Origin of the sequence: Thiohalocapsa sp. ML1 (assembly GCF_001469165.1) — a bacterium.
Classification (GTDB): domain Bacteria; phylum Pseudomonadota; class Gammaproteobacteria; order Chromatiales; family Chromatiaceae; genus Thiohalocapsa.
In genome coordinates, this window is record NZ_JABX01000028.1 from 1 (window position 1) to 55,745 (window position 55,745).

The window sequence follows — 55,745 nt, forward strand, 5'->3', positions numbered from 1 at the left end:
CACTCCAGTCAACACTCCAGTCAACACTCCAGTCAACACTCCAGTCAACACTCGAGTCAACACTCGAGTCAACACTCCAGTCACTCCCGTCAACACCTCGGACATTAAATGAAGACTACGAGAGCGACAGTGACGGAAGCCCGGTCTCATGTGCTTCGCAGCCAAGCGCTTGCCGGGCCGTCGCCGGGCCGTCGCCGGGCCGTCGCCGGGCCGGCCGTCGCCGGGCCGGAGCGCCGACCTCCAGGTCGGCTCTTCGACAGCGCATCCCGCTCTGTCGCCGTGTTGACCTGGAGGTCAACACTCGTACGCCCGTGAGGGCGCATTGTCAGCACGGTGTAAGTCCGTGTCCGGGTATGCCAAGGCCCGGTAGCCGAAGGTAACTGCGTCGCGCCGAGCGAAGGTGGGCAGGAAGGTTGATCCGTGAATGCCATGAAGATGGAGGCGAGATGCCGAGTGCGTCAGTGCCGGAGACGGCTAAACAAGCATACGATCCTCATGATCCACAGACGTGGACGTGGGTGGAGCCATCGGTGTGGAGCGAGCGGATGTTGGCGGCCTTGGGTCTTCGGGGTCACAGGAGGCAAGTATCGGCGCTGGCCGAATGCCTTCTTCGCTCACCACGGGCTGTTCACCATGACCGCAGCCCATGCCCGGGCGCGCCAATCCCGATGAGGCAACAACCGACCGGAGAGCCGTGTGCGGGAGAACCGCACGCACGGTTCGGAGGGAGGGGAGGCGCAAGCCTCCCCTAACCCTATCCAGTCAGTCGCGCGTCGGCGAGACGGCTGGGATTCCGGTCCCGATTATCCTGCTGCCCAATACCCACCCATGCAACACCGCCATCTGAACCACCAGCGCCTGACCCTGGCCGCCATCGACGATCTGATCGCCCGCGGGCGCTGGGATGACTGGGCTGCGCCGCGCCAGGCGGTGCTTGCGGACCCCGCGCTGCTTGAGAAGGTGGAACAGGTCTGCCGGGCGCAGGTCGCGGCCCCCTAGGTGCAGCGCCACCATTTCTGGTTGCACTATGCCCAAGCCCATCGCGCCGCTGCCTGATTGGGAGCGGGTTCTCTCCGCCGCCGCGCACTTGCAGGCTATCTTGCCGGGGCGGTGCTGGGCGGTGGTACCGCCTCCGCACTGCATGCGGGGCATCGTTTCTCCATACCATTACCCATAACTTTCCCCGATGCTGCGCTGAGCCTCAAGTGCGAGGACGAAATCGGGGATGCGTTGCAGGCCGATCCAAGCGCGCCGGCATTAACAACGCCTATCGAGTCGCGCAGCGGCCTCGCCGCGGGCTATGCAGATCCGTCGGCGCCGGAGCGGCACCTGACGACGCAGTTGCGCAAGCTCGCGCGGCGGGCGCGGGTCGAGTCGGACTCCGCGCCCCGGGATGCTGCCGTCGGCCGCGTTGCAATGGCACCGCTCGGACAGCACAATCGCGGGGTTTCCCAAGCCGGAGTCGCAACCATGAACATCGCTCGCACAGGCCGCAGTCCATCCCCTCGGCGCGGCTGGCCCGGGCTGCTGCTGCTCGCGCTGTTGATGGCAGTTGGGGCCGCGCAGGCCGCGGCCACGCGCGACCCGGGCCAGTACTTTTTCGACCAGACCTTCGGCGACTTCGGCGAAGAGCTCGCAACGGCCCGCGACGAGGACAAGCAGGGCATCCTGCTTATGTTCGAGATGGACGAATGCCCCTTCTGTCACCGCATGAAGAACACGGTGCTGAACCAACCGTCCGTGCAGGACTATTTCAAAGAGCACTTCCTGGTCTTTTCGGTGGACGTGGAAGGCGATGTGGAGGTGACCGATTTCACCGGCGAGGCCATGGCGCAGAAGGACTTTGCGCTGAAGTCGCACCGGGTCAGGGCAACGCCGGTGTTTGCGTTCTTCGACCTCGACGGCAACTTGGTTGCCCGCTACACGGGCGCGACGCGAGACACGGACGAGTTCCTGCTGCTCGGTCGCTATGTCGTCGAGGGTGCCTACAAGAACACGACCTTCACCAAGTACAAGCGCGAGCACGCCGACAAGTCCGCGGCGGCGGACGGCCAGGCCGCCCGCTGAGCGGGGCGGGTCGGTGCCGAGGGGCGGCGCAGCGCGATGAGCGGCTTTCTTGTGGTCCGAATTCCGTTCTCGTCCTCCACCGGCGCACCATGACGAAGACGACAACGACAACGAAAACGACAACGAACCGATCCTGCCGCCGAGTTTGCTTGGTTCAGACTCCAACGGGCTAGCGAGGCAGAGCCTCAGACCGCCCAGGGCGCGGAGCGCTTTCTTATCCGGTCGTCGCCGCAGGAGAACCGAGGGCCGAGGAAGGCTCCCTCGGCCCTCGGCCCTTTTCCCTACAAGCGCCGTGTCGTCGTGAAACTTGACTCATCTGTAAGCAGTTGGCGCAGTAAAGCAATCTAGGGGACTATGACATGACGGCAACCGACACGAGCAACCGCATCTGCGTGCGCTGCACCGTCGCGGGCCATGTCCAAGGCGTGTTCTTCCGCGCGTCGGCGCGGGAGGAGGCGCTTCGGCTCGGGGTCACGGGGCATGCGCGGAACCTCCCTGACGGCAGCGTCGAGGTCCTCGCCTGTGGCGAGCCCGACGCGGTCAATCACTTGCGCGAATGGCTGCGCCGCGGCCCGCCGCAGGCCGAGGTGACGGGCGTGGCCTGCGAAGCCGTCGATTACCGCCTGATCAGCGGCTTCGCGACCAACTAACGCGAAGCTCCACGCCTGCGCCTGCCGATCCTGCACGACGGCCGCATCCTTGCGCGGCCCAATCGCTTCGTCGCCGAGGTGGAGCTCCTTGGCGGTGACGTGGTGAGCGCCCACGTGCCGAACACGGGCACGCTCCTGACCTGCTGGACCCCCGGCGCGCCCGTCCAACTGGCCGCGGCCGACAATCCCCGGCGCAAGCTCCGCTGGACGCTGGAGCGCGTCGACATGGGCGGTGGCTGGATCGGCGTCAACACGCTGCGGCCGAATCAGGTCATGGCCGAGGGCATCGCCGCGGGCCGCATCGCGACGCTGGCGGGTTATCGGCAGCTCCGCCGCGAGGTGCCCTTCAGTGGTGACGACGGCCATGCGGGGCGCCTCGACATGCGCCTCGACGACGGCCCCGGACCGTCCGCGCTGGTGGAGGTCAAGAACGTGACCCTGCTGGACGGGGCGCATCTGCGCTTTCCCGACGCGCGCAGCGAACGCGGGCGCAAGCACTTGAGCCTGCTTACGCACGCGGTCCGCCAGGGGCTCCGCGGTGTCATGCTGTTTGCGCTGAACCGCCCGGAGGGGCAGCGCTTCGCACCCGCGTGGGACATCGATCCGCGCTATGCCGAGGCACTGCTCGCGGCAGCCGCGGCGGGTGTCGAGCTGCTGGCCGTGCGCATGGTGCACGGCGCCGATGCCGTGGTGTCCGGCGAGGCCGTCGCGCTGGACCTTGCGCGGCGCTGAGGCTACCGCCTGCCGACGCCGACGCCGACGCTCAGTAGCCTTGGGTCGCGATGGTCAGCGGCTCCGGGTACGCGTCGGTGCGCTCGACGCCGGTCTCAAGATGCCCGTCCGCGTGCAGGGTCAGCCAGCGGTAGCCCGGCGTGCGCGGATCGAGCGAGAAGTCCGCGCTCCCCGGCAGGAACTGCACGCAGGTGGATGGTGTGGCGAGCAGGCGCACCCCGGCCACCTGCTGGTCTGCCTCTTGGTGCACGTGGCCGCAGATGACGGCGCGCAGGGCCGGATGTAGCGCCAGTGCGGCCAGTGCGGCGGTGGCGTTGGCCACCTGCATGGTGTCGATCCAGCGACTCCCCATCGGCGCGAGGTGATGATGCAGGAATACCAGCGTCGGCCGGGCCGGAGCGCCGCGGGCCGCCTCGGCGAGGCCCTTCAGCACCGTGGCATGCAGTCGGCCTCCGGCCTCTCCAGGGATGACGGAATCGAGCAGCAGCAGGTCCCAGGCCCCCGCTGCAACGCGTCGGAGCCCGGACGCGGCGGTCGGGTCCAACTGGCCCACCAGGAGGTCCAGCCGGTCGTGATTGCCCGGTATGCAGTGATAGGGGATGCCGAGGCCGTCTAGGCGCTCGCGAAGGAAACGGTAGGCGCCTGGCAGCTCATCGTGTACGAGGTCGCCGGTCAGGACGATGGCGTCCGGTGGCCAATACCGCGCCTGCGCTAGCGCCAGCACGGACTCAAGCGTACGCCTCGTGTTCTGTCCGAGCAGCCGCCGTTCCGGGTCGGCGTACAGGTGCAGGTCCGAGAGCTGCAGTAGTCGGAAGGGGGTTGCCGTGGGTGCGCGCCGGTCTTGGCCGATGCTGTCTTCCCGTGCGGTCTGTGCGTCCTGAGCGGCCATATCCGTTTGTCACCACCGGTTCTGTTTGCCTTAGCCTTCAATTAAGTAGCAGTTGCCTGCGGCGCTCGCAACTGCGGATGACGGAACCGTGACCAGCCTCGCAGCAATGGCCTAGCCCTGCAGCCTACGGTGCCCGCCGCGGGCAGGCGCAAGCGGCTCATTGCCGCGGCCCGACGAGCGCCTTGGGGGCGTCCGCAGTCGCGCGTGTCCGGCAGATGCGAGGCATAACGTACACGAAGCGAGACGCTCTGACAACCGGGTAGATCCTGACGAAATGCGTACCCTCGGCCGCATGATATTGCCGCCAAGCAGGGGGCGCGCGGAGCCCTCGGCGCGCAGCGCAGCCTTGGCCGGCGCCGATCCAACCGCGCTATCGGCCCCATTGGCACAAACAATTGCTGCGGTAATTCCCGCAGGGGTAAGGTGCGAAAAGGCGCCCACGGCCCGAGCACCCCGGCAGCAGGCGGCCGTCCGGGCCGGCCCGGCGCCCGCGTGACGGCGCAGCAATGACGACGAACGATATGCGCCGTCCTTATGCAACCCAGAGGATCCAATCATGGAGCTCAAAGGCAGCAAGACCGAACAGCATCTCAAAGACGCCTTCGCGGGCGAATCCCAGGCCAACCGCCGCTACCTGTACTTCGCCTCCAAGGCCGACGTCGAGGGCTACAACGACGTGGCTGCCGTATTCCGTTCCACCGCGGAGGGCGAGACCGGCCATGCCCACGGTCACCTGGAGTATCTGGAGGCGGTCGGTGATCCGGCCACGGGCCTGCCCATCGGTGCCACCGGAGACAATCTGAAGTCCGCCATTGCCGGCGAGACCCATGAATACACGGATATGTACCCGGGCATGGCCAAGGCGGCGCGCGAGGAGGGCTTCGAGGAGATCGCTGACTGGTTCGAGACCCTGGCCAAGGCCGAGCGTTCCCACGCCAATCGCTTCCAGAAGGCGCTGGACAGCCTGGACGCGTAAGGCGGGCAGCACGGCTTGCCGCAGCGTCGGTTGGAGCCGGGCGCCGCGGATATGCTATACCCGTCGGCATTCGCCCGCGGCGACACGATCAAGGGGCGCATTGCGCCCCTTTTCCGTTGTGCTCGAAGCCGGTGTCCGGGGCCTGACCGCCAGCAGGTGGCAAGCCCGGGGCTGTATCCTAAACTCCAATCGCACAAGGCTGTAACCATGGCGCTCATCGATTCGACCCCCGCATGGCAGGCCCTCGCGGCCCATTGGCAGACGATGGCACAGGTGCACATGCGTGAGCTGTTTACGTCGGACCCGGGTCGTGTCGCGCGCATGACCGCCGATGCCGCCGGCCTGCACGTGGATTACGCCAAGCACATTGCCACCGATGAGACCTTAAGGCTCCTGTTCGACCTCGCCCGCGCCGCCGACCTCGAGGGCTGGCGCGCGCGCATGTTCTCCGGCGAGCACATCAATAGCACGGAGGACCGTGCCGTGCTGCACGTGGCGCTGCGCAACCGCTCGGATCGGCCCGTCCGCGTCGATGGCGAGGACGTGATGCCGGACGTGAAGGCCGTGTTGGAGCAGATGCGCGCGTTTACCAACCGCGTGCGCGCAGGCGACTGGCAGGGCTTTACCGGGCGACCCATCCACGATGTCGTCAACATCGGCATCGGCGGCTCGAACCTCGGGCCGAAGATGGTCACGACGGCGCTGACGCCCTACCAGTCCGAGGCGCCGCGCCCGCACTTCGTATCGAACGTGGACGGCACGCATCTCGCCGAGACGCTGCAGGACCTGGACCCGGCAACGACGCTCTTCATCGTCGCGTCCAAGACCTTCACCACCCAGGAGACCATGACCAACGCGCAGAGCGCCCGGCGCTGGCTGGTCGAGGGGCTGGGCTCCGATGCCGCCGTGCGCAACCACTTCGTCGCCGTGTCCACCAACGCGGAGAAGGTGGCCGAGTTCGGCATCGACACCGAGAACATGTTCGGCTTCTGGGACTGGGTCGGCGGGCGCTATTCGCTGTGGTCCGCCATCGGGCTGCCCATTGCGCTGGCGGTGGGCTTCGAGCGCTTCGAGGCGCTGCTGGCCGGCGCGCACGACATGGACGAGCACTTTCGCGCCGCCCCGCTGGAGCAGAACCTGCCCGTCATCCTGGGCCTGCTCGGCGTCTGGTACATCGACTTCGCCGGCGCGAGGACCCACGCAATCCTGCCCTACGACCAGGACCTTGAGCACTTTCCTGCCTACTTCCAGCAGGGCGATATGGAAAGCAACGGCAAGCACGTGACCCGCGACGGCACCCGGGTCGGTTACGCCACCGGACCCGTGGTCTGGGGCCAGCCGGGCACCGACGGTCAGCATGCCTTCTACCAGTTGATCCACCAGGGCACGGAGCTGATTCCGTCGGACTTCATCGCGCCCATCAAGAGCCACAACCCCATCGGCGATCACCACGCCAAACTGCTTGCGAACTGCTTCGCGCAGACCGAGGCGCTGATGCGCGGGCGCACGCTGGAGGAGGCAAGGGCCGGGATGATCGCCGCGGGGCTCGACCCGGCGGAGGCCGAGCGGCTCGCGCCGCATCGCGAGTTCGACGGCAATCGCCCGACGACCACGATCCTCGTGGACGAGGTGACGCCGTACACGCTTGGCGCGCTAATTGCGCTCTACGAGCACAAGATCTTCACCCAGGGCATCATTTGGGGCATCAACTCGTTCGATCAGTGGGGCGTCGAGCTCGGCAAGCAACTCGCCGGCGTGATCTTAGGGGAGCTTGAGGCGGGCCGCGTGACGGCGGACCACGATGCCTCCACGGCGGGGCTGCTTAAGTATTTTCTGGCGAAGCGCTGAGGTCGGTCCGAGGGCGCCGACGCCGGTCAGGTGCCGGTGATGCGCTCGCGGTAACGCGCCCGGTACAGGAGCCGTGGCGTGTCGCCGTCTACAAAGCGCGTGCGCGTGTGCAGTACGTTGTTGCAGATGACGCCCCAGCCGGGCTCCAGCCGCAGGCGCAGCACCGGCGTGTCCGCGGCGTCCAGGATCTCGCGCAGGGCCGCGACCGCGGCCGCGGTGTCCGGATCATCCCGCCACTCGATATTGCGCCGGCGGTCCGTGTAGCGCATGGCGAGCTTGCCGTGTGCGCCGACCGTAAAGACGGGTCCGGTGCTGGCGGGGCGCAGCTCCTCGCCGTTGACGATGTTCGGCGGAATGGTCATTACCTCCGCGTGCATCAGTGCCCGGATGTGCGCGGGGTCGCGATCCCGGAGGCGGATGTAGACGATGTCCGGATCGAGCAGGGCGTTCTCGCCGCCTGCCGCCGCCGGCGTCACGCAGTGCAGGATGAAGGCGTGGATCTGTCGCTGCCGGCTGTTGTAGTAGCCGTCCGTGTGCCAGGCGATGGGCTTGTCCGTGTAGGGAATATAGCCCCGGTGCAGCGCATCGGACTGAATGGTCACGGCGGTGATGGCGTCCTCATCGGCGCCCGGGTTGCGGTCCAACTGCTGCAGGCCGAAGTGCTCGCCGAGGCGCAGCGCGATGTCCTTGTCCGGATCGGCACCGACGGCTGACACGTAGATGGCCATGTTCCAGCGCCGGCAGCGCTCGCGAATGGCCTCGGCCTCGCTTGGGCTGAGCCCGCGCGGATCGGCGATCTCCACCACCAACTCCGCGAGGGAGCAGGGGATGTCGGCGAGCTTGGCTTCCCGCCAGGCCTGATAAGGGGCGTCGTTCGACAGGGATAGCGGCGTAACGTGTCGGGGCATCGGGCAAGGCTGCGAGTGGGAGCGGCGCCCCCGATTCTACCGACTCGGGCCGCTGGAAGCAGTCGGGCCGTGGTCTGTCGATACGCGGAATCCCGCGTGATGCCCCTATACTTGAGAAGGAACGCGACAAGGAAGCCGTACCATCCGATCCAACGCGCCGATCCAACGCGCCGATCCAACGCGAGGAGGCTGTCATGCCCGCCAACCCCTATCGACATTTGCTGCTGGCCGTGGACTTTGCGCCGGAGTCCGAGATCGTTGTCGAGCGCGCCGTGGCGATGCGCGAGCGGTTCGACGCGCGGCTCAGTATCGTCAACGTCGTCGAATACGTGCCGCCCGAGACGGAGCTGGCCGGCGGCGCCTTCATGGCGGAACCGGTGCTGCCGTCGGACCTTGACTTGGAGCGGGAGCTCGTGGACGTGGCCCGCAAGGAGTTGGATGCCCTAGGCGAGCGCATCGGGGTGCCGACCGAGGACCGCATCGTCGAGTTCGGCCCCACCGGTCGCAGCATCGAGCATGTCGCGAAGGACCTCGGTGTGGACCTCATCATCGTCGGGGCGCGCGATCAAAGTTGGCTCGGCAGCCTGTTCGGCTCCATCTCCCGCACCTTGCTGCGGCACGAGGTCTGCGACCTGCTCGCCGTGCGCATTCCGGCGCATGGCGAGGAAGCCGTTACGGGCGGGGACTGAGCCGCTGCGGTGCCTCAGCGGGAGCCGCGGCGGATGGCATCGCCCGCGCTCGCCGCGGCAGCGGACTCGGCGACGGCGAGCTCCGGGCGCTCGCCGCGCCGCTGCTGCGCGAAGGACACCGGCAACGCGAGCTCATTGCTGACAAGCGGCTCGCGGGTGCCGCGGCGGGTCAGGTCCTCGGCGCTCGCGGTGGTGACTGCCGTGGCATTTGTCCGGGGAGTGGGCTCGTTCAGCAGGGAGGCGGTGGCGGCGACGCTGAAGGCCAGGAATAGGGTTGCGAAGGCGACGGGCTTGGTCATGATGGCGGTCTCCGGTGGCGTTTTGCTTGGTTACTGCGGTGCCGGTTGGCTGCCGCGGGGCGTTTGGCCTTGGAAACAAGCTTAGGAGACCGAGCGTCGCCGTCGGAGTAAGGAAACGTCAGTGCTTTTGTAAACTATTGGCGAAGGGAAACGCGCCATGCGCCGGTCGCGGCCGGCAGGCACGAGCAAGCCGTGCCGCCGTGCCTCGGATTTACTCGACGGTGACCGTGATCTTCTCGGAGTAGACGGGAGGGTCGTGCGGCACGTGCTTCATGTCGCCGAGCAGAAGCTGCAGCGTATGCGTACCGGGCTCGAGCGTGACCTCGGTCTGGGTCTGGCCGCCGCCGAAGTGCTTGAAGTCGCCGCCGATGGGCTGATCGAGCGGCGGCAGCTCCTGGTCGATGAGCAGGTGATGATGGCCGGTGGCCGCAACGTCGACGCCGGCCGGGGCGACGCCCATGTTCTCCAGGCCGAACTTCACCATGAAGGTCCGCGGCAGCGTGGCGCCGTCGGCGGGCTCGATGAAGTAGACGCGCGCGCCCGCCGGCGCCGGGGTGCGCTCGATCTCGGCGAACGCGGGCAGTGCGCTCAGCATTATCGGGGCCGCGACGAGCGCGGCGGCAGCGTATCGGAACATGCTCGCTCTCTCCTCGAAGGGTGCCAATTCAGCGCCGGTGCTCCTGCACGCGCCGGCGCGTTGGTCTAGTTCGGGGAGGCTCGCATGCTTTCAAGCCGGATATCCCGGCCGTCGGGTCGGCAAAGACGCTGGGCTTGGCGTGTTTGCTGGAGTGTTGACCTCCAGGTCAACACAGCGACAGAGCGGGGTACTGACGTCGCGCGCGCCGAGCCGAGCCGACCTGGAGGTCGGCTCTTCGGCCCGGCCCGAAGCTCCGGGCTGGCTTCCCGGCCGAGCTCCTGAGATTGGGCTTCGACGATTTCGATAGCGATTTCGATAGCGATACCGATCAGCACGACTTGTCGGTCTGAGGCGGCGCCTCCCTAGCCCCTAGCCCCTCAATACCGTCCACCCGTCTTCATCATGTAGTTGCGCAGCTCCGCGCTCTCCAGGTTCACACGCATCAGGTTCGAGTGCGTGATGCGGAAGATCGCGCGCATGACCTTGTAGACGAGGCGCGGCTCGGTCTCGATGAGGCTCTCGAAGGCCTCGGGCTCCAGCGTCAGTATCAGGCTGTCGGCGTCGGTGCAGAGCGCGGCCTTGCGCGGCGAGCCGTCGATGAAGGCGCGGGTGCCGGCGCACTCGCCGATGCGCATCTGGTAGACCCTGTCCTCCTGGTCGTTCACCTTCGTGCAGACGCTGAGTTGGCCCTCGCCGAGCACGAAAAGCGTGCGCCGATCCTCGCCCTCTTGCACCAGCGTCCGGCCCGCCGGCACGTTCTCCATGCCCATCACCGCCGCGAGCGCCATGCACTCAGCCGGGGTCAACTCGGCACCGAGGGCGGATTTGGCCAGCATATCGGCCATGTTCAGGTCGTTCATATCGCGTCACCTCATCTCATGAAGGGTACGCGCCGGCGCCGGTCGCCGGCGGCAATGGCCGCAGTTTAGCGCGGGAATATGACAGCGGGTGCCGGGGCTGGGGCGCGGCTCAGCCCTCGATGCAGAAGCGCCGGATCAGCGCCCGCAGCAGGCCCAGCATCGGCTCGATGCGGTCCAGGGCCAGGTACTCGTTCGGCTGGTGCGCCTGGTCGATGTCGCCGGGGCCGAGCACGATGGTGTCCATGCCGAGCCGGTTCAAAAACGGCGCTTCGGTGCCGAAGCTCACGGTCTCCGCGGGATGGCCGGTCAGCGCCTCGGCGGCGCGCACGATGTCCGCCGTGGCGGGCGTCGCCACCGGCGGCACGGGCTCGAACAGCGGCGTCACGTCCCAGGTGAGCGCGCGCCGCTCGGCGACGGCCGCCACGCGCCGGGCCAGCTCGGCGCGCACCTCGGCCGGCTCCTGCCCCGGCAGCGCGCGGATGTCGATGTGCAGCTCGCAGTGGCCGCAGATGCGGTTCGACGCATCGCCGCCGTGGATGTGGCCCAGGCTTAGGGTCGGCCAGGCGATGCGAAAGGCCGGGTCGCGGTGGGTGCGTTTCAGCTCTTCGCGCCAGGCGAGCAGCGCGCCCAGCACCTCGTGCATGCCCTCCAGCGCGTTGTTGCCGAGGCTCGGGTCACTCGCGTGCCCGCTCTGGCCCAAGAGCCGGATGCGCTCGCCCATGACGCCCTTGTGCGCGCGCACGGGCCTGAGTCCTGTCGGCTCGCCGATCAGCGCATGCCGCCCCAGCGGGCGGCCCGCGGCGACCAGCGAGCGGGCACCGGACATGGACGACTCCTCGTCCGCGGTGGCGAGGATCATCAGCGGGTGCTGCAATCGCGCCGCATCGAGCCCCCGCGCCGCCTCCAGTGCGAGCCCCAGAAACGACTTCATGTCCGCCGTGCCGAGCCCGTACAGGCGCCCGTCGGCCTCCGTGAGGCGAAACGGGTCGAACCGCCACAGCGGCGCATCGAAGGGGACGGTGTCCGTGTGGCCCGCCAGCACCAGCCCGCCGGGGCCGCTGCCGAGGGTGCCGAGCAGGTTGGCCTTGTGCGGCGAGCCCGGGATCTCCAGCCATTCCACGTGGAAGCCCGCGTCGGCGAGCCACACCGCGAGCTGCTCCAGCAGCGGCCGGTTGGTCTGATCGCGCACCGGGTCGACGCTGCTGACGGTGGGCACGGCGATCAGGTGGCGCAGCATGTCGAGCAGCGCCGGCGGCTCGCGGGACGGGATGACGGGCATGCGGGGCTCCGGTTGGTGAACACAAGGGCGCGCGGGCCGCTGCTCCGGCAGGCCGGGCTCGCGGGCTGCGCGCCTTTCGGCTAGATTCTCCCGATTCGCCCGCTTCCAACAAGGACCGTCCTTGACCCTAACGCCGATTCCGAGCCCCGTGCACCTGCCGGGCGAGCGGCCTGCCGTTGCCGACGCGGCGCTGCTGATTCGTGCCGCGGAGTCCCGCGACCTCAACGGGCTCGTGGCGCTCGAGCGCGCGAGCTTCCCGGGCGACCGGCTGACCCGCCGGCAGTTCCGCTACATGCTCGCCCGCGCGCAGGCGACGCTGCTGGTGGCGACGGAGTCGGACGCGCCCGTCGATACCGCGGTGCCGCTGCTCGGCTATGTGCTGGTGCTGTTCAACCGAGCCACGTCCGTTGCGCGGCTCTACTCCATCGCGGTGGCCGAGGCGGCGCGCGGGCGCGGCGTCGGGCGCGCGCTGGTGCTCGCGGCCGAGCGCGCCACCTGGGACGCCGAGCGCGCCTACCTCCGGCTCGAGATCCGCCGCGACAACATCGCCTCGCAGCGGCTGTTCGAGCGGCTCGGCTACCGCCGCTTCGGCGTGCTGTCGGACTACTACGACGACCACATGGAGGCGCTGCGCTACGAGAAGCAGCTCTCGCCCCACACGGGTCGCGAGCAAGCCCGCGTGCCCTTCTACGAGCAGACGCTGGACTTCACCTGCGGCGCCTCGTCGCTGATGATGGCGATGCATGCGCTGGACCCGGAGGTCGCGCTCGACCGCACGCTGGAGCTGCGCATCTGGCGCGAGGCGACCACGGTGTTCATGACCTCGGGGCACGGCGGCTGCGGGCCCTTCGGGCTCGCGCTGGCGGCGCACGCGCGCGGGTTCAGCGTCGAGGTCTTCGTCAACGACCGCGGCGTGCCGCTGATCGACTCGGTGCGCAGCCCCGAGAAGAAGGAGGTCATGCGCCTGGTACACGAGGACATGCTGGCCGAGGCCGCGCGCGCCGGCGTCCCGGTCACCTACGGCACCCTGGGCCTGGACGAGCTGGAAGGGCGCTGCACCGCCGGTGCCGTGCCGCTGGTGCTGATCAGCAGCTATCGCATCTATGCCGAGAAGTTTCCGCATTGGGTCGTCGTGACGGGCTTCGACCGCGGCTTCGTCTACGTGCACGACCCCTATGTGGACTACGAACAGGGCGAGACCCCCATCGACTCGATGAACATGCCGATCCAGAAAGCCGAGTTCCGGCGCATGGCCCGCTACGGCCGCGCCGGGCTGCAGGCCGTCGTGCTGGTGTCGCGGCCCGCCGATGTGGCGCCGCGCGCGCCCTCGCGTGCAGCCGGAGCCGACGCCGATGGCTGAGCACGTGCTGCTGGTGGAGCAGCCGGGGGACTGGCGCGCGAGCTTCCCGGCGCTGCGGGTGGTGAGCGCGCGGGACTATCTCGGCGGCGGCGCGGACTGGTCCGCGAAGCGTCGGCTGCATCTGGTGAACCTGTGCCGCAGCTATCGGTATCTCAGCGTCGGCTACTACTGCTCGCTGCTCGCCGAGGCGCGCGGCCATCGCGTGCTGCCCGGGGTCGAGAGCATCCAGGAGCTCTCCAGCCGCGGCCTGTACGGGCTTGCGCTCGACGCCTTCGAGCTGCCGCTGCGCCGCCTGCCGCAGACCGGCGCGACGGCGCAGACGATCACGCTCACGGTGCTGTTCGGCCAGTGCGCGGAGCCGCACTGGCAGCCGGCGTTCCAGTTGCTCGCGCGGCGGGTGTTCGAGACCTTCCGCTGCCCGCTGCTGCGCATCGAGCTCAAGCACACCGGCGGCTGGCGCGTCACGTCCATCCGCGCGCTGACGCTGGACCGCCTGCCCGTGGAGCAGGAGCCGGCCTTCGTCGGCGCGCTGGAGGGCTATCTGTCGCAGCGCTGGCGGCGCCCGCGCTCGCGCCAAGCGCACCGATACGACCTCGCGCTGCTGCACGACCCGGACGAGGCGCTGGCGCCGTCGAACCCGCGGGCGCTGAAGCGCTTTCAGCAGGCGGGGCGGGCGCTCGGGCTGAACGTCGAGCTGGTGACGCGCAAGGACTACAGCCGCCTGGCCGAGTACGACGCGCTCTTGATCCGCGAGACCACGCGTATCCATCACCACACCTTCCGCTTCGCGAAGAAGGCCGCGAGCGAGGGCATGGTGGTCATCGATGATCCGGTGTCGATCCTGCGCTGCACGAACAAGGTCTTTCTGGCGGAGCTGCTGGAGGCGCGCGGCGTGCCGCGCCCGCGCACGCTGGTGCTGCGCCGCGAGACGCTGCTGGACGTGGAGGCGGCGATCCCGTATCCGGTGGTGCTGAAGATCCCGGAAGGATCGTTCTCCCGCGGGGTCTTCAAGGCCGCCGACCGCGGCCAGCTCAAGGACATCGCACAGCGGCTGTTCCGCGAATCGGACCTGATCCTGGCGCAGGAGTATCTGTACACGCCTTATGACTGGCGCATCGGGATTCTGGGCCGCCGGCCGCTCTACGCCTGCAAGTACCACATGAGCCGCGACCACTGGCAGATCGTCCGCCACGACGCCGACGGCGGCCACGACGAGGGCGGCTTCGAGACCATCGCCATCGAGGACGCGCCGGCGCGCGTCGTCGCCGTCGCGCTGAAGGCCGCGAACCTGATCGGCGATGGCCTCTACGGCGTGGACGTGAAGGACACCGCCCGCGGTGCGCTGGTCATCGAGGTCAACGACAACCCGAACCTGGACGCCGGCATCGAGGACAAGGTGCTGGGCGAAGGGCTCTACCGCGCCATCCTCGCGGACATGATCGAGCGGCTCGACCGCCAGCGGCAGCCGCAGCCGCCGGCACCGACGCGGGCACCGGCACGCCCCCGCGCCGCCCCGGACGCGGCGCTGGACCCATGACAGGGCAGCGCGAGCCGGGCAGCAGCCGCGAGGCGCCGCCGACGCCGGCTGCCGTGGAGATCGCCTTCGGCCGCTACCGAGCGCTGCTGGAGGCCACCGTGGGCGATGCGGGCGCCGGCTGGCGGGACTTCGTGGACGCGCTGCGCAGGCCGCTCCCGGCCTGCGTGTGGAGTCGGCCCGGGCGCGTGGACGGCGCAGAGCTCGCCGATCTGCTCGCCGAGCAGGGCGTGGCGGCGGACCCCGTGCCCTGGCTCGACGGCGCGCCGGGCAGCGCGCTGCTGCTGCCGGCCGGCTTCAAGGCGGGGCAGCACTGGTGGTACTGCGCCGGCCTCGCGCACGCGCAGGAGGCCGTCTCGCAGTTGCCGGTGCGCTTGCTGGACTTGGCGCCGGGTCAGCGGGTGCTGGATCTCTGCGCCGCACCCGGCGGCAAGACGGCGCAGATCGCGCTCGCGCTGGGCAACGCCGGCACCGTGCTGGCGAATGACTTCGCGCCGGAGCGCATCGCGGCCCTGCAGGGGAATCTAGACCGCCTCGGCGTCGTCAACGTCAGCACCACCCGGGGCGACGGCGGCAACTATCCGGCCGCGGCGGGGCCGTTCGACCGCATCCTGGTGGACGCGCCCTGCTCCAGCGAGGGCACGCTGCGGCGCAACCGCAGCCTCATCGACAAGGTCGGCCCGGAGCGCAGCCTGCGCATGGCGAGCCGCCAGCGCGCGCTGCTGCGGAAGGCCGTGAAGCTGTGCCGGCCGGGCGGGCGCATCGTTTACTCCACCTGCACCTTTGCGCCGGAGGAGAACGAGCTCGTCGTCGCGGAGGTGCTTGAGTCTCTCGGCGGCCGGCTCAGGCTCTTGCCCGCCGCGGTGCCGGGGCTCGCGAGCGCGCCGGGCGTGACGCACTGGCAGGGTCGCTCGCTGCCGGCGGAGCTTGGGCGCTGCCTGCGCGTCTGGCCGCACGCCAACGACACGGGCGGGTTCTTTATCGCCGTGCTGGAGAAGGCGCCCGACGCGCCCGGGCTGCCGGAGCCGGTGCCGCTGGGCTTCGGCCTGGACGCGGGCGATGGCGACTGGTGCACCGAGATTGCCGAGCACTACGGATTGGCGACGCCCATCGAGCAGACTTACCGGGTGCATCGGCGGACCCGCCGCGGCCTGCACCTGATGGCGCCGGATCACGCACCGCCGGCGGCGCCCGCAGCGCAGGGCAGCGGGATGTTCTTTCAGCGCACCAACGTGCGCCCGCCGAAGCTCACCACGGCCGGCGCGCTGCTGCTGGGTGCGGCAGCGACGCGGCAGGTGCTGGAGCTTGGCGCGCCCGCCGAGCGCGATGCGTATCTGCGCCGCGAGCCGCTGACCCCGGCGCCGGCGGCGCGGGCCGACTGCCGGCCCGGGCAGGTCATTGTGCGGCACCGCGGCTGGTCGCTCGGGGTCGCCGTGCTGCACCGCTCCGGTGAGCTGGAAAGCCTGTTCCCGCGCGGCTGGAGCGGGGCCGCAACGGGCGCATGACTGGGCGCCATCTCTGGGCTCTTGCCCTCGGCCCTCGCCTATGGCGTCGAGCTCATCACCGAGATGGCTTGAGGAAGGGCCGAGGGCCGAGGGCCGAGGAGGGCTTCCTTGGCCCTTGGCCCTTAGCCCTTGGCCCTCGCCCCAGCGCCCTGTCACCTGTCTGTCATGGCGCCATCAGTCGGGCGCGGTAGCATACGCGCCCGATATCGCGAGCCGACGTCCCCCTCGGAGCCTGCCCAGATGAACGCCGACGCCCAGAAGCCCGAGAAGAAGGCCCCGAAGTCCGGCAAGCGGCGCGACGCCGACACCCCAAGCGTGCCGCTCATCTGGCGCTCGGTGGGCGAAGCCGGCATCAGCGACGACTTGGACGAGCACAACGCCGCCGTCGTCGACGCATTCTCGCGCCTGATCAAGGCGGAGGAACGGGACAAGGTTAGCCGCGCCATCAAGCGTTGGCCGCCCGCGCACCTGCTCGCCCTGTTCGTGCACCTGCCGCTGAAGCGGGCGCGGGTGCTGTTGTCTTGGCTCGACAAGTTCCAGGTGCGGGTCGTGGCCGAGCTGAACCCGGCCTTTCGCTCCGCGCTGCTGGAGGACTGCACCGTGCAGCGTCTGGTGGAGGTGCTCGACGGCATGGAGCCCGAGGAGGCCGCCGACCAACTGGAAGACATGCCGGAGGAGGCGCAGGCGGAGGTGCTGCCGAAGCTGCGCGAGCGCGTCGCCATCGAGAGCTTGCGCGCCTTTGAGGAAGACTCCGCCGGCAGCATCATGAGCCGCAAGTTCGTCGCCGTGCCGCCGGACTGGACCGTCGGCCAGGTCACGCACGAGATCCGCGCCAACGCCCGGGCCATCGAGAAGCTCTACGCGGTCTACGTGGTGGATACGCGCCATCACCCCATCGGCTATCTGCGCCTGCGCGACCTGCTGTTGTCGCCCCAGGAGGCGCGCGTCGCCGAGGTCATGAGCACGGACTTCATCGCCGTGGGGCCGGACACGGACCAGGAAGAGGTCGCGCGCATCGCCGACCGCTACGAGCTCTCCGTCGTGCCCGTTGTGGACAAGTTCGGCCGCCTCATCGGCCGCGTCACGCCCAAGCAGCTCCGCCGGGTGCTGCGCGAGGAGGCCGAGGAAGACCTCAACCTCATGGCCGGCCTGCCCGCCGACACGCGCCCGGACGAGTCCATCGGCCGCATCGTGCGCGGGCGCATCCCCTGGCTGCTGATCGGGCTCTGCGGCGCGAGCCTGTCCGCCGCGGTGGTGGGTGCCTTCGAGGATCAGCTCGCCCGCGCCGCGATCCTCGCGAGCTTCATCCCCATCGTCATGTCCATGGCCGGCAACGCCGGCATCCAGGCGAGCACCGTCGCGGTGCAGGGGCTCTCCACCGGCACGGTCAAGTTCGGCGACCTGGGTTGGCGGCTCGCGAAGGAGCTCTCGGCCGCGCTCGCCAACGGCGCCATTGCCGCGCTGGTCTTGGTGGCGCTGGTCATCGGTGTCGCGCAGCTCATCGACTTCGACGCGCCGCTGGTGCTCGCGGCCAGCGCCGGGCTGTCGCTGCTCAGCGTCGTCGTCGTCGCGGTCGCCGTCGGTGCGACCATCCCCATCGTACTGGATAAGCTCGGCATCGACCCCGCCATGGCGACGGGGGTCTTCATCACCACCGGCAACGACATCCTGTCCGTGATGATCTTCTTCATCATGATGTCGCTGTTCTATCTGCCGCTGCTGTCCTAGCGCCCAAGCCGTTATGCCGTCCCCAAAGACCGCCCATCCGCGCTTCGGCTTCAAAGTCGTCGACCGCGCTCGCGCCGAGGCGTCGCCGATGGTGGAGCGGGCGCTCGCCGAAGGCAGGCCCATCGAAATCGGCCTTTACTTCGAGAACGCCGACTGCCGCGCCTATTTGCGCGATACGCTGGCCGGTGCGGCCATCCCGGTGACGGTGCATCTGGACCATCGTCGGCTCAGCCTGGTCCGGCTGTCGCGCGCGTCCGAGTTGCTGGACGAGCAGCTCAGCGCCGCCGCGACTCTGGGCGCCCGGCGCGTGCTGACGCACATTGCGCCCTATCCGCTGACGCCATCCCGACACCGCTGGCCCGCGCTCTGGGGGCAGCTCACCGAGTGGCTCAGCCGCCTCGATCGGCGCGCTGCCGAGCATGGACTCGGGCTGTTGATCGAGAACACCTTCCACTCCCTCGGCTTCTATCGCGACTTCGCGGCCGTGGTGCTGGCCGCGGCCGGACCCGACACGGGGCTGTGCTTCGACATCGGCCACGCCAAGGTGTGGTCCGACACCACGCTGGCGGCCTGGCTGGGCTTCCTCGCCGAGGTCGACAACGCGGGTCGGCCACTGCACTGCCATTTGCACGCGAACGACGGGCTCTATGACCGCCACCTTTCCTTCGCTGACGCGGAGCGCGACGGGCTCACGGTGCCGGACAGCTTCACCGGAACGCTCGACGGCTTCGCGGCGCTCGCGGCCATCGATGTGGCGCTACCCATGGCGGACAAGATCTTCGAGGTACCGCCGGAGCAGGCGCTGACCAACCTCGACCTGATTCTGACGCGGCTCGCCGAGGTCTAGACAAGCCGCCCCCCGTCTGGAGCAGCCGGCGGGCGCATGCTAGCCTCTGGCGCTTTCCGACCTGAGCCTGCCGTGTCCGACACCGATATCCTGAACCAACTGCTGGCGCTGCTCGCCGAGCTGACGCGAGACTCCGAGGGCTACCTGGAGCGCGAGGACGACTCCCAGCTCTGGTACAACCGCGGCTACGCCAACGGCATGGCCGCGGCGCTGACGGCGCTCGGCCACGGCGAGGCCGTCGCCCGCACCATCGAGCCGGACCCCTATGATCGCGCCCGCGACCAGCAGCACCTGCCTTGGGGCAAGGCCTACGAGCACGGCCGCGAGATGGGCGAGCGAGAGACCCATGAGGTGCTGTGATTGCCGGTGCTTCGCACGGAACCGTGTCGATCTGGAGATCGACCCTCCGGCCGTGGCCGCGCACGGCCCGTGGCCGGCGCTTGGCCGGAGTCTTGGCTCGAGTCTTGGCCGGAGCGTTGGCCGGAGCGTTGGCCGGAGCGTTGACCGGAGCGTTGGCCGGAGTGTTGACCGGAGTGTTGGCCGGAGTGTTGACCTCCAGGTCAACACCCACAGCACGGCGAGGCTTTGTCAACCTCCTCCTAAACCCCGTCGCCACCCGAAACCCCCGCAGGAAGGACGCCCATGTCCAAGTTCGTCTCCTTCAACATCAACGGCATCCGCAGCCGCCCGCACCAGCTCGAAGCCATCAAGGCCAAGCACGACCCGGCCGTCATCGGCATCCAGGAGTCCAAGGTCGCCGACGATGCCTTTCCGCTAGAGATGATCCAAGCCCTGGGCTACGAGCCGCACTACCACGGGCAAAAGGGCCACTACGGCGTCGCGCTCCTGTGCAAGGCGCCGCCCGCGAGCGTCTGCAAGGGCTTCCCGCACGACGGCGAGGAGGCGCAGCGCCGCGCCATCACGGGTGCCTTCGCGCTGCCGGACGGCGAGACCCTGACCGTCATCAACGGCTACTTCCCGCAGGGCGAAAGCCGCGACCACCCGGTCAAGTTCCCGAACAAGGCCAAGTTCTACGCGGACCTCGGGGTGTATCTACGCGAGCGTTTCCGTCCGGACGAGCCCTTAATTCTGATGGGCGATATGAACGTCGCGCCGCAGGATGCCGACATCGGCATCGGCGCGGACAACGCAAAGCGCTGGCTGCGCACCGGCAAGTGCAGCTTTCTGCCCGAGGAGCGCGAATGGCTCCAATCGATCATGGACTGGGGGCTGGTGGACGCCTACCGCATCGTTCACCCGGACGTCGCGGACCAATTTAGCTGGTTCGACTATCGCTCCCGCGGCTTCGAGCGCGAGCCCAAGCGCGGGCTGCGCATCGATCTCATCCTGATCACCGCGCCGCTCGTGGCTCGCCTCAAGGACGCCGGCATCGACTACGACATCCGCGGGCTGGAGAAGCCGTCCGACCATTGCCCGGTGTGGATCGAGCTGGACTGAGCCGCCGGGGCGGCAGCCCCCGCCGTGCGGCTCAGGCGTCCGCGGTGCGCAGCGCCGCCTCGACGTCCGCAAGCTCGGGCAGGCGGCGGGCGTAGCCGTGTTTGTCGATGAGGCGGCGGGCCTCGGCCAGGTCCATCGCCGGGGTGCGCTCCGGCCAGGGGTAGCCCGTGGGAGCGGCCTCTGGCCGCGACGGCGCAGGCTTGGCCTCCAGCCGCGATAACGGATCAGCCCAGGGCCGGGCGAGCCAGAGGCGGGCGCGGGTCAGCAGCACATCGGCCTGGAACAGCGGCATCGGGCCGGCCTCGGCGATGCCCCAGGCCTCGTCGAGCAGCGCGCGGGCGGCGGCGGGGTCGCCGCGCAGCGCGTGGGACAGCGCGGCGGTGAGGAGGGCCTTGGGCAGGTGGTCCATCATGGCCGCTTCGCGCAGGCCGGTGACGGCGGCGGTCAGTGCGGTCTGGTGCGGGTCCGGGGGCTGGTCCGGGTCGCCAGCGGGCGCCGGGGTCGCCGCCGCGCCGGTCAGCAGCCCCCGCCACTGCGCGACGCGGGCGAGGGTCAGGTGGTTCAGCGCGATGTCGAGGAGGTTTCGCGATCCGTTCAGCACGATCTCCAACGCCGCATGCGCCCGCCGCTCCACCTCGTCGCAGGCGGCCAGCGGGTCCAGGTCCGGCGGGGCCGCGGCGGCATCCGCGTCCCCGCCACTGGCCGACTGGCTGTCGGCGGACCCCGTCGCCGACTGGAAGTCGGCGGTCCCAGCGCCCGCGGCGGCGCGTGGGAACGAGAGCAGGACGCGCCAGGCGGCGCGCTCGGCCGGGGCCAGCAGCCAGTCGCTGTAGCGGAACCCCGGCAGCGAATAGAGCAGCGGGAACTGGGGCTGCCGCTCGCGCTGCATGACCTCGGCCGCGGCAAACAGCGCGCCGGCCTCGCGCCGCTCCCCGGCCTGGTGCAGCGCATCGGCGGCGGTGGTGCGGCGGGCCATGCGCAGGAAGGCATCGCCGCTGCGGTCCGCGTGCGCGACGCTGGCGTGGGCATCCCGGATCGCCGCGGGCAGGTCGCCGAGGGTGACCTCCAGTTCGCTCAGACTGCTGGCGCTGCGTGCGGCGTTGTTCCAGTCCTGCTGCTGCACGTACATCTCCAACCCCGCCCGCATCGGCCCCAGCGCCTCGGTCAGCCGCCCGAGGGCGCGCAGGTTAATCGCCGCCTCGCTCAGCAGCCAGGCGCGGTCGGGCTCGCTGACCGCGGTGGTGACCCGCGTCCAGGGCTCGTCGAAGAAGGCGGCGACGGCGCTTAAGTCCTGGCTGATGGCGCCGAGTTTGTCCCGGCTGTAGAAGCCGTCGTCCCCGGTGCCGCGCAGGATGCGGTCGCGGTAGACCTCTTCGAGGGCCGTCTGCGCCCGCCCGGCCAGCACGCCGTGGCGCACCGCCTGATACAGGGGTTGCAGGCCGGGCAGGTCGTCGGGCCGCTCGGGGGTGCTCTGGCAGAGGTAGTCAAACAGCCGCCCATGCGCGGCGGCGTGGGCCTTGGGCAGGTGTCGGCGCAACTGCTCGGCGAAGTACTCGCGGATCAGCGGGTGGACGTCCAGGGCGGTGCCGGCGGTCTGGCCGCGGCGGTGGATCAGGTGGGCGGCCTCCAGCCGGGCGAGGAGCGACTCCCAGCCGGTCTCGTCCACGTCCACCAGGGCCTCGGTGAGGCCGCGGATGGCCGGGCGTCGGCGCAGCACGCGCAGGCTGTCGGGGCTCGCCGGGCGGTCGAACAGGCCGGTGAGGCGCAGCACGGCGATGGTCTGCGCACGGCTGTCGCCGGAGCCGCCGCGCCGGCCGCCCCGCGGCAGCAGGCGTGCCCACCCGCGCGCCGGCGGGGCGAGCCACTGCTCGTAGGCCTCCAGCACCTTCCAGGCGGTGCGGTGGCGGCTGCCGCGGGTCTCCTGGTCCGCCCGGCCCCAGTCGATGCGGTCGCGGCAGCGGATGTCGCCGCCGTGGGCGTCGAACAGGAAACGGCCGAGCAGGGTCAGGCTCAGCGCATGGCAGTCCAGCTCCGCGCAGGCGGCGGCCAGGTCCGCGTCGCTGCCCCGGATCTGCAGGTCCCGCAGCAGCCGAATCGCAGCGTCGCGGCCGAGCTCCTCCAGCGCGTGCTGGTGGTGGCCGGTGAGATCGGGCAGGGCCTGGCGGCTGGTGAGCAGCAGCAGGCCCGGGTTGCGCTGGGCCAGGGCGCGGATCAGCTCGCGCAGGTCCGGGTCCAGCAACTGCCCGGCCTGGGGCCGGGGGGCTGTTGCAGGGGCTCCAGGCCGTCGAGGACCACCAGGCTGCGCTGGCGCTGGATCAGCGCGGCGAGCCGCCGGCCCTTGTCCTCGGGGCGACGCGGGTCCGGGTCGCCGAAGTGGGCGAGGGCCTGTTGGAAGAAGTCGCCGACGCTGCCGGTGCGGGCGGCGGCGTCGTCGTCGGCGGTGCCCTGGTCGTAGAAGCTCCAGTCGAAATAGGCGGCCAGCGGCCGGCCGTCGCGGTCCTGCCAGCCGCGGTCCATGAAGCGTGTGCGCAGCCAGTGGGCGATGAGCGCGGTCTTGCCGACACCGCCCCAGGCAATCAGCGCGAGCACCGGGGTGCCGTCGGCCCAGGCCGCGTCCAGCATCGCCAGTTGCTCGGTGCGGCCCTGGAACAACTCCGCGTGGTGACGGAAGGCGAAGCGGGAGGTGGCGATGCGGGGGTTGGCCGAGGTCGCGGGCTCGGGCGGCGGTGGAACTGGCTGCGGCGGCGCGGCGACCGGCCGCGGAGGATCGGTGGCGGTCGGCTGGCGTTGCAGCACGGGGACGAGGAACGCGACCAGCGTGACGACGACACCCAGCAGCGCGGCAAGATCGGCGAAGGGTGACTGATGCAGCGTGTGGATCACAGGCTCGGCGCCCTCGCCGAGCCAGGCGGTCAACTGGTCGGCCGGCAGCCAGGCGCCGAGCAGCACCAGCATCGCCAGGATGAACAGGACGATCAGGAGCCCTTTTTCCAATCTGCTCGGGGTCTGCATGGGTGAGCGCCCTGTTCCGTGGTTGGTTCGCCGAGGTTGCTGCGGGGTAGGCGGTGAGGGCTCAGGGACCGGCTAAGGGGCCGGAGCCGTTCTGGAGCTCATCGGACACGCAAGAGATGAAGATGCGGTTGTTCTCAGCCATGCGAACCTCGCGCCCAATCCTGTAAACGTCGCGCGCCGCCCCGGTGCGGACGGGGCCGCGGCCAAGCCGTGTGTAACGCCGGGCCAGAGTGTAACGGCTACGCGGGGTTGAGGCACCGGCGATGGCGGCTGCGGCGTGAACAGGTACGCCGTTCTTCTCGTGCTGCCCGGCTAGGAATCAGATCCAGTGCGCGTGCGCGCCCAGGATCGCCTCCCCGATGTCCCCGAAGAAGGCCCTGTACGTGGTGAAGAATGCCGGTAAATCGCCATTCTCGTCCGGCAGTAGAAAGACCCTTGCCTGCTGCCGCAGAGCTTGGGCAACGGCATCATCCGCGGTTTGGTCGTCGCATTCTCTGGCAAGCTGCTGCTCAAGCGCCTCCCAAATGAGCGCTCGGACTACCCGTAACCGTTCACAGTTCAGGTTGAGTGCCGTCAAGGTGGCACCGGCGTGCTCGACACTGACGCCCGCCTGCCGGCAAGCGTCATCGTCTTGCGTGATCTGGCCGTGCCGATCGACGCGGAAGATGGCGGGTTGGCCCGGCAGTGCGGTCGGCTTCAAGGGCTGGCCAACCCGGTTGTGGTCGCTGTCCTTGAATTGTCCGCAACTCATACTGCGGCGCGATGGCCGCAACGCCCGCCGTGCCGGGTCCGTGCTGTGGGGGTTCACACCGCCCTGACAGGCCGCAAACAGATTGGCCGCTGAGTAGGTCGATTCCGTATGCGCGGCCCTCGTCAGAAAATGTTACACCTGTTGGTCGTGCTGTTTGAGTTTGATCTCGCAATAGGCGCAGAGCCCATGTTGGTCCTCGGCCAGCTTCGCGAGCAGCTCGCCGGCGGCTGTGCGACCGTCGCCATTGCGGTACTCCTGATAGTTCTTGAAGTCGCTCCACGAAGTGTCCGGTGGGTTTTCGTCAAGGAACCGCTGGAGACCGGGCGTCGGTCGATCCAGGCCACGCACCCGCTTCACGCCTGCGCCTCCCGTGCCCGACGCAGCACCCGCCTCCGGCGAATCTCAAGATCCATCCGCAATAGCTCGGGTTCGTGCGGCGAGAGTTGTTCGAGCTGTTGGCGCAATGCCAGGGCCTCCGGCGCTTCGCCACGGTCCTGCGCAATCAGCTCACCGTAGCGCTGCATGAGTCGGGTGAAGTCGACGACCTGCGCCGGCGGTTCCTGCTCGACGCCGAGAATCTCGGTCAACAGGCGGCCGCTCTTGGCACCGTAAGAGGATGTCGGCACCGCGGCTGAGATCCGCCCGGCCTCCCGTTCCAGGATCAGGATGCTTTCGGGCTTAACGGTGGTCAGCACCTGTGGACTGTGGGTGGACACAATGAACTGGATGTTCGGGAACGCCCGCTGGAGGTCATGGACCACCCGCTGCTGCCAACGTGGATGCAGATGCAGGTCTACCTCATCGATCAGCACGATACCGGGGGCATCAATCGCCTCGCCACCGCGATGGGGGTTGGCCTGGGCCATCCGACGCGCGAGGTCGATAACCAGCGTCAGCATGGTCCGATATCCGCCGCTGAGCTGATCGAGGGCGAGTTGCTCGACACCTCCGGTGGGTGTCTCCAGATCGACCACCAGGCGCAACGGGTTCAGCTCGGTGCGCGGCCGTCGGCAGCCATCGAGACCTCGCTCGACCGCGTTGCGAACGGCCTCCAGCACCGGCAGCTTGTACCCGAAGTCAGCATGCGACTCCTTTTCGCGGCGCTCCAGATCCTCCTGCATGACTAGCCACTCGAAGACGTCCTTGAAGCGGAAGCCGGCGTCCAGCGCACCGTCGAGCGCGGCGAACCGACTCATGGTCGCTCGAAAGGCGCGTTTGCGTTGAGGAATGGCCGGGACCGCCCGCTCCGTGCCGTAATAGGCGACGATAGGCAAATCCGCATCACCGCCCGCTTGCACGGACGTGATGATGGGATCAAGAAAGGCTTGCAGCCGGGCCAGGCCGAGCGCTTTTGGGGTCTCAGCGGCGGTGCTGCGGGTACGATCCCGACGCTTGATGCGGTCCCAGGCGAGGCCCGTGTCGGTGTCGGTGTGCAACGCGACCCGGACGAAAGGGGTCCGCATCCAAAAGGTCACTTCATGGTCGTTGGCGCGGCCGCCGCGAATCGGATAAACGCGCAAGTCGGCGTCCCGGAACGCCCGCCCTTTGCAGTCGGGAAGATGCTCAAGGATTGCACCGAGGCCAATCGCGATGGCCTCAATGACGGAGGTCTTGCCCGCCGCGTTATCACCGACCAGGACATTCAGGCGTTCATGCAGCGGCAGTTTCAGGCGGCCTACCGCGCGCAAGTTTTCGATCTCGACGGTACTCAGTCTCATCTGCTGATGCTCAGGCTTCAAGGCGCCAGAGGTTCGACGATTGCGGGTGATCCCCGTGCAATGTCGGCGTCCTGCCGCGCCGAGCGGTTGAGCGCCCGCGTCCGCCACAGCAAGGACTCGCCCGCCACCTGCCCCTTGGGCGGGGTGCCGAGTCGCCGTGAATCCTAGAGCACCGTGGCTTTGCTGTCGCGGGTGGATAGCGTCAGGCGGCAGCGCTTGATGGCCGGTCTGCCGGCGGCGCTCACCGCCGCGCAAAGAACGCCCGCACCGCCTGCTCCGCGGTGGCCGCGAGCAGCGCCTCGGCATCGCGCTCCGCCTCGGCGAGCGTCATCGGCCCGCGGCAGAGGCTGAAGACGGCATCCATGCCGAGCGCGTGCAGCACGTCGAGCCCGTCGCCGATGCCGCCGGCGATGGCGATGCAGGGCACGCCGTGGGCCTTGGCGCGGGCGGCGACGGCGGCGGGCGCCTTGCCGTGGGCGGTCTGGGCGTCGATGCGGCCTTCTGCGGTGAGCACGAGTTCGGCGCCGTCGAGGTGTGCGTCGATGCCGAGCAGGTCCAGCACCAGCTCGGCACCGGGCCGGAGCGACGCACCGGCGAAGGCGACGAGCCCGGCGCCGAGGCCGCCGGCGGCGCCGGCGCCGGGCAGCTCGGCGATGTCCAGCCCGAGGTCGCGTTGGATGAGCCCGGCGAGGTGCGCGAGGCCGGCATCGAGCATCGCCGCCTGCGCCGGGCTCGCGCCCTTCTGCGGGCCATAGACCTGCGCCGCGCCGCGGGGGCCGGTGAGCGGGTTGTCGACGTCGCAGACGGCCTCGATGCGGACCTGCGCGAGCCGGGCATCCCGAGCGCTGCCGTCGATGCACGCGATATCCGCGAGCCGGCCGCCGACGGGCGCGACGGGCCGGCCCGGCGCGTCGGTAAAGCGCCAGCCCAGCGCCGCTGCCATGCCGACGCCGCCGTCGTTGGTCGCGCTGCCGCCGAGGCCGACGATGATGTGCGTCGCACCCAGGTCGAGCGCCGCGCGCAGCAGCTCGCCGGTGCCGAGCGTGGTCGTCGTCGTGGCGTCACGGTCCTGCTCGGCGAGCAAGGCAAGCCCGCTCGCCAAGGCCATCTCGACCACCGCGATGCGCCGGCTCGGGCTCCAGATCAGCGTCGCGTCCACCGGCTGAAAGCGCGGGCCGGCGACGCGCACCGTCCGCGCCTCGCCCTCGATGGCGTCGCGCAGCACCGCGGCCAGGCCGTCGCCGCCGTCGGCCACCGGCAGCTCGACCAGCTCCGCCCCCGGCAGCGCGCGGGCGGCGCCGCGGGCCATGGCCGCGGCGGCGGCAGCGGCGGTGCAGCTACCTTTGAGCGCGTTCGGGGCGAGGATGAGCTTGGGCATCAGCTCCCGATCTCACCCCCGTCGTCTTTGGTGATGACGACGACCGACGGGCGCGGCGGCATGCCGTCCTGGAAGTCCGGCCAGCGGGTGGCCGGGTCCTCGAAGGTGGACTTGCGCGCGAAGCCGGCATAGGCCTCGGTGCCGTCGGCGGCGGGATGCTGCACGGCGACGAAGAGCGTGCGCCCGTCCGGCGTGAAGCGTGGGCCGCACATCTCGGCACCGACGGGCACGCGGAAGAACATGCGCCCGGTGCCGCGCCCGGGGCCGTCGGTTTCGAGCGCCCAGACGCCGTCGGCACCGCCGGAGGTCCGACTCCAATCGCCGCCCTGGTCGGTGGCGACCCAGAGTCGCCCGGCGGGGTCTACGGCCATGTTGTCCGGGCAGGCGAACCAGCCGTTCTCGCTGGTGGCCGGGTTCCACTGCGCCGCGACGCCGGGGGCGTTGGGGTCGCCGGCCTGCACCACCACCTCCCAGCGCGCGCTGGCCGCCGCGTGGTCGCCGCCGTCCGGCGTGATCTCCAGCAAATGACCCCAAAGGTTGCCGGCGCGCGGGTTGGCGGCATCGGGGCTGGGCTTGCCGTCCCGGCCGCGGTCTTTGTTGTTGGTGAGGCTGACGTAGACCTTGCCGGTGCGCGGGTTGGGCTCGACGTCCTCGGGCCGGTCCAGCGGTGTGGCGCCGAGCAGCGTCGCGGCACGGCGGGTCTCGATCAGCACGTCCGCCTGGGATGCGAAGCCGTTCTCCGGGGTCAGCGGGCCTTCGCCGTGCACCAGCGGCAGCCAGGCGAGACCGCCCGTCTCGTCGAGCTTCGCGACAGAGAGGGTGCCGTGGTCGAGCAGGTCGCGGTTTGCGGCGCGGGCGGCGGCGATGCGCGCCTCGATGGACGCCGGCGTGAAGCGCACCCGGCCCGCGGCGTCGATGTAGCCCGTGTAGGTCTCCTCGGCGGGGTCGGGCAGCGGCGTCACGGTGCCGTCGCTGACGAACCGATACAGGTACTCGAACACCTGATCGTCGCCGGAGTAGATGACGAGCCGGCCGTCGCGGTTGACGATGCACTCGGCGCCCTCGTGCTTGCAGCGCCCCAAGGCCGTGCGCTTGACGGGTGGCGCCAGCGGGTCGAAGGGGTCCACCTCGACGATCCAGCCGAAGCGGTTGGCCTCGTTCGGCTCCGCGTTGATGTCGAAGCGGGGATGGTGCTCCGCCCAAGCGTAGCGCGCGCCGGGGATGCCCATGCGGGCGTAGTTCTCGCGCTCCGGGTGGTCGTCCAGGCTGCCCGAGAAGTACAGATGGACGTTCTCCTCCGCCATCAGGTAGGTGCCCCAGGGCGTGATGCCGCCGGCACAGTTGTTCAGCGTGCCGATGACGGAGCGCCCGCTCGGGTCCGCGTTGGTGCAGAGCCGCGGATGGCCGGCGGCGGGGCCGGCGATGGCGATGCGGGTGCCGAGCGCGTCGATGCGCCGCGCGAAGGGGCTCTCCGGCACCACCTGCCACTGGCCGTCGATCTTGCGGACCTCGACGATGGAGCCGCCGTGGGCGGCGAGCTCCGCGTCCACCATCTCGCGCGTCAGGCCGTCGGCGAGGCCCGGGAACATGAGCGTCGTGTTGGTGTACTCGTGGTTCACGCACAGCAGCCCGTGCTCGCTGTTCGCCGAGCCGAGCGGCAGCGGGATGTAGCCGATGAAGTCGTTGTTGTAGCCGAACTGCCAGCGCTGCGCGGCGGCATTCGGGTGGGCGGGGTCGAAAGCGGGCGCCCCCGGCAGCAGCGGGTCGCCCCAGCGGATCAGCACCTCCGCGCTGTAGCCGGGCGCGACGTGGTGGGTGGCGTCGACACCGCGGGCGATCTCGGTGAAGGCGAAGCGGGTCGGGTCGGTGCTTGGCGTGCCCGCCTCAGGCGCGGGCTCGGTGGCAGCGGCCGGCAGCGCCCCGCCCGCCAGCGCCGCCAGCGGCGAGGCCGCGAGCGCACCCAGCGCACCAGCGCCGAGTGCACCGCGCAGCAGCTCGCGGCGGCTGAAGCGGCGCTCGATCAGGTCGCCGAGCGTTGGCTCGGCGGACGGGTTGACAGGATAGTCGTCGGGGTCGAGGTGGTCGCGGTCGCGATGGGACACGGGTCAGGGCTCCGGGCAGGGCGCCGACGTTCCGACAACGGAGCAGCGGGCGCGGGGATAATGGTCGATCCGGAGTTTAGCCGAGGCCCGGGCCGAGCCGGTTGCGGATCGATGACAGGGCTCGACAGCGAGGGCCAAGGGTCGAGGGCCGAGGAGCGCGCCTCGGCCCTCGGCCCTTGGCTCAATCGGTCTGCGGCTCCAATTCCGCGCAATGCCGGCGAAGCTCGCAAAGACGGCCACCTGAGACCATCAGACCATGCCCAACTTCGAGGACAAGGTGTTCGTCTTCACCGGCGCCACGCTCACGCGCGCGCTGGAGGATTGGGTCGCCGAGCAGTTGGCGGCCTATCCGCATCAGGAAGCCCGCATCCGCGTCACGGCGCTGGCGATGCGGGACTTCTTCGAGTCCGCGCACGTCGAGCGCCACAAGATGACGGTGGGCTCGCACACCCGGCCTGAGCCGTCGGAGCGGGAGCCATGACCGGCGGCTGGCTCAACGCCGTGGAGCGGGCCGGGAATCGGCTGCCGGACCCGTCCACGCTGTTCGCGCTCGGCACGCTGGCGGTGATGCTGCTCTCTGATCTGGCCGTCCGGCTCGGCTGGACCGTGACGCGCACGCTGGAGCGCGACGGCGCGCTGGAGACGGAGACCGTCGCGCCGGTGAGCTTGCTGGACGCCGACGGCCTCTGGTGGCTGCTCTCGAGCCTGGTCAAGAATTTCGTGGAGTTCCCGCCGCTCGGGCTGGTGCTGGTGGGGCTGCTCGGCATCGGCGTCGCCGAGCGCTCGGGGCTCCTGCCGGTGCTGCTGCGGCGGCTGCTCGCGGCCGCGCCGACGCGGCTCCTGGTGCCCATGACGGTGTTCGTCGGCGTGCTGTCGTCGCTGGCGCTGGACGCCGGCTACGTGGTGCTGCCGCCGCTGGCCGGGGCGCTGTTCCTGGCGGCCGGGCGCTCGCCGTTGGCGGGCATCGCGGCGGTGACGGCCGGGGTCACCTGCGGCTTCTCTGCGAACCTGTTTCTCACCGGGCTCGACCCGCTCCTGGCGGGGCTGTCCACCGCGGCGGCGCACCTGCTGGACCCGAGCTATGAGGTCGCGATCAGCGCCAACTGGTGGTTCATGATCGTCTCGACACTGGTGCTGACCGCGGCGGGGGCGTTCGTGACCTGGCGCTTCGTGGAGCCGCGGCTGCCGCGGCCGACGGCGGCGGAGATGGAACACGGCGCGCGGCCGGCGGAGGCGCCCGAGCAGCTCCACGACGCGGACCGGGGCTTGCGCTTTGCGGGCTGGACCTGCGTCGCGCTGCTGGTGCTGCTGCTCGCCGCGGTGCTGATCCCCGGCGCGCCGCTGGCGGGGGAGGGCGCGCGCTTCCCGCGCTGGATGGAGGCGCTGGTGCCGATGCTGCTCATCGTCTTTTTCGGCACCGGCCTCGCCTACGGCATCGGCGCCGGCAGCATTCGGCGCGACCGCGACGCGGTGGACATGATGGGCGAGACCATGCGCACCATGGGTCCATACATCGTGCTCGCGTTCTTTGCGGCGCAGTTCATCGCCTGCTTCGGGCACTCGCGGCTCGGCGAGATGCTGGCCGTGGTGGGCGGCGCGTGGCTTGCGGCGCTGGCGCTGCCGCCCGCGGCGCTGACGCTTGCCTTCATCGGCGTGGTGATGGCGGGCAACCTCCTCATCGGCTCGGCGAGCGCCAAGTACGCGCTGTTCGCGCCGGTGTTCGTGCCGATGTTCATGCAGGCCGGCATCAGCCCGGAGCTGACGCAGGCGGCCTACCGCGTTGGCGACTCGGTGACCAACGGCATCACGCCGTTCAACCCTTACCTCGTCATCATCCTCGCCTTCATCCGCCGCTTTCGGCCGGACGCCGGGCTCGGCACGCTGGTGGCGCTGATGCTGCCCTACACGCTGGTGTTCGCGCCGGTGTGGGCGTTGCTGCTCGGGCTCTGGGTGCTGCTTGGCTGGCCGCTCGGGCCGGGCGGCGGATTGGTGTATCCGCCGAGCGGCTGAAGGACATCGCCGCCGCGCACCCGCAGTGGCGCCCATCGTGCTAGCGTGCGCGGGATTCCTTTTCTTGCTCGCGGAACCCTACCGATGCAACAGCTCACCTCCGAGGGTCAGCGCCTCGTCGCCGACCTGTCCCAACGCCACGGCTTCAGCCCCGACGCCGTCACGCACATGCTCTTCGCCGTGCTGCACGGCAACGGCAGCATGGCGCAGTTCAGCCATCCGGAGTTCGCCGGCTCCGGCCAATGGATGCAGGGCGGCATGCTGATGCTGGGCGATATGTTCAACCACGGCCTCAAGAGCCGCGTGGACGCGCTCTGCAACGAGCTCTCCAACGTGCTGGCGAACCAGCCGGGGCTGCTCCAGAGCGGCAGCTTCCAGAGTCAGTCGCAGTCCGGCGGCGCGCGGCAGCAGCAGAACGCGGGCGGCATGATGGGCGAGTCGAGCCTGTTCGTGCCGGACCCGGCGCAGCACTGGTGGCCCGTGGAGCTGGGCCAGCCCAACGCCACCGGCAGCCAGAACAACGTGCAGTATGCCTACTTTGCCGGCGCCCGCCGGCTCGCGGTCAAGACCGGCGGTCAGGTCTGGGTGTACGACACGCTCGATCATCAGATCGGCGGCTTCTCGCAGCAGCAGGGTGTCGGCGGGTCGATCCTGTTCACGAGCCAGTACGGCACCGTGGTGCTGACCGCGCTGCCGGTGGTGTCCATCGACGGGCGCCCGCAGGCGGCCTCGCAGCCGTCGGCACCGGGCCAGCCGGGCGCATCGGCGCCCGGTGCTGCGCCCGGCGCCGAGGCGGATGTATTCAGCGCCATTGAGCGGCTCGGCAAGCTCCGCGCCGATGGGCTGCTGACGGAAGACGAGTTTGCGGCCAAGAAGGCGGAGCTGTTGGGGCGGTTGTGAGCGGCTGACGGCTGCGGCGTTGAACGTTGGCCTGACCGAATCAGGGCTGGAACCCCTCGCCATGCGCGCCGTGCCCTCGACTGGCTGGAACGGTCATTAAGGCCGGTGGCCTCAAGTCAGCAAGTCGTGCTCCCGGGCATAGCGCTTCGCATAGTTGCCGCGCACGCCGGAGGCCGGACGTGATGGGCGCCGCCGGATGTTCGTCTCGCAAAAGGGCCGCCGGCTGAGGCGGCCTCGTAGGCCCTGAGTCTCGGCACGGCGCAGCCGCCGGCCGACGCGCACAGACGCTGTAGCACGGCAGTGCTACACTCCGCGGCATTGCGACCTGACAACGGCGGCAGACGCTATGACCACCACCAGCATCCGCCTCCCGGACGACCTGAAGCAGCGCATGACGCAGGCGGCGGAGCACGCCGGCCAGACCCCGCACGCCTTCATGCTGGAGGCCATCGCGGAGCGCGTCGCGGCGGAGGAGCGGCGGCACGACTTTCATGCACTCGCCGAGCAGCGCTACGCGCGCATCCTCGACTCTGGCGAGACCATCCCCTGGCCCGCACTGCGGGACTACCTCAAGCGGCGGCTCGCGGGCGAGGCGCTCGCGCGCCCCAAGCCCGTGCAGCGTTCCGCCGACTAGCCCGGCGCGCGGACGCCGGCCGTGGCGCGGATCGAGCTTGCGCCGGAGATCGTGCTCGACTTCGAGCGCATTTTGGAACACCTGATGACGCACGCGGTCGCCGATGCGCCGCGGCGGTTGGACGAGATCCTGGCCGCGCTGGACGTGCTGGAGCAGAACCCGCTGATCGGCCGGCCGGCCCGCGGCGAGCTGCGCGAGCTGGTGATGGGCCGGCGCTCGCGCGGCTATGTCGCCCTGTACCGCGACGTGCCGGAGACCGACAGCGTCTTCGTGCTCGCGATCCGCAGCCAGCAGGAAGCGGGTTACGCCCGCGATTGATCGGAGCTTGGCTTGCCGATGACGCTTATTGCTGTCCGGGTGTCAGCGGCTCGGCGAGGCCGAGCTGTTAGCTATTCCATGGTTGAGGCGGCTGAGGCGAGGGCTCGGACGAGCATTATCTGCGCTGCGCTGCCCGGTCAAAGCGGCACAGACCAGGTGTTGCCGTTTTCCAGCTCGTCATACATCCAAGCAGGATCGAGATCGGCCCCGTTCGGCCAGGTAACGACGCCGAGATCGATATGGGCTTGGGCGAAAAGCTCGGTCTCTCTGAGACGGGCGTAGATGCCGCAGTCGTCACTTGTTTGCACCGCCGACATATCGACGATGCCTCGGCGCCCGTCGGTGAAGGTCACCGCGAGACGATAGTTGGGCAGGACGCTCACTTCGGTGACGCGCCATGGTGCGCTGGGTGTCACTCCAAGGGCGAGATCTGTTTCGGCGGCTGCTTCGACTGACATAGGCTCCAGTTCTCCAACAGTTCTTCACGGTGCTCGATGGCCCATTCGATGACCAAGTCCAGGGCGCGTTTGGGGAGCCGTCCCCGAATAACCTCAAGCGTGCGAATATCGATCAGTGCCTCATGCTCCCCATACAGCGCGTGGAAGTGTGGCGGCGCATGCTCGCGCCAGAACATCTGCACGGCGATCCCGAAGAACCGGCTGACGGTTGGCATAGCTGACAGCAGTGAGCGGTCGAGGGCGGATGTCTCCGCAGAAGACGCAGCGGTGCGTAGGCCGCTCCTGATTCTGGCGCGGCGGCCTGGAGCCCGCAAGTCTCGGGGTTGAACCCCCATCTGATTCGCCATGGACATCTTCAGCCCCGCCACCATCCGCTGGTTCAGCCGCAACTTCGCCGGCCCCACCGACGCCCAGGCCGCCGGCTGGCCGGTCATCGCGGCCGGGGACAACGTGCTCATCACCGCGCCCACCGGGAGCGGCAAGACGCTGGCGGCGTTCCTGTGGTCCATCGACCGGCTGATGCGGGGCGAGGAGAAGGGCCGAGGGCCGAGGGCCGAGGACGGCGGGTCTGCACTGGATGTCCGAGCAGACGAGCGCCCGGCAGGCACCCGAGTGCTCTATGTCTCCCCGCTCAAGGCGCTGGTCTACGACATCGAGCGCAACCTGCGCGCGCCGCTGGCCGGCATCGCGTCTCAGGCCATGACGCTCGGCGTGCCGCACCGGCTGCCGCGCGTGGCGATCCGCACCGGCGACACGCCGGCCCGCGAGCGTCAGCAGCAGCTCAAAGACCCGGCGGAGATCCTGGTGACGACGCCGGAGTCGCTGTACCTCTTGCTTGGCTCGCGGGCGGCGGAGCACCTGGCGGGCGTGCACACCGTCATCGTCGATGAGGTGCATGTGCTCGCGTCGAGCAAGCGCGGCGCGCACCTGGCGCTGTCCCTGGAGCGGCTGACGGCGCTGGTGGAGGCGGCCGGCGGCGCGGACCCGCAGCGCATCGGGCTCTCGGCCACGGTGGCGCCGCTCGCCGAGGCCGCGCGCTGGCTCGGCGGCGACCGGGCGGTTGCGATCGTCGATGCCGCCGCGCCGCCGAAGCTGGACTTGACCATCAGTGTGCCGGTGCCGGACATGGAGCGCCCCCCGGACGCACCTGGGTTGGAGCCTGCCGGCGGCCCGATCCTGGGCGAGCTGTACGCCCGCGAGGTCGCCCGCCCGCCGGCCGAGAAGGGCATGTGGGCGGCCATCTATCCGGCGCTGCTGGACGAGATCCTGGCGCACCGATCGACCATCGTCTTCGTCAACAGCCGCGGGCTCGCGGAGCGGCTGTGCCGGCGGCTGAACGAGGTGCATGCCGAGCGGCTGGCCGGGCCGGCCGACGCTGCGCTCACCGACCTCGCCGATATGCCGGCGCTGGACGTACCCGACCTGGTCCGCGCCCACCACGGCAGCGTCAGCCACCAGCAGCGCGCGGAGATCGAGGACGGGCTCAAGCGCGGCACGCTGAAGGCGATCGTCGCCACCAGCTCGCTGGAGATGGGCATCGACATGGGTGGCGTGGATCAGGTGCTGTTGGTGGAGTCGCCCGGCTCCGTCGCGCGTGGCTTGCAGCGGGTCGGCCGCGCCGGGCACGGCGTCGGCGAGGTGAGCACGGGGCGGATCTTCCCGAAGTTCCGCGGGGATCTCTTGGAGTGCGCCGTCATTGCCGGGCGCATGCTGACGGGCGAGCTCGAGCCCTTGCGCATGCCCACCAACGCGCTGGACGTGCTGGCGCAGCAGATCGCGGCGCACTGCGTCGCAGGCGAGCGCACCGTGGCCGAGATCGAGCGCCTGGTGGGCCGCGCCGGACCTTACCGGGGCTTGAGCCGCGCCGCGCTGGAGTCGGTGCTCGACATGCTCTCCGGGCGCTTCCCGTCCAGCGACTTTGCGGACATCCGGCCGCTGCTCGCCTGGGACCGCGCGACGGACACCCTAAGCCCGCGCAAGGGCGCGGCCATGACCACGCGGCTCAACGCCGGCACCATCCCGGACCGCGGCAACTACGCCGTGCATTTGGGCGGCCATGGGGCAACAGGGGGCCCGCGCATCGGCGAGCTGGACGAGGAGATGGTCTTCGAGACCCGCGCCGGCGAGTGCATCCTGCTCGGTGCATCGACCTGGCGCGTCGAGGAGATCACCCGCGACCGCGTCATCGTCTCGCCCGCCCCCGGCGAGCCCGGCAAGCAGCCCTTCTGGCGCGGCGACGGCCCCGGCAGACCCGTCGAGCTGGGCCGCGCCGTCGGTGCCTTCTGCCGCGAGGTCGCCCGCCGCGCGCCGGACGCCGCCATTGCCTGGATACGCGAACAGGCCCCGCTCGACGACCACGCCGCGGCGAACCTCGCCGCCTACATCCACGAGCAGCGCGAGGCCACCGGCAAGGTGCCGGATGAGCGCACCATCGTCATCGAGCGCTTTCGGGACGAGCTCGGCGACTGGCGCATCTGCATCCTGACCCCGTTCGGCGCGCGCATCCACGCCCCCTGGGCGATGGCGCTGCAATGGCAGTTGGAGCGGCGCGAAGGCTTCGAGATCCAGGTGATGTACACCGACGACGGCATCGTGCTGCGCTTGGCCGACGGCGAGGCGCTGCCGGACCTGATGGCGCTGCTGCCGCACCCGGACGAGATCGAGGAGCGCATCACCGAGCAGCTCGCCGACACCGCGCTGTTCGCGAGCCTGTTCCGCGAGAACGCCGGCCGCGCGCTGCTGTTGCCGAAGCGCTCGGCGCAGGGCCGCCGGCCGCTCTGGGCGCAGCGGCTCAAGGCGCAGAGCCTGCTCGCCGTCGTGCGCCGCTATCCGAGCTTTCCGGTGGTGCTGGAGACCTACCGCGAGGCCCTGAGCGACCGGTTCGACCTGGCCGGGCTCAAGGATCTGCTGCGCGCCGTCCAGTCCCGCGCCGTGCGCGTGCATGAGGTCGAGACCGCGCGTGCCTCGCCCTTCGCCCGCTCGCTGGTGTTCGCCTACGTCGCCGCGTACATCTACGAGCAGGACGCGCCCATTGCCGAGCGCCGCGCTCGGGCGCTGACGCTCGACCGCGGCCTGCTCGCCGAGCTGCTGGGGCAGGCGGAGCTGCGCGAGCTGATCGACCCCCGCGTGCTGGAAGAGCTGGAGGCGGAGCTCGCGCACCTGACGCCGGAGCGCCGCGCGCGGGATGCGAACGAGGTGCATGATCTGTTGCGGCGGCTCGGGGATTTGACGGCGGTTGAGATCGCGGCGCGGTGCGTGGGGGCGGGCGGTGTCGATGGCGACGCCGACGCCGATGACGATGACGATTCGGCTTTGGCCGCTGCCGGCGAGTCCGCCACCTGGCTTGCTGAGCTTGCTGGCCAGCGTCGCGCGGTGCAGATGCCCGTTGCCGGCGAGCGGCGCTGGATTGCGGCGGAGGACGCCGGGCTGTACCGCGATGCCCTCGGCTGCGTGCCGCCGCCGGGGCTGCCGGAGAGCTTCATCGCATCCACCGACGCGCCGCTGGAGCAGTTGATCCGCCGCTACGCCCGCACGCATGGGCCGTTCCCGACGCGGCAGCTCGGCCAGCGTCTCGGCCTGCCGGCGGCGCAGTTGGAGCCCGTGCTGCGGCTGCTGGAGACCCGCGGCGAGCTGGTGCATGGCGAGATTCGCCCGCTGGGCACGGAGCCCGAGTGGTGCGACGCCGAGGTCATGCGGCGCTTGCGCCGGCGCACGCTCGCCCGCGCGCGCGACGAGGTCGCGCCGGTGGACGCTGCCACGCTCGGGCGCTTCCTGCCGGACTGGCACGGCATCGGCGCCGAGCCCCGGCAGGCGCGCGACACCCGCGAGCGGCTACTGGAGGCGCTGTTGCAGCTCGAAGGCTACACCGTGAGCTGGACGCAGCTCGACCGGGTGCTGCTGCCGGCGCGCGTGCCGGGCTACCGCGCCGAGGACCTGGACATGCTTGCGGCGACCGGCCAGATCGTCTGGCTCGGCCGCGGCGCTGCCGGACCCAAGGACGGCAGGATCGCGGTCTACCGGCGCGAGCACGTCTCCGCCGCCATCGCCTCCGCGGGCGACCCGCAGGGGCATGGACCCGGCGCCGAGCGACCGGCTGATGTCCGTAGGCTCCCCTCCGCGGACCACGGCGCGCCGGTTACCGACGCCCTTGGGCTCCGCTTCGCGGACCATGACGCGCCGGCCACCGGCGACACGGCCGAGTCGGCCGCCACCGCGGCAGCCGGCGGGCACGACCTGGCTGCCGCCTTTCGCACCGCGCTGCTGGACCAGCTCCAGCGCCGCGGCGCCTGCTTTCTCATGGACCTGCAACGGGCCGCGGAGCCCGTCATCGCGGCGGCCGGGCTCGGCAGCGCCGCCGCCAAGGACGCCTTCGACGCCGCGCTGTGGGACCTGGTCTGGGACGGGCGCATCACCAACGACACCTTCGCGCCGCTGCGGGCGCTCGCCGGCGGCAAGGGGGGCTCGGCGGCAGGCGGCGCGCGAGCGGCTCCGCGCGGCCCGGGCCGGCGCGGCGGGCTGCGGGGTGTCGGCCGCGGTGCCGCGGCGGGCAGCGGGCTCGCCGGCGGTCGCTGGTCGCTGGTGGCGGACCTTGCAGCAGGCGATGATCTCACCGACACGGAGCGTGCCGCGCTCACCGCGCAGATGCTTCTGGAGCGCTACGGCATCGTCAGCCGCGAGGCCGTCGCCGCAGAAGGACTGCCCGGCGGCTTCGGCCCGCTGTACCGCGTGCTGAAGGCGCTGGAGGAGGGCGGCCAGGTGCGCCGCGGCCATTTCGTCGAGGGTCTCTCCGGCGCCCAGTTCGCGCTCCCCGGCGCCGTCGAGCGCCTGCGCGCCGCCCGCGAAGACGAGCCGCCCATGGACGGCTACGGGGATGCCGATGTCCGCATCCTGCCCGCCGCCGACCCCGCCAACCCCTACGGCACGCTGCTGGACTGGCCGCCCACCGCCGGCGGCTCGGTAGGGTCCGCTGCGCGGACCAGCCGCGACGCGGACGCTGCTCCCGCAACAGGTGCCGCCAAACGGACCCCCAAGCGCACCGCCGGCGCCTGGCTGATCCTCGTCGCCGGCAAGCCCGTGCTCTACCTCGCCGCCAACGCCCGCCAGCTCCTGAGCTTTCCGGGCAGCCGCACGGACACCGGCCGCGAGCTGGACCTTGCCGCCGCCGCGCTGCACCGCATCCCGTCCGGTCGCCGCCGCCTGCTCATCCAGCACATCGACGGCCTGCCGGCGTTGGAATCACCCCTGCGTGAAACCCTCGTCCATGCCGGCTTTGAGCCGGACTACGACGCGCTGGCGCCGAGTCGCTTCCGCCCCGCCGGTACCGGCCGCGACCCTAACGCGATTGCCTGTGCTGGACCCCGGGGTTAGTCGCCCATTGCCGCCCCCTGGTCTTCGGGCAGGCCGGCACTGCGTTGCGGGGCCGGCGTGACGCCGTGAAGCCTGCTCCAAGGCACGCGGTCCAAATGGTCTAACGGGTCCAGTCGGACAGGTGCAGGATGCCGGGCTTCGCCGCCGCCTTGCGGTAGTAGCGGTCGTCCGCGGTGACGAGGGTCGCTTGGTGCTCGATCGCGAGCGCGTGATAGAGGGTATCGAACAGGTGGTGGTCCAACTCAATCGATAGGGTGCAGGCGCGCGTCAGGACCGCGCCGCCGCCCTGTTCTGCAAACCCAAGCTGAGCGAGCAGTTGGACGTCGCGCCGCGCGTGCTCGGGCGTCTCGCGGGCCAGTACCGCGGCAACTTCGGCGAGCCAGTGCGGCGGCTGGAGCAGCGCAACCTCGCCGTGCACGGCGGCACCCATCAGCGCCGTGGCCTGGCTGGTCCAGTCCTCGCGCTCCGGGTCCTGGAACAGCCACTTGATGACGACGCTGGCGTCGAGCACCAGCGTCACGGCCGGCCGGTCTCCCGGGCTCGCCGCGCCGCTGCATCGTCGAGCGCGGGCCGCTCATCGCGGGCCTCGGTCAACCGGCGAAACGCCTCTTCGCGGCGGCGCTGCAGCGCTGCCTCCGCCACCGCGCGACGCATCAGCTCCGCGACCACCGCGCTCTTGTTGCGACCCGCGAAGGTTCGGTTGAAGTCGGCCTTAACGTCGTCCGGGATGCTGAAGTTCATCGTTGCCATGAACCGGCTCTCGGTTGTTGAAATCTTCGACAAGCCTAGCACGGGGCTGAGCGCGGCAGCGCAGCCGCCGGGGACGGAACAGCATGTTCGGGCGAAGCTGCCGCCAGGGCGGGACGACCTCCTGTCGCGCACAACATGCCGGCCAGGCCCGCAAGCCCGGCGACGCGCGCCGCGCGGGGGCGTGGCCGATCTGCCCTCAGGCATCCGGCCCCAGCCCATGCGCCCGCCCGAGCACCGGGAAGAAGCCGTCGCGCGGGTCGCCGGCCGCGTGCTGCCAGGCCTGCTCGACGGCGGTGTCGTCCGGCGGCTGCTCTGCGTGCGCACAGGCGTTGCGGACCTTGAGCAGCGCGAACAGGCCATCGCGCCGGCGGCGCTGTTGGGCGCCGTCCGCGCCGCGCAGCGCCTCCGGCTGCGGCCAGCGCTGGAGCAGCGCGCGCAGGTGCGCGGCCAGGCCGGGCGGCGGGGCGTCCCAGTGCGCGAGCACCCGGTCGTAGAGCTCGACCATGACGCCGAGCACCGGCGGCCGGCGTTTGCCTTGCAGATAGCCGATCAGCGCCGCCTGCTGGGTATCCTGCCGCGGCTCGTCGGCCGCGAGCCGGGACAGCACCGCGGCCGGCTGCTCCCGCAGCGGGTCGATGCAGCGCTCGCGCAGCGCCGTCTCCAGCGCCAGCCCCAGCTCCAGCCCGGCGTAGCGGGCCATGCCCGGGTGTTGCTTCAGGCGGTGCGCGGCGGCGAGCAGGCGCCGCTCCGTCGGCGTCAGCAGCGCGCCCCAGGCGGCGCCCAGGGTGTGCGCCAGCGCGGCCATGCTGTCGGCCAGCGCCGCGGCGTCGAGCCGATGGGTGATGCCCGACAGCGCCCGGCCCAAGGCCTCGGCGATGTCCGCCGCCCGCTGCTCGCGCGCCGTCGCATCGGCATCGGCATCGGCATCGGCGCCCGCGTCGAGCGTGCCGGCGGCGATATCCCGCCACGCATGGATCAGCCCCTCGACGAAGCCGCGCCAGTCCTGCGGCACCAGCGCGATGGCCTCGATGAGCAGCCGGTCTGCGGTGTCCAGGGTGTCGCGCAGCAGATCGGCGCGGGTCTTGGCGTCGTGGGCGTTGACGAGCCGTGGCAGCAGCCGCCGCCACGCCAGCTCCGCCGTCTGCCAGGCGGTGTCCAGCGGCGCGTTCAGGTTCTCGCGCCAGTCCGCCAGCAGCGCCGCCGGCAGATGGGACTCGCCGTCGGGCGGCGCCAGCACCGCGTCCGGGTAGTCGCGGATCAGCCAGCGCTGCCAGCCGAGCGCCGTCGCCAGTAGCCCCTCCAGCGCGTCTGGCAGCTCCGCCGCCGCGACCCGCGGCAGCAGCGCATCCAGATCCCGCGCCAGGCGCAGTTGCAGCAGCGCACCGCCGACGCGGGCCACCGGCTCCGCGCCAACGGCGGGCGGCGTCGTGCCCGCGTGCACCAGCCGCCGGCCCAGCTCCGTCAGCGCCGCCTCCTGCCCCGGCCCGTCGCCGAGCCGCCGGCACAGCTCCGCCTGCACCCGCCAGCCCTCCGGGTCCCGCGGCCGGGCCTGGAGATAGTCCGCGACGATGCGCCGCGCCGCGTCCAGGTCGCCGCGCTGCTCCGCGTCCTGCGCCCGCAGCGCCGCCGCGGTGGCCGTGCCGCCGAACCAGCGCTCGCGGATTTCGGCGAGCCGCGCGAAGGCCCGGCCGTACTCCGCCCGCAGCGCGTCGGCCTGCGGCATGGTCAGCACGTCCGCGACCGCACGGTGCAGCACCTCCATGGCTGCCCGGTGCATGGCCGCCGACGCCGGCGCCGCCCCCGGCATGTCCGGGTCCAGGTGCTCCAGCGCCAGCTCCGGGAGGATCGGGTGCTGGTTGGCGTAGAGCGCGTAGTTCAAGGTTTGGCGGAAGTGTTGTTCGCGCTTGGCGCGCAGCGCGTATCGGCCATTGGCCTCCAAGCGTTGCAGCAGGCTGAGGCTTTGCTCGGCGGCGTCCTCGGCGTCGACGGGGCGGGCCAGCGCGGCCAGGTCGATGGCGAGGTTCATGTAGCCATCAGCCTTGATGTCCGCGGCGGGGTGCCAGGCCAGCGCGAGGGCATCCGGGAGCAGGTCGATGCCGGTCTGGTAGTCGACCAGCGCCCGTTCCAGGCCCTCCGGCGTGCCGTGGGCCTTCAGCGCCGCTCCCCGGTTGATGTGCGCGCCGGCGAGGCCGCGCCGGTAGTCGCGGTTGTCGAGATCGAGGCGGCCGAGTAGCTCGATAGCAGCATCGTAGGCGCGGACGGCCTCGGCGAGGGCGGCCGGGGTGCCGATGGCTTGGAGATCGTTGCCCTTGTTGTAGTGCGCCACTGCGAGGCCGTTGCGGTACTTGGGGATGTCGAGATTGAGGCGGCTGAGAAGCGCAATAGCCGCATCGTGGGCGCGGACGGCGTCGGCGAGTGCGTCCGGGGTGCCGACGGCTTTGAGCGCGTTGCCCTTGCTGTTGTGCGCCCCCGCGAGGTCGTTGCGGTACTCGGGGATATCGAGATCGAGGCGGCTGCTGAGCGCGATGGCCTCCTCATAGGCGCGGATGGCCTCGGCGAGGGCGGTCGCGGTGCCGATGGCTGTGAGCGCGATGCCCTTGCTGTTGTGCGCCCCCGCGAGGTCGTTGCGGTACTCGGGGATATCGAGATCGAGGCGGCTGCTGAGCGCGATGGCCTCCTCATAGGCGCGGATGGCCTCGGCGAGGGCGGTCGCGGTGCCTATGGCTCGGAGCGCGTTGCCCTTGTTGTAGTGCGAGTTGCGCAGCAACGACAGGGCTTGGGCCTCGGCATTCGGCTCGGCGCAGACGGGCGAGAGCAGGCGGATGGCCTCATCGTATTCGGCCATGGCGGCGGCGAGGTCGCCGGGGCGCTTGCTTGCCGCCAGCGCGATTCCCTTATTGACATGACTGCCGGCGAGGTCCGTGAGAAAGGCCGGGTTGTCGAGATGGAGCCGCCGCAGCAGGTCGATGGCGGCGTCGTGGGCCTGGACCGCGGCGGCGATGGCCTGCGGCGTGCCGATGGCCTTAAGCGCAAAGCCCTTGTAGTTGTAGCCCCAGGCGAGGGCGTGGCGGCGCTGCGGCGCGGACAGATCCACGCGGCGCGCGAGCGCGATGCCGGCGTCGGCGGCGCGGATGGCCTCTTGCAGCGAGCGCGGGTCGCCACGCTGGTACGCGGTCCAGGCCGCGGCGAACTGCTTCACGGCCTCTTGCCACAGGCCGTCGTCGCCCCGCGCGGCGCCGGTGTTCAACGGCGTCGAAGGCGCTGAGGTCGGCAGGCCCGAGATCGTGATCGACACCGGCGCGGGTGTCGGGCCTCGTTCTTCGGCCCGGCCTGAGTCCGGCGAGGGTTGGCCGGCATCCCCGCTCGGCGCCGCGCGTTTGCTGATCCGCTCCCGCAACGCCACCGCCCGCGCGAGCCACTCCCGCGCCGCCGGCTCGCCGCCAGGCTTAGCGAGGCCGGCGAGCCCCGGCGAGAAGCCGAAGGTCATGGCGGCGCGGCTCTGGGAACTGTCCGGCGCCGGCAGCCGGGCGCGTGCGAGCGCGGCGGCCTGCTCGCAGGCGGCGAGCGCCGCTTGCAGCCGGGCGGGCTCGGGCGCGGCGGCCAGGGCGGCCTCGGCGCCGGCCAGCAGCGCGGCGCAGCGGGCCTGCCAGTCGTCCGGGCTCGGGTCGGCAGCGGGGGTGTCGGCGTCGGCCATCGGGTGATCCCTGTGCGGCGGCTTCGGCAGAAGCCGTGACCACGCCGATGGTCGCGTTGGCGGCCGGGCTTGTCCAGCATGCGGGGCGGGCGCCGCGTAATCGGGCGCCTCTTTCTGCGCCGTTGTCGGGATCAATCGGCGTCGCTGAACGGGTTCAGCAGCCCGATGCCGCACTGCTCGAAGTCTTTGGTCTTGCGGGTCACCAGGGTGAGCTGGTGGGCCTGGGCGGTGGCGGCGATGAGCATGTCCGCTTGGTGCCGGACGCTGCCGCGGGCGGCGAGGGTGCCGCGCAGCTCGCCGGCGCGCCGCGCGATGGGTGCGGTAACGTCGAGGATCGGGTGGCGCTGGAAGAACGCCTCCACCCAGGTGCGCACGCGCGCGTTGGGGCGCCACGCGAGGCCGAACCAGATTTCATCGACGGTGATGACCGACAGCGCGAGCCGGGTGACGCCGCTCGCCCAGGCGGTGACGCCGGGGTCCGGCTCGCGGCGTACCAGCTCGCTGATGATGTTGGTGTCGACCAGGTAGCCCAACGCCTCAGTCATCCCGGGCTGCGGCGAAGGCGTTGGGCCGTGTCGTGCGCGGCGGCGGCGTCAGCGCGTAGTCTTCTTCTGCCATCAGTTGGCGCAGCTCGGCCATCTCGTCGGCGAGGCTCTGGGCGCTGCGCTGCTCGGACCAGGCCTTGAAGGCCTCGTAGTCGTCCGCGTCGATCACGGCCGCGACCAGGCGCTTGCGGTTGTAGATGAGCTGGGGCTCGGCCACCGCTTGCTTGACCACTTCGGAGAAGCGCTGTTTCGCGTCGGCGATGTTCCAGGGCATAGGACGTACCTAAGGTGACACCGATTGATTGTGCATCCTGCCCAACAATCGGACGGAGCCGGACAACGCGGTTTCCAAGTCCCTTACTGGCACTGGAAATGGCCGGCATCCTGCCGTCGTTGCCCTAGATAGACAGGAGTGCGGTCCATTATAGACAAGTCATCGGCCTCCAGGTTGCGCCGTTCGCATGCCGGATCACCATCCGCGCGCCAGCAGCGGCGCCAGGAAGCGCCCGGTGTCGGACTCGGCTCAGGCAGCGCTGGCCTCCGGCTTGCCGGCGGCAATGATCCGCCCGACCTTAAGTCGCCGCCCTCCGGCCCAAGGATGATGATGTCCACCAGCAGCATCGAATGGTTGAGGGCGGTGGCGTGAGGCGCCAGCGTTAGGTAACCTCAGGGCGCTTGTCAGCGGGCAGGGCAGCCGCTGTCAAGTCGCGCCACGGATGGCATGCGACGACCATGTGCCTTGGCTGCCGTCAGTGCGTGCCCCAAATGCCCCTGGGGGTGAGCAACCGTGGCGCGCCGCCGCTGGGTAGCATGGCCAAGGGTGGTTCGCAGCGCGGCCGAGGTGTCGCTCGGCTCACGGCAGGCGAGCCGGCTCGTCGGCGCCCGCGACCGTCTGGCCTATCGCAACCGGATCGTCATGCCTGGCTGCGGCGTGCTGCGTAAACTGCCCATGATTTCGGCCGGTGAGTGTCAGATTTTTTTACAGTTTGACGCCCGCTGCCGACGCCATCAGCGCACCGGTTCGGTTTTGCCCACGCCCACGGGGCGTTTTGTGAAGCCAAAAATGGCCGCGGAATAAGCCGTTAATCGTAGCGGCTGGATCGGGCTGTCTGATGTTGGCCTGATTCCTGCATGCATCACGGAAACGGTGGTTGCGAAGGCCGCTGGTGTAAAATCCTGGAACAGGGTCCGAACTGCGAGGCGGCATTTCTATGTTCACGTTGACGAAGGAAACCATGTTGAGACGAAGCCCAGCGGCGATCTCCGCGCTCCTCGCGTTGGCCGGGCTGGTCGTCGCCGGCAGCGCGAACGCCTTGGTCTTTACAACCAGCGCCAGCGTGCAGGATTTCCGGTTCGACGCGCAGGACTTGGTGCTTTACACCAACCCGTCGCTCGATCAGATCAAGCTGGAGCTGACACCGAACAACGAGGTGATCCTCACGTCGATTGAGGGTGCCGGCTTCAGCAGGACGGAAGGCGGGACGGTCCTCGGCACACTCAACTTGGGTGGCTCCAAGTCCGGCGAGGATTTCCGGGGCAAATATACGATCTTCGGCAGCCTAACGCCGAGCGAGCAGGCCAGTACCCTGGATCGGATGGAGGGCACCCTGGATGCGATGCAGTCGGCACCGCATGGCCAGTCGCTGGCATTCCTGTTCGTGGATGGCCCGGCGACCGGCATCCTCGGCACGCAATACCAGAGCGTCGGCATCTACACGCATGTTGCCGGTCTGGACGTGGAAGATTGGCTTCGCCAAAGCTCCCTCATCACCGGCTCCAGCGCAAGGCTCATGGATCCGACGGCCTCGGGGCAAGGTCTCGCCAGCGCGTCGAATGTCTCCATCCCGGCGACGCCGCTGCTGCTGCTTGCGGGGCTGCTGGGGCTGCGCGCCTTGCGCGCCGCCGCTCCTAGGCGCTGCTGACCCGCATTCCCGCCGCGCCGGATAAAGCCTTGTCATTTGCTGTCCGGAGCCTGGCCGCTGGCCGGGCGCTCGGCCCGGACGACCCTCTTCCACTTCACCGAATCGCCGCTGCCGCCGCATCACCCCTCGGCGCATTAAGATTCGCCCGCTTCCGGTTGCACCCGGACAGCCGTTCTGCGATAGCCTAGACTGTCTTTATTGACAGTCCATTGCCCACCGATATGCCCGATGCCGCGCCGCCGCGGTACGCGGAGCTGTACTGCCGAACCTGCTTTTCGTTCCTGTCCGCGGCGTCGCGGCCGGCTGAGCTGGTGCGCACGGCCGCTGGGCTCGGCTACAGTGCGCTCGCCATCACGGACGTCTGCTCGCTCGCCGGCGTGGTGCGCGCGCACGAGGAGGCCGAGGCGCAGGGGCTGAAGCTCCTGATCGGCAGCGAGTTGCCCATCGACGCCGGCCCCCGACTCCTCGCGCTGGCGACCGACATGACGGGCTACGCAAGCCTGTCGCGCGTCATCTCCCGCGCCCGGCGCCGCGCGCCGAAGGGCCGCTGGCAACTGCTGCCGGAGGACCTGGACGACGGCCTGCCGGGCTGCCTCGTCATCTGGCTGCCCGATGTGCGCGATCCCGCGGCCGAGGACACCGCGGACGAGTGGGGCCGGCGCCTCGCCGCGCGCTTCGCCGGCCGCTGCTGGATCGGCGTCGCGCTGCATCGTGCCGGCGACGACGCCGCCCGGCTCCGTCGGCTGCGCGCCTTGGGTGCTCGCGTCGGACTGCCGCTGACGGCCGTCGGCGGTGCGCTGATGCACGTGCCGGAGCGCCGCGTGCTGCTGGATGTGATGGCCGCGATCCGCACCGGCACCAGCGTGGCCGATGCCGCCTTCGAGCGCCAGAACCGCGAGCAATACCTGCGCCCGCTGCCGGTGCTCGCGCGCTTCTACCCGCGCGACCTGCTGGAAGAAACGGCCCGCATCGCGGAGCGCTGCGGCTTCAGCCTCAAGTCCATCCGCTACACCTACCCGGAAGAGCTCGTCCCCGCCGGCGCGACGCCGGACAGCCACTTGCGTGCCCTCACCGAGCAGGGCGCAGTGCATCGCTTCCCGGCCGGCCTGCCCGACAAGGTGCGCGGACAGATCGAGCACGAGCTGGCGCTGATCGCGGAGCTGGCCTACGCGCCGTTCTTCCTCACCGTGCACGATATCGTCCGCTTCGCCCGCGGGCAGGGCATCCTGTGCCAGGGGCGCGGCTCGGCGGCGAACTCGGCGGTGTGCTTTTGCTTGGGGATCACGGAGGTGGACCCGGCGCGCATGTCCATGCTGTTCGAGCGCTTCGTCTCCCGCGAGCGCAACGAGCCGCCGGACATCGACGTGGACTTCGAGCACCAGCGCCGCGAGGAGGTCATCCAGTACATCTACGCCAAGTACGGCCGCGACCGCGCCGCGCTGGCGGCCACCGTGATCTCCTACCGGCCGAAGAGCGCCGTGCGCGACGTCGGCAAGGCGCTCGGCTTCTCGGCGGACCAGGTCGATCGGCTCGCGCGCAACATCAACTGGTGGGACGGCCAGCGGGTGCCGCCGGAGCGCCTGCGCGAGGTCGGGCTCGACCCCTTCAACCCGCAGATCCTGACCCTGATGCGGCTGGTGCACGAGCTGATCGGCATGCCGCGGCACCTGTCGCAGCACGTCGGCGGCTTCGTCATCGCCCGCGGGCGCTTGGACGAGCTGGTGCCCATTGAGAACGCCGCCATGGACGGGCGCAGCGTCATCCAGTGGGACAAGGACGACCTGCACGCGCTGGGCCTGCTCAAGGTGGACTGCCTCGCGCTCGGCATGCTGAGCGCGATCCGCCGGGCGCTGGCGCTGGTCAATGCCCATCGCGGCACGGCCATGAGCGTCGCCAACATTCCGCCGGAAGACCCGCAGGTCTACGCCATGATCCAGCGCGCCGAGACCACCGGCGTGTTCCAGATCGAGTCCCGCGCGCAGATGGCCATGCTGCCGCGCCTCAAGCCCGCCTGCTTCTACGACCTGGTCATCGAGGTGGCCATCGTGCGGCCGGGGCCGATCCAGGGCGACATGGTGCACCCCTATCTCCGCCGCCGGCAGGGGCTGGAGCCCGTGACCTATCCGTCCAAAGCCGTGGAGTCCGTGCTCGGGCGCACCCTCGGCGTGCCCATCTTCCAGGAGCAGGTGATCCAGGTGGCCATGGTGGCGGCGGGCTTCGACGCCGGCGAGGCGGACCAGGTGCGCCGCTCCATGGCCGCCTGGCGGCGCCGCGGCGGGCTGGAGCACATCCGCGGGCGGCTCCTCGACGGCATGCGCGCGCGCGGCTACAGCAGCGAGTTCGCCGAGCGCATCTATCAGCAGATCCTCGGCTTCGGCGAATACGGCTTCCCTGAGTCCCATTCCGCGAGCTTCGCGCTCTTGGTCTACGTGTCCGCCTGGCTCAAGCACCACGAGCCGGCCGCCTTCTTCGCCGCGCTCATCAACAGCCAGCCCATGGGCTTCTACGCGCCGGCGCAGCTCATTCGCGAGGCGCGCCGGCAGGGCGTCGAGGTGCGCCCCGTGGACGTGCGCGCGAGCGGCTGGGACTGCACGCTGGAGCCGCGCACGCCCCCGCTCGGTCGATCAAGCGCCGGCCAGCCGGCGCTGCGGCTGGGCTTAAGGCTGGTCAAGGGGCTGTCCGCGGCCGGTGCCGAGCGGCTCGTCGCGACCCGCACGGACCCCGGCTGGCAGACCCTGGACGATCTACGCGAGCGGGCCCGGCTGGACCGGCGCGACCTCAAGGCGCTCGCCGCCGCCGACGCGCTGGCCGGGCTCGCCGGCAATCGGCATCAGGCGAGCTGGCGCGTCGCGCGGCGCGCGGCAAGCCCGGTCTCGGACAGGGCAGGGCGGCGCGCAGCGGCATCGGCGCCGATCCAAGCCAGCCTGCCGCTGCCGCCGCCGGCGGAGCCCGCGCTGCCCCTGCTGCCGGCACCCACGGAGGGCCGCGACATCGTCGCCGACTACGCCAGCATCGGCCTGACGCTCCGCCGCCACCCGCTGGCCCTGCTGCGCGAGCGCCTGAGCGGGCTCGGCCTCGGCAGCGCAAGCGATGTCGAGGCCGCCGCCCCCGGCGCGATGGTCCACACCGCCGGCCTCGTCATCAACCGCCAGCGTCCGGCCGCGGCCAACAACGTCACCTTCGTCACGCTGGAGGACGAGACCGGCCAAGTGAACCTGGTCATCTTCAAGCAGCTCGCCGAGCGCGAGCGCCGCACCCTGCTCGGCGCCCGGCTCATGGGCGTGCAGGGCGAGGTGCAGCGCGAGGCCGGCGTCACGCACCTGATCGCTAAGCGGCTCATGGACCACTCGCACCTGCTCGGCGGGCTCGTCTTCACCTCGCGGGATTTTCACTGAGATCGGTGCTCGGACCGACCGGGGCTCGACACCTTGGGCGGCGCGACGGGCACGTGCTATCTTGCGGTACTACATCCTTGTAGTGATTTGGGCGCTTTGATTGCGAGGAGCGACATGGGGCATCCGGTATCCGTGCGTCTTGAGCGAGACATTCAAACAACGCTGGAAGAGGCCGCCCGCGAGCGGGGTATCGGCCTCTCCACCTACCTGCGGGAGCTGGCCGCGCAGGAAGCGCGCCGCCTCCGCCGCGAGCGCATCCGCGCGCAGAGCCGCGCGGTGGCCGAGTACGTCGCCGCGACGCCGGAGGCGCAGGCCTTCTTCGACGACTGGGGCTTCGACGACTGGGGCACGCCCGCCGCCGACCCTGCGCGGCGATGAGCTTCACCGCCGGCCAGATCGTGCTCGTGGACTGGCGCGACGCCTTGCCGAAAGAGCCCAACAAGCGCCGCCCCGCCGTCGTCGTCGAGGACAAGGATCTGTTCGATGATGCCTATCCGAACCTGATCTTGGTTCCGCTCGCGGACGACCCCGGACTCGCCATCGCCGAGCTGTCGGTCCGCATCGAGCCCACCCCCGAGAACGGCTGCGCCAAGCCCTGCCACGCGCTGGCCCACCACGTGACGACCACATCCAAACGGCGCATCACGGCGACGCCTTCGCGTGTCACCAATGAGCAGATCGCCGAGATCCGCCGCTTGATCGCACTGGCCATTGGCGTCGAGGCCGCGGCGAAGTGATTGCGACACCCATCGCGCCGAGCAGCCCCGGGGGAGCTTCCGATCAGGCTGGCGACACCGCATTACTTGGCCCGGAGGATAAATAGTGGTCTGTCCCCCTTTTTACGTTTTTACGCCGGCGCCGACTGGGAGCGCCGGCTTTCAGCCGGCTTCGCGTGCCGGGGGCTCGATGCCCCCGGCGCGCGATCTGCGGCGCGGGAGCCGGGCGGTTGCCCATGCCGCGCGGCCGGCCGGACGAGCGCGCATGTGCTCTCTGATCGGCCAGGACGCCGCCGACGCGGCATCGAGCCGCGCCGGCGCCGAGCCGGCTGGAAAGCCGGCGACCCCGGTCCGCCGCGCCGGCGGCGAGCCGGCTGGAAAGCCGGCGATCCCAGCGCAGTAGTGTCCGCTGTGCGAACCGCTTGCGTGCGGGAGGCGATGTGGCCGGCACGATGATCGAGGCCGTGGCGAGCGAAGAAGAGCGGTGGCTCAAGCTGTTCGTCGAGGGCGAGTACCTGGACCCCGAGAACCTGCCGCCGTGGATGAATACCCCGGAGATGCGACGCGTCATGAGCACCATGCAAGGCTTTTCCGAGAAAGAGCGCGCCTATCATGCCTCCCAGGCGCGGCAGAATTACCTGCGCCAGCAGAAGACCATTCAGCGCCGGCTCGATGAGCTGAGCGCCATGGCGGCCCGCGAGCGGGCGGACAAAGAGCGCGAGCGGGCGGAAAAAGAACAGGCACGCGCAGCGGAGCAGCGCGAGCGGTCGGAGAAGGAGCGCGAGCGGACAGAGAAGGAGACCGCGCTAGCCGAGATCGAGCGCCTCAAGGCGCGGCTCAAGGGCGCCGCCGATGATTGATTGCAAGACCCCCTTCACTTCTTCACTTCTGTATTTGAAGGTCACAAGTACGAGCAGATCATGAACGGTGACGCGCTCGATCTACCCAACCGTACGGGCTTTCTCGCGGTGTTCGACGCGGAGAGCGGTACGCGCATGGCGCTGGTCAACGTATACGATGTCGCGTTCGATCCGACTACGGAGGCGGATGTGCAGGACGTGTTCTTCGTCCGCATGGAGCTCGACGAGAGCGAACGCGCAATCGTCGTGGAGAACGAGCATGGAGAGGTCTTTCATGTCTCGCTCGACGACCTGACTTCGACTCGGCCGAATAGATTCGAAAGGGCTCAGAGGGCCTCAGGGTCACAGAGGGCGTCTTGCCATACGACGAGGTCAAGGTCGAACTGTCGTGCCGGGCGCCGGCATAGCCATACGGCCAGGGGCATGAGGGCAGGTCTTGCAATCCAGTATCTGGTCATGCAGCGCAGAGATGCGTGATTGCAAGATCTGACTGCTCTCGCTTCTCGCTCCCTGCGCTCCCTGTGTGCCCCTTGCGTCCGGACGACTCATGCGCTAGTTTTCCTGGTTCGAGCTCACCGGTGAGGCAAACCCATGCTGCAAAGTTACACGGCAAAATATACTCGCTGCCGCGGGGGATATATGGGGCAATTGGTGGAGTGGCCAGAAGTCGTTACAGAAGGCGCGGATCTCGACGAATGCAGAGCCATGTTGCGCGATGCGCTCAACGAGATGCTGTTGGCATACCGTGACCTCGGCAAAGAGATTCCGCCTGGGAACGCGCTCCTCGAACAATTGTCCGTGGAGTTAGATCGTGTCGGTGAAACGGCGTGACCTGATTCGGTACTTCGAGGCCAATGGCTTCCAACTTCTCCGCGAAGGCGCCAACCATTCGATCTACACCGACGGAATGAAGGCGATTCCAATAAAGCGACACCGCCAACTTGACCGCATAACAGCAAACGAGCTGTGCAAACAAGCCGGGCTTTCCCCGAAATACTGAGCCGCTCCATTTCTCGAAAAGGAGGCATCAGAGGAGGCGTCCGCGCCCTCGGGGGTCAGGGCTTGCAATCCAGCATCCGGTAACGCAACTCGGAAATGCGTGATTGCAGGAACTGCCCTCGCGCCTATGCTGACCCCGCGCCTTTGCGGCGCGCTCGTCAGCACCGCCGGCCTCGTCATCAACCGCCAGCGCCCGGCCGCGGCCAACAACGTCACCTTCGTCACGCTGGAGGACGAGACCGGCCATGTGCACCTCGTCATCTTCAAGCAGCTCGCGGAGCGCGAGCGCCGCACCCTGCTCGGCGCCCGGCTCATGGGCCGTGCAGCGCGAGGCCGGCGTCACGCACCTGATCGCCAAGCGGCTCATGGACGACTCCCACCTGCTCGGCGGGCTCGTCTTCGCGTCGTAGGGCTTGCACTAGCGTCGGTTGGTGCATACCATTACTCCGCCACGGAAACTGCCGTGGCGCGACATAGCATCGCCGTGAGGGCGGGGGTCACGATGTCAAGCTCCAAGATGCGTCAAGCCGGGCCGGTGTCGGCGCTGTTGCTCGGGCTCGCGGCGGCGCTGCCCGCGGAGGCCGGGTTTTTCGAGGGCTGGGATGATCCGGCGCTCGGGAACAACGGTTTCTACTATTTCAATGAGCTCGCCTCGGACATCGGTGTGCCCATGGAGTGGGTCAGCTCCGGCGGCGACCCCGGCGGCTTTGTTCGGCTCGACCTCGCCAATGGCTCCCAGTGGAGCGCGATCACCTCGATGCGCAACCACTGGGTCGCCTACGCCTACGGCTTCTTTGATGCCGCGCATCCCGTCTACCATCCCGTCGATCTCAGCGTGGATAACCGCCTCACCTTCTCGATGAGCGCCGAAGCGGGCTTCGACCTCGGCGGCGCCCTTGTGACGCTCTGGCTCGGCGAGTGGGTCGACCCCGACGGCGAGACTGGTCCCGCCCCGCCGCAAGTGTCGTTCTTCTATCTCGACATCGGCGTCACGCCCGGCGTCGATGCCTGGGCGGACCTGCTGATCGACATCGACCCCGCCGGCCCCTGGGTCACGCTCACCAACAACCAGCCCAAGACCGCCGCGGACCTGCTGGTGAATCCGCAGCAATGGGGTCTCGGCATCTTCGGCGGCAGCGCGCCGCCGACCGGCGTCCTCGCCCTCGACAACCTGCGGTTCGCGCCGCGGCCGGCGAACGTGCCGCTGCCGGCACCGCTGCCGCTGCTGCTGGCCGGGCTCGGCGGGCTTGTCCTCATCCGGCACGGGGCGGCGGTTCGACGGAGCTAGGCGCGGCCGACGGGCGCGATGTCCGCGGGCATCGCTTCGACAGTCGTCACTTTCAAGCAGCTCGCCGAGCGGGTGCGGCGCACCCTGCTCGGTGCCCGGCTCATGGGCGTGCAGGGCGAGGTCCGGCGCGAGGCCGTCGTTACGTACCTGGTTGCGACAGCCAAGCACCTACCCGACCGTGCCGAGCCGCAGCCGGGCCGGAGAGCCGACCTCCCGGTCGGCTCCGCATTCGCGACATCAATGTATCCCGCTCTATCGCTGTGTTGACCTGGAGGTCAACACTCCAGTCAACACTCCAGTCAACGCTCCAGTCAACGCTCCAGTCAACGCTCCAGTCAACACCCGCCGATACCCGTCAACACGGCGGATGGTCGATCACGACAACGACAACGACAACGACAACGACAACGACAACGACGGAACGTCCACTCGCGACACCACTCCAGCGGTGTCGCGCCTCCAACGGCGCGCTGCGCTCCGATGCCAGCCCGGCTCTGTCGGGTCAGGGTTTTTACCCCTGGCCGGTTGGGGCCGGCACGCAACCTTGCTACTCTGCGCGGACAGAGCACACGCAACAATCCCGCGCACCATGCAGGCCCAGATCGATCTGTCCAACTGCGATCGCGAGCAGGTGCAGTACCCCGGCGCCATTCAGCCGCACGGTGCGCTGCTGGTGCTCGATGCGGCGACGCTTTGCATCCAGCAGGCGAGCGCCAACAGCGCCGACTACCTGGGGCTGCCGCCGGCAGGGCTGCTCGGCCAAGGCATCGAGGGCGCGCTGGGCGCGGCGGTCGCAGCCGACCTGCGGGAGCGGTTGTCCGCAGAGCAGTTGTCCACGAGCTTCACGCGCCTGCTGGCGGTGCAGTCGCCCGGCGGCGGACAGGCCTGCCATGTGTTCGCGAGCCGCACCGACGACGGGCTGGTGCTGCTGGAGCTGGAACGGCTCGACCAGGCCGCCCGCGTCGGCGCGCCGGAGCTCTACCCGGGCGTGCACCTGACGCTGCAGCGGCTGCAGTCGGCACCGACGCTGGCGGCGTTCTTCGACCTTACCGTGGCGGAGATCCGCGCCATCACCGGCTTCGACCGCGTCATGGCCTACCGTTTCGCCGCGGACGGCAGCGGCGAGGTGATCGCGGAGTCGGTGCGCGCGGGCCTGGAAACCTACCTCGGGCTGCACTATCCCGCGGCGGACATCCCCGAGCCCGCCCGGCGCCTGTTCAGCCTGACCTGGCTTCGGCACCTGCCGGACGTCGACTACGCGCCGGTGCCGCTGGTGCCGGAGCGCAATCCGCTCACCGCGGCGCCGGTGGACCTGAGCTGGTCCTTCCTGCGCAGCGTGTCCGAGATGTACACGGGCTATCTGCGCAACATGGGCGTCAAGGCGACCCTGGTGACGACGCTGCTGAAGGACGGCAAGCTCTGGGGGCTGATCTCCTGCATGCACCACGCGGGGCCCAAGTGTCTGCCCTACGAGCCGCGCGTCGCCGTGGAATGCCTCGCGCACATGGTCTCGCTGCTGATGGCCGGGAAGGCCGCGGAGGAGCACGGCGGCTACCGGCTCGCGCTCGGGGCCGCGCGTGCGCGGCTGCTCGATGCGCTGCTCGAGGCCGACGCCCTGCCCGCGGCGCTGATCGAGACGCACGCCGATGCCTTGACCGCGCTCGATGCCGACGGCGTCGCGCTGCTTGCGGACGGCCGCCTCAGCCTGCTCGGCAAGACCCCCGCGCAGGCCGAGGTCAGGGCCCTGGCGGCCTGGCTCGCCGGTCGGAGTGAGCTCACCTTCGTGACCCATGCGCTTGCCGCGGACTACCCGCCGGCGGCGGCCTTTCAGGCCGCGGCGAGCGGGCTCCTCGCGGTGCGCTGGTCGCACGGCGCCCCCGATGGACTGCTGTGGTTCCGGCAGGAATGGCGGCAGGTCGTGCACTGGGCCGGCGATCCGAGCAAGCCGGTCGAGATCGACGCCAGCGGCGCGGAGATCCGCCTGCTGCCGCGGACCTCGTTTGCGCTCTGGCGCGAGGCGGTCGCCGGCGAGTCGCGCCGCTGGCTGGACTGCGAGCTGGAGTACGCCACGGAGCTGCGCCGCGGCATCGCCGAGCTGCTGCTGCGCCATACCGAGCAACTGCGGCGCATGAATCGGGAGCTGGCGGCGAGCAACGAGGAGCTCGACACCTTTGCCTACGCGGCCTCGCATGATCTGAAAGAACCGTTGCGCGGTATCCACACCTCGGTGGAGTTTCTGGAGGAGGACGACGGTGCCCGCTTGTCCACCGAGGGACGGGAGCGCTTGGCGACCATCCTCAGGCTCACGACGCGCATGGACGAGCTGATCGAGTCCCTGCTCCAGTATTCGCGGGTCGGGCGCATCGACCTGCAACTGCAACAGGTGGACCTGAACGAGGTGGTGGCGCAGACGCTCGAGACCTTCGCGCCGCTCGCGGCACGGGGGGCGACGGTCAGGGTGCTGGGCCGGCTCCCGGTGCTCGAGTGCGACCGGGTGCGCGTCGGCGAGATCTTTAGCAACCTGATCTCCAACGCGCTCAAATACAACGACAAGGCCGACAAGCAGATCGAGATCGGCTGCGACGACGGCGCGTCGCCGCCGGTGCTGTTCGTGCGCGACAACGGCATCGGCATCGCCGAGAAACACTATGCGCGCATCTTC

The 55,745-nt window shown here is 70.1% G+C and carries 52 protein-coding genes (1 of these 52 running past the window's edge); 32 read left to right on the forward strand and 20 right to left on the reverse strand.

Features of this window, described 5'->3' with window-relative positions; translation table 11 throughout:
• The first annotated feature begins 828 nt into the window (after window positions 1-828).
• From ML01_RS30000 to sfsA, 4 genes are all read left to right on the forward strand, one after another.
• Window positions 829-999: a hypothetical protein gene (locus ML01_RS30000; protein WP_173865192.1), complete on the forward strand. Its 171-nt coding sequence runs from the start codon at window positions 829-831 to the stop codon at window positions 997-999.
• A gap of 471 nt (window positions 1,000-1,470) precedes the next feature.
• On the forward strand, window positions 1,471-2,067 hold the full coding sequence (locus ML01_RS17050; RefSeq protein WP_058556668.1) for a thioredoxin family protein: 597 nt from the start codon (window positions 1,471-1,473) through the stop codon (window positions 2,065-2,067).
• Window positions 2,068-2,426: 359 nt separating this feature from the next.
• Window positions 2,427-2,717, forward strand: a complete 291-nt coding sequence (locus tag ML01_RS17055) for an acylphosphatase (protein ID WP_058556606.1) — start codon at window positions 2,427-2,429, stop codon at window positions 2,715-2,717.
• Between the two features lie 30 nt (window positions 2,718-2,747).
• Window positions 2,748-3,449, forward strand: a complete 702-nt coding sequence (gene sfsA / locus ML01_RS17060) for a DNA/RNA nuclease SfsA (RefSeq protein WP_256363659.1) — start codon at window positions 2,748-2,750, stop codon at window positions 3,447-3,449.
• A gap of 31 nt (window positions 3,450-3,480) precedes the next feature.
• On the opposite strand, the gene ML01_RS17065 is transcribed toward sfsA, so the two are convergent.
• On the reverse strand, window positions 3,481-4,338 hold the full coding sequence (locus ML01_RS17065) for a metallophosphoesterase (RefSeq protein WP_082674371.1): 858 nt from the start codon (window positions 4,336-4,338) through the stop codon (window positions 3,481-3,483).
• A 556-nt stretch (window positions 4,339-4,894) separates the two neighbouring features.
• Between ML01_RS17065 and ML01_RS17070 the strand changes: the two genes are divergently transcribed.
• Together ML01_RS17070 and pgi are read left to right on the forward strand one after the other, a co-directional pair.
• Window positions 4,895-5,314, forward strand: coding sequence for a rubrerythrin family protein (locus ML01_RS17070; protein WP_058556608.1), 420 nt, complete (start codon window positions 4,895-4,897; stop codon window positions 5,312-5,314).
• Between the two features lie 207 nt (window positions 5,315-5,521).
• The gene (gene pgi / locus ML01_RS17075) at window positions 5,522-7,162 is read left to right on the forward strand and encodes a glucose-6-phosphate isomerase (RefSeq protein ID WP_058556609.1); all 1,641 of its coding nucleotides are present in this window, start codon (window positions 5,522-5,524) and stop codon (window positions 7,160-7,162) included.
• Between the two features lie 26 nt (window positions 7,163-7,188).
• Here pgi and ML01_RS17080 read toward each other — a convergent pair whose 3' ends face one another.
• A complete protein-coding gene (locus ML01_RS17080; RefSeq protein ID WP_058556610.1) occupies window positions 7,189-8,070 on the reverse strand; it encodes a TauD/TfdA family dioxygenase in 882 nt (293 codons plus the stop codon).
• Between the two features lie 194 nt (window positions 8,071-8,264).
• Between ML01_RS17080 and ML01_RS17085 the strand changes: the two genes are divergently transcribed.
• Window positions 8,265-8,759: a universal stress protein gene (locus tag ML01_RS17085; RefSeq protein WP_058556611.1), complete on the forward strand. Its 495-nt coding sequence runs from the start codon at window positions 8,265-8,267 to the stop codon at window positions 8,757-8,759.
• Window positions 8,760-8,773: 14 nt separating this feature from the next.
• On the opposite strand, the gene ML01_RS17090 is transcribed toward ML01_RS17085, so the two are convergent.
• The 4 genes from ML01_RS17090 to argE all read right to left on the reverse strand — a co-directional run bounded on the left by ML01_RS17090 (window position 8,774) and on the right by argE (window position 11,834).
• Complete coding sequence (locus ML01_RS17090) at window positions 8,774-9,058, reverse strand: hypothetical protein (protein WP_058556612.1); 285 nt, start codon at window positions 9,056-9,058, stop codon at window positions 8,774-8,776.
• Window positions 9,059-9,269: 211 nt separating this feature from the next.
• Window positions 9,270-9,695 carry a DUF4399 domain-containing protein gene (locus ML01_RS17095; RefSeq protein WP_058556613.1) on the reverse strand — a complete coding sequence of 142 codons (426 nt, stop codon included), beginning with the start codon at window positions 9,693-9,695 and terminating at the stop codon, window positions 9,270-9,272.
• A gap of 377 nt (window positions 9,696-10,072) precedes the next feature.
• Window positions 10,073-10,555, reverse strand: coding sequence for a Crp/Fnr family transcriptional regulator (locus ML01_RS17100; RefSeq protein ID WP_058556614.1), 483 nt, complete (start codon window positions 10,553-10,555; stop codon window positions 10,073-10,075).
• A 109-nt stretch (window positions 10,556-10,664) separates the two neighbouring features.
• On the reverse strand, window positions 10,665-11,834 hold the full coding sequence (gene argE / locus ML01_RS17105; protein WP_082674372.1) for an acetylornithine deacetylase: 1,170 nt from the start codon (window positions 11,832-11,834) through the stop codon (window positions 10,665-10,667).
• 193 nt (window positions 11,835-12,027) lie between these two features.
• Here argE and ML01_RS17110 point away from each other — a divergent pair, with 193 nt between their 5' ends.
• The 7 genes from ML01_RS17110 to xthA all read left to right on the forward strand — a co-directional run bounded on the left by ML01_RS17110 (window position 12,028) and on the right by xthA (window position 20,266).
• Window positions 12,028-13,194 carry a GNAT family N-acetyltransferase/peptidase C39 family protein gene (locus tag ML01_RS17110; protein WP_082674379.1) on the forward strand — a complete coding sequence of 389 codons (1,167 nt, stop codon included), beginning with the start codon at window positions 12,028-12,030 and terminating at the stop codon, window positions 13,192-13,194.
• On the forward strand, window positions 13,187-14,731 hold the full coding sequence (locus ML01_RS17115; protein WP_082674380.1) for a RimK family protein: 1,545 nt from the start codon (window positions 13,187-13,189) through the stop codon (window positions 14,729-14,731). Before ML01_RS17110 ends, ML01_RS17115 begins: the two co-directional genes overlap by 8 nt.
• A complete protein-coding gene (locus ML01_RS17120; protein ID WP_058556615.1) occupies window positions 14,728-16,233 on the forward strand; it encodes an RsmB/NOP family class I SAM-dependent RNA methyltransferase in 1,506 nt (501 codons plus the stop codon). Before ML01_RS17115 ends, ML01_RS17120 begins: the two co-directional genes overlap by 4 nt.
• 240 nt (window positions 16,234-16,473) lie before the next feature.
• A complete protein-coding gene (gene mgtE, locus ML01_RS17125; RefSeq protein ID WP_058556616.1) occupies window positions 16,474-17,961 on the forward strand; it encodes a magnesium transporter in 1,488 nt (495 codons plus the stop codon).
• Window positions 17,962-17,974: 13 nt separating this feature from the next.
• A complete protein-coding gene (locus ML01_RS17130; RefSeq protein ID WP_058556617.1) occupies window positions 17,975-18,808 on the forward strand; it encodes a sugar phosphate isomerase/epimerase in 834 nt (277 codons plus the stop codon).
• A 72-nt stretch (window positions 18,809-18,880) separates the two neighbouring features.
• On the forward strand, window positions 18,881-19,168 hold the full coding sequence (locus ML01_RS17135) for a hypothetical protein (RefSeq protein ID WP_058556618.1): 288 nt from the start codon (window positions 18,881-18,883) through the stop codon (window positions 19,166-19,168).
• A gap of 282 nt (window positions 19,169-19,450) precedes the next feature.
• Complete coding sequence (gene xthA, locus ML01_RS17140; protein ID WP_058556619.1) at window positions 19,451-20,266, forward strand: exodeoxyribonuclease III; 816 nt, start codon at window positions 19,451-19,453, stop codon at window positions 20,264-20,266.
• A gap of 31 nt (window positions 20,267-20,297) precedes the next feature.
• Here xthA and ML01_RS17145 read toward each other — a convergent pair whose 3' ends face one another.
• The 7 genes from ML01_RS17145 to ML01_RS17175 form a co-directional block, all read right to left on the reverse strand.
• Window positions 20,298-22,505: a hypothetical protein gene (locus ML01_RS17145; RefSeq protein WP_058556620.1), complete on the reverse strand. Its 2,208-nt coding sequence runs from the start codon at window positions 22,503-22,505 to the stop codon at window positions 20,298-20,300.
• Window positions 22,478-23,278: a hypothetical protein gene (locus ML01_RS17150; protein WP_156427793.1), complete on the reverse strand. Its 801-nt coding sequence runs from the start codon at window positions 23,276-23,278 to the stop codon at window positions 22,478-22,480. The genes ML01_RS17145 and ML01_RS17150 overlap by 28 nt, the downstream gene beginning before the upstream one ends.
• Window positions 23,279-23,597: 319 nt before the next feature.
• Window positions 23,598-23,978, reverse strand: coding sequence for a hypothetical protein (locus ML01_RS17155; protein WP_156427794.1), 381 nt, complete (start codon window positions 23,976-23,978; stop codon window positions 23,598-23,600).
• Window positions 23,979-24,161: 183 nt separating this feature from the next.
• A complete protein-coding gene (locus tag ML01_RS17160; RefSeq protein WP_058556623.1) occupies window positions 24,162-24,386 on the reverse strand; it encodes a hypothetical protein in 225 nt (74 codons plus the stop codon).
• A complete protein-coding gene (locus ML01_RS17165) occupies window positions 24,383-25,747 on the reverse strand; it encodes an AAA family ATPase (RefSeq protein WP_058556624.1) in 1,365 nt (454 codons plus the stop codon). The genes ML01_RS17160 and ML01_RS17165 overlap by 4 nt, the downstream gene beginning before the upstream one ends.
• Window positions 25,748-25,988: 241 nt before the next feature.
• Window positions 25,989-27,125: a glycerate kinase gene (locus tag ML01_RS17170; protein ID WP_058556625.1), complete on the reverse strand. Its 1,137-nt coding sequence runs from the start codon at window positions 27,123-27,125 to the stop codon at window positions 25,989-25,991.
• A complete protein-coding gene (locus tag ML01_RS17175) occupies window positions 27,125-29,227 on the reverse strand; it encodes a PhoX family phosphatase (RefSeq protein WP_058556626.1) in 2,103 nt (700 codons plus the stop codon). The genes ML01_RS17170 and ML01_RS17175 overlap by 1 nt, the downstream gene beginning before the upstream one ends.
• A 256-nt stretch (window positions 29,228-29,483) precedes the next feature.
• On the opposite strand from ML01_RS17175, the gene ML01_RS17180 reads away from it, so the two are divergent.
• The 5 genes from ML01_RS17180 to ML01_RS17200 all read left to right on the forward strand — a co-directional run bounded on the left by ML01_RS17180 (window position 29,484) and on the right by ML01_RS17200 (window position 33,089).
• Window positions 29,484-29,708, forward strand: coding sequence for a hypothetical protein (locus ML01_RS17180; protein ID WP_058556627.1), 225 nt, complete (start codon window positions 29,484-29,486; stop codon window positions 29,706-29,708).
• On the forward strand, window positions 29,705-31,237 hold the full coding sequence (locus ML01_RS17185) for an AbgT family transporter (protein WP_058556628.1): 1,533 nt from the start codon (window positions 29,705-29,707) through the stop codon (window positions 31,235-31,237). The genes ML01_RS17180 and ML01_RS17185 overlap by 4 nt, the downstream gene beginning before the upstream one ends.
• 84 nt (window positions 31,238-31,321) lie before the next feature.
• A complete protein-coding gene (locus ML01_RS17190) occupies window positions 31,322-32,137 on the forward strand; it encodes an SHOCT domain-containing protein (protein WP_058556629.1) in 816 nt (271 codons plus the stop codon).
• Between the two features lie 346 nt (window positions 32,138-32,483).
• Window positions 32,484-32,771 carry a CopG family ribbon-helix-helix protein gene (locus tag ML01_RS17195; protein WP_058556630.1) on the forward strand — a complete coding sequence of 96 codons (288 nt, stop codon included), beginning with the start codon at window positions 32,484-32,486 and terminating at the stop codon, window positions 32,769-32,771.
• Window positions 32,772-32,792: 21 nt separating this feature from the next.
• A complete protein-coding gene (locus ML01_RS17200) occupies window positions 32,793-33,089 on the forward strand; it encodes a type II toxin-antitoxin system RelE/ParE family toxin (RefSeq protein WP_058556631.1) in 297 nt (98 codons plus the stop codon).
• 137 nt (window positions 33,090-33,226) lie between these two features.
• Here ML01_RS17200 and ML01_RS17205 read toward each other — a convergent pair whose 3' ends face one another.
• The gene (locus ML01_RS17205) at window positions 33,227-33,547 is read right to left on the reverse strand and encodes a DUF2442 domain-containing protein (protein ID WP_173865193.1); all 321 of its coding nucleotides are present in this window, start codon (window positions 33,545-33,547) and stop codon (window positions 33,227-33,229) included.
• Window positions 33,502-33,762 carry a DUF4160 domain-containing protein gene (locus tag ML01_RS17210; protein ID WP_058556633.1) on the reverse strand — a complete coding sequence of 87 codons (261 nt, stop codon included), beginning with the start codon at window positions 33,760-33,762 and terminating at the stop codon, window positions 33,502-33,504. Before ML01_RS17210 ends, ML01_RS17205 begins: the two co-directional genes overlap by 46 nt.
• A 130-nt stretch (window positions 33,763-33,892) precedes the next feature.
• Here ML01_RS17210 and ML01_RS17215 point away from each other — a divergent pair, with 130 nt between their 5' ends.
• Window positions 33,893-38,914, forward strand: a complete 5,022-nt coding sequence (locus ML01_RS17215; protein WP_058556634.1) for a DEAD/DEAH box helicase — start codon at window positions 33,893-33,895, stop codon at window positions 38,912-38,914.
• Window positions 38,915-39,014: 100 nt separating this feature from the next.
• On the opposite strand, the gene ML01_RS17220 is transcribed toward ML01_RS17215, so the two are convergent.
• The 5 genes from ML01_RS17220 to ML01_RS17240 form a co-directional block, all read right to left on the reverse strand.
• Window positions 39,015-39,434 (reverse strand): type II toxin-antitoxin system VapC family toxin, encoded by a 420-nt coding sequence (locus ML01_RS17220; RefSeq protein WP_058556635.1) that lies wholly within the window; start codon window positions 39,432-39,434, stop codon window positions 39,015-39,017.
• Window positions 39,431-39,664 (reverse strand): hypothetical protein, encoded by a 234-nt coding sequence (locus ML01_RS17225; protein WP_058556636.1) that lies wholly within the window; start codon window positions 39,662-39,664, stop codon window positions 39,431-39,433. Before ML01_RS17225 ends, ML01_RS17220 begins: the two co-directional genes overlap by 4 nt.
• A gap of 196 nt (window positions 39,665-39,860) precedes the next feature.
• A complete protein-coding gene (locus ML01_RS17230; RefSeq protein ID WP_058556637.1) occupies window positions 39,861-43,358 on the reverse strand; it encodes a hypothetical protein in 3,498 nt (1,165 codons plus the stop codon).
• A 131-nt stretch (window positions 43,359-43,489) separates the two neighbouring features.
• The gene (locus ML01_RS17235) at window positions 43,490-43,903 is read right to left on the reverse strand and encodes a type II toxin-antitoxin system VapC family toxin (RefSeq protein WP_082674374.1); all 414 of its coding nucleotides are present in this window, start codon (window positions 43,901-43,903) and stop codon (window positions 43,490-43,492) included.
• Window positions 43,896-44,177 (reverse strand): type II toxin-antitoxin system prevent-host-death family antitoxin, encoded by a 282-nt coding sequence (locus ML01_RS17240; RefSeq protein ID WP_058556638.1) that lies wholly within the window; start codon window positions 44,175-44,177, stop codon window positions 43,896-43,898. The genes ML01_RS17235 and ML01_RS17240 overlap by 8 nt, the downstream gene beginning before the upstream one ends.
• A gap of 513 nt (window positions 44,178-44,690) precedes the next feature.
• Between ML01_RS17240 and ML01_RS28935 the strand changes: the two genes are divergently transcribed.
• From ML01_RS28935 to ML01_RS17290, 12 genes are all read left to right on the forward strand, one after another.
• A complete protein-coding gene (locus tag ML01_RS28935) occupies window positions 44,691-44,981 on the forward strand; it encodes a hypothetical protein (RefSeq protein ID WP_162268040.1) in 291 nt (96 codons plus the stop codon).
• Window positions 44,982-45,138: 157 nt separating this feature from the next.
• Window positions 45,139-45,825: a hypothetical protein gene (locus ML01_RS17245; RefSeq protein ID WP_156427796.1), complete on the forward strand. Its 687-nt coding sequence runs from the start codon at window positions 45,139-45,141 to the stop codon at window positions 45,823-45,825.
• A 221-nt stretch (window positions 45,826-46,046) separates the two neighbouring features.
• The gene (locus ML01_RS17250) at window positions 46,047-49,220 is read left to right on the forward strand and encodes an error-prone DNA polymerase (RefSeq protein ID WP_058556640.1); all 3,174 of its coding nucleotides are present in this window, start codon (window positions 46,047-46,049) and stop codon (window positions 49,218-49,220) included.
• A gap of 114 nt (window positions 49,221-49,334) precedes the next feature.
• Window positions 49,335-49,598 (forward strand): type II toxin-antitoxin system CcdA family antitoxin, encoded by a 264-nt coding sequence (locus ML01_RS17255; protein ID WP_058556641.1) that lies wholly within the window; start codon window positions 49,335-49,337, stop codon window positions 49,596-49,598.
• Window positions 49,595-49,957: a type II toxin-antitoxin system PemK/MazF family toxin gene (locus tag ML01_RS17260; protein ID WP_058556642.1), complete on the forward strand. Its 363-nt coding sequence runs from the start codon at window positions 49,595-49,597 to the stop codon at window positions 49,955-49,957. Before ML01_RS17255 ends, ML01_RS17260 begins: the two co-directional genes overlap by 4 nt.
• 244 nt (window positions 49,958-50,201) lie before the next feature.
• Window positions 50,202-50,339 carry a hypothetical protein gene (locus ML01_RS28940; protein WP_156427797.1) on the forward strand — a complete coding sequence of 46 codons (138 nt, stop codon included), beginning with the start codon at window positions 50,202-50,204 and terminating at the stop codon, window positions 50,337-50,339.
• 37 nt (window positions 50,340-50,376) lie between these two features.
• Window positions 50,377-50,796, forward strand: a complete 420-nt coding sequence (locus tag ML01_RS17265) for a hypothetical protein (RefSeq protein WP_254045292.1) — start codon at window positions 50,377-50,379, stop codon at window positions 50,794-50,796.
• Between the two features lie 60 nt (window positions 50,797-50,856).
• Window positions 50,857-51,273 carry a hypothetical protein gene (locus tag ML01_RS17270; RefSeq protein ID WP_156427798.1) on the forward strand — a complete coding sequence of 139 codons (417 nt, stop codon included), beginning with the start codon at window positions 50,857-50,859 and terminating at the stop codon, window positions 51,271-51,273.
• 114 nt (window positions 51,274-51,387) lie between these two features.
• A complete protein-coding gene (locus ML01_RS17275) occupies window positions 51,388-51,627 on the forward strand; it encodes a type II toxin-antitoxin system HicB family antitoxin (protein WP_058556644.1) in 240 nt (79 codons plus the stop codon).
• A complete protein-coding gene (locus tag ML01_RS31410; RefSeq protein WP_371258220.1) occupies window positions 51,614-51,796 on the forward strand; it encodes a type II toxin-antitoxin system HicA family toxin in 183 nt (60 codons plus the stop codon). Before ML01_RS17275 ends, ML01_RS31410 begins: the two co-directional genes overlap by 14 nt.
• A gap of 516 nt (window positions 51,797-52,312) precedes the next feature.
• Window positions 52,313-53,083: a hypothetical protein gene (locus tag ML01_RS17280; RefSeq protein WP_216819214.1), complete on the forward strand. Its 771-nt coding sequence runs from the start codon at window positions 52,313-52,315 to the stop codon at window positions 53,081-53,083.
• Window positions 53,084-53,672: 589 nt separating this feature from the next.
• Window positions 53,673-55,745, forward strand: partial view of an ATP-binding protein gene (locus ML01_RS17290; RefSeq protein ID WP_058556647.1) — the 5' portion only. The gene runs 168 nt beyond the window's last position; 2,073 of the gene's 2,241 nt are visible here — the first part of the coding sequence; it begins with the start codon at window positions 53,673-53,675; its stop codon lies beyond the right edge, outside the window.

Excerpts from the sequence above, each read along its gene's own strand:
- ML01_RS30000 (WP_173865192.1), top strand. The coding sequence starts at position 829 with ATGCAACACCGCCATCTGAACCACCAGCGCCTGACCCTGGCCGCCATC.
- ML01_RS17050 (WP_058556668.1), top strand. The coding sequence starts at position 1,471 with ATGAACATCGCTCGCACAGGCCGCAGTCCATCCCCTCGGCGCGGCTGG.
- ML01_RS17055 (WP_058556606.1), top strand. The coding sequence starts at position 2,427 with ATGACGGCAACCGACACGAGCAACCGCATCTGCGTGCGCTGCACCGTC.
- ML01_RS17065 (WP_082674371.1), bottom strand. The coding sequence starts at position 4,338 with ATGGCCGCTCAGGACGCACAGACCGCACGGGAAGACAGCATCGGCCAA.
- ML01_RS17070 (WP_058556608.1), top strand. The coding sequence starts at position 4,895 with ATGGAGCTCAAAGGCAGCAAGACCGAACAGCATCTCAAAGACGCCTTC.
- pgi (WP_058556609.1), top strand. The coding sequence starts at position 5,522 with ATGGCGCTCATCGATTCGACCCCCGCATGGCAGGCCCTCGCGGCCCAT.
- ML01_RS17080 (WP_058556610.1), bottom strand. The coding sequence starts at position 8,070 with ATGCCCCGACACGTTACGCCGCTATCCCTGTCGAACGACGCCCCTTAT.
- ML01_RS17085 (WP_058556611.1), top strand. The coding sequence starts at position 8,265 with ATGCCCGCCAACCCCTATCGACATTTGCTGCTGGCCGTGGACTTTGCG.
- ML01_RS17090 (WP_058556612.1), bottom strand. The coding sequence starts at position 9,058 with ATGACCAAGCCCGTCGCCTTCGCAACCCTATTCCTGGCCTTCAGCGTC.
- ML01_RS17095 (WP_058556613.1), bottom strand. The coding sequence starts at position 9,695 with ATGTTCCGATACGCTGCCGCCGCGCTCGTCGCGGCCCCGATAATGCTG.
- ML01_RS17100 (WP_058556614.1), bottom strand. The coding sequence starts at position 10,555 with ATGAACGACCTGAACATGGCCGATATGCTGGCCAAATCCGCCCTCGGT.
- argE (WP_082674372.1), bottom strand. The coding sequence starts at position 11,834 with ATGCCCGTCATCCCGTCCCGCGAGCCGCCGGCGCTGCTCGACATGCTG.
- ML01_RS17115 (WP_082674380.1), top strand. The coding sequence starts at position 13,187 with ATGGCTGAGCACGTGCTGCTGGTGGAGCAGCCGGGGGACTGGCGCGCG.
- ML01_RS17120 (WP_058556615.1), top strand. The coding sequence starts at position 14,728 with ATGACAGGGCAGCGCGAGCCGGGCAGCAGCCGCGAGGCGCCGCCGACG.
- mgtE (WP_058556616.1), top strand. The coding sequence starts at position 16,474 with ATGAACGCCGACGCCCAGAAGCCCGAGAAGAAGGCCCCGAAGTCCGGC.
- ML01_RS17130 (WP_058556617.1), top strand. The coding sequence starts at position 17,975 with ATGCCGTCCCCAAAGACCGCCCATCCGCGCTTCGGCTTCAAAGTCGTC.
- xthA (WP_058556619.1), top strand. The coding sequence starts at position 19,451 with ATGTCCAAGTTCGTCTCCTTCAACATCAACGGCATCCGCAGCCGCCCG.
- ML01_RS17150 (WP_156427793.1), bottom strand. The coding sequence starts at position 23,278 with ATGCAGACCCCGAGCAGATTGGAAAAAGGGCTCCTGATCGTCCTGTTC.
- ML01_RS17165 (WP_058556624.1), bottom strand. The coding sequence starts at position 25,747 with ATGAGACTGAGTACCGTCGAGATCGAAAACTTGCGCGCGGTAGGCCGC.
- ML01_RS17170 (WP_058556625.1), bottom strand. The coding sequence starts at position 27,125 with ATGCCCAAGCTCATCCTCGCCCCGAACGCGCTCAAAGGTAGCTGCACC.
- ML01_RS17180 (WP_058556627.1), top strand. The coding sequence starts at position 29,484 with ATGCCCAACTTCGAGGACAAGGTGTTCGTCTTCACCGGCGCCACGCTC.
- ML01_RS17185 (WP_058556628.1), top strand. The coding sequence starts at position 29,705 with ATGACCGGCGGCTGGCTCAACGCCGTGGAGCGGGCCGGGAATCGGCTG.
- ML01_RS17190 (WP_058556629.1), top strand. The coding sequence starts at position 31,322 with ATGCAACAGCTCACCTCCGAGGGTCAGCGCCTCGTCGCCGACCTGTCC.
- ML01_RS17195 (WP_058556630.1), top strand. The coding sequence starts at position 32,484 with ATGACCACCACCAGCATCCGCCTCCCGGACGACCTGAAGCAGCGCATG.
- ML01_RS17205 (WP_173865193.1), bottom strand. The coding sequence starts at position 33,547 with ATGTCAGTCGAAGCAGCCGCCGAAACAGATCTCGCCCTTGGAGTGACA.
- ML01_RS17210 (WP_058556633.1), bottom strand. The coding sequence starts at position 33,762 with ATGCCAACCGTCAGCCGGTTCTTCGGGATCGCCGTGCAGATGTTCTGG.
- ML01_RS17215 (WP_058556634.1), top strand. The coding sequence starts at position 33,893 with ATGGACATCTTCAGCCCCGCCACCATCCGCTGGTTCAGCCGCAACTTC.
- ML01_RS17225 (WP_058556636.1), bottom strand. The coding sequence starts at position 39,664 with ATGGCAACGATGAACTTCAGCATCCCGGACGACGTTAAGGCCGACTTC.
- ML01_RS17230 (WP_058556637.1), bottom strand. The coding sequence starts at position 43,358 with ATGGCCGACGCCGACACCCCCGCTGCCGACCCGAGCCCGGACGACTGG.
- ML01_RS17235 (WP_082674374.1), bottom strand. The coding sequence starts at position 43,903 with ATGACTGAGGCGTTGGGCTACCTGGTCGACACCAACATCATCAGCGAG.
- ML01_RS17240 (WP_058556638.1), bottom strand. The coding sequence starts at position 44,177 with ATGCCCTGGAACATCGCCGACGCGAAACAGCGCTTCTCCGAAGTGGTC.
- ML01_RS17245 (WP_156427796.1), top strand. The coding sequence starts at position 45,139 with ATGTTGAGACGAAGCCCAGCGGCGATCTCCGCGCTCCTCGCGTTGGCC.
- ML01_RS17250 (WP_058556640.1), top strand. The coding sequence starts at position 46,047 with ATGCCCGATGCCGCGCCGCCGCGGTACGCGGAGCTGTACTGCCGAACC.
- ML01_RS17255 (WP_058556641.1), top strand. The coding sequence starts at position 49,335 with ATGGGGCATCCGGTATCCGTGCGTCTTGAGCGAGACATTCAAACAACG.
- ML01_RS17260 (WP_058556642.1), top strand. The coding sequence starts at position 49,595 with ATGAGCTTCACCGCCGGCCAGATCGTGCTCGTGGACTGGCGCGACGCC.
- ML01_RS28940 (WP_156427797.1), top strand. The coding sequence starts at position 50,202 with ATGTGCTCTCTGATCGGCCAGGACGCCGCCGACGCGGCATCGAGCCGC.
- ML01_RS17270 (WP_156427798.1), top strand. The coding sequence starts at position 50,857 with ATGAACGGTGACGCGCTCGATCTACCCAACCGTACGGGCTTTCTCGCG.
- ML01_RS17275 (WP_058556644.1), top strand. The coding sequence starts at position 51,388 with ATGCTGCAAAGTTACACGGCAAAATATACTCGCTGCCGCGGGGGATAT.
- ML01_RS17280 (WP_216819214.1), top strand. The coding sequence starts at position 52,313 with ATGCGTCAAGCCGGGCCGGTGTCGGCGCTGTTGCTCGGGCTCGCGGCG.